Annotated in this window: 44 protein-coding genes (2 of these 44 only partly in view); 23 read left to right on the top strand and 21 right to left on the bottom strand. The window is 55.9% G+C overall.

What is annotated here, in order from left to right; genetic code table 11:
- The 6 genes from RO22_RS10660 to RO22_RS10635 form a co-directional block, all read right to left on the bottom strand.
- Positions 1-529 carry the 5' end (the start) of an aconitase X gene (locus RO22_RS10660; protein ID WP_027958574.1) on the bottom strand. It extends 1,250 nt beyond the left edge of the window, so 529 of the gene's 1,779 nt are visible here — the first part of the coding sequence; it begins with the start codon at positions 527-529; the stop codon falls past the left edge of the window.
- 71 nt (positions 530-600) lie between these two features.
- Positions 601-1,413 carry a transporter substrate-binding domain-containing protein gene (locus RO22_RS10655; protein ID WP_027958573.1) on the bottom strand — a complete coding sequence of 271 codons (813 nt, stop codon included), beginning with the start codon at positions 1,411-1,413 and terminating at the stop codon, positions 601-603.
- Between the two features lie 346 nt (positions 1,414-1,759).
- Positions 1,760-2,437 carry a GntR family transcriptional regulator gene (locus tag RO22_RS10650; RefSeq protein ID WP_231500649.1) on the bottom strand — a complete coding sequence of 226 codons (678 nt, stop codon included), beginning with the start codon at positions 2,435-2,437 and terminating at the stop codon, positions 1,760-1,762.
- A gap of 133 nt (positions 2,438-2,570) precedes the next feature.
- Positions 2,571-3,899: an FAD-dependent oxidoreductase gene (locus RO22_RS10645; protein WP_027958571.1), complete on the bottom strand. Its 1,329-nt coding sequence runs from the start codon at positions 3,897-3,899 to the stop codon at positions 2,571-2,573.
- Positions 3,900-3,913: 14 nt separating this feature from the next.
- Complete coding sequence (locus RO22_RS10640) at positions 3,914-4,852, bottom strand: dihydrodipicolinate synthase family protein (RefSeq protein WP_027958570.1); 939 nt, start codon at positions 4,850-4,852, stop codon at positions 3,914-3,916.
- 79 nt (positions 4,853-4,931) lie between these two features.
- Entirely contained in the window at positions 4,932-5,867 is a 936-nt protein-coding gene (locus RO22_RS10635) for a 4-hydroxyproline epimerase (RefSeq protein WP_027958569.1), read from the bottom strand.
- Between the two features lie 419 nt (positions 5,868-6,286).
- On the opposite strand from RO22_RS10635, the gene dctP reads away from it, so the two are divergent.
- The 3 genes from dctP (at position 6,287) to RO22_RS10620 (ending at position 9,257) form a co-directional block, all read left to right on the top strand.
- The gene (gene dctP / locus RO22_RS10630) at positions 6,287-7,351 is read left to right on the top strand and encodes a TRAP transporter substrate-binding protein DctP (RefSeq protein ID WP_027958568.1); all 1,065 of its coding nucleotides are present in this window, start codon (positions 6,287-6,289) and stop codon (positions 7,349-7,351) included.
- Positions 7,352-7,424: 73 nt separating this feature from the next.
- Positions 7,425-7,937, top strand: a complete 513-nt coding sequence (locus tag RO22_RS10625) for a TRAP transporter small permease subunit (protein WP_027965477.1) — start codon at positions 7,425-7,427, stop codon at positions 7,935-7,937.
- Positions 7,938-9,257: a TRAP transporter large permease subunit gene (locus RO22_RS10620; protein ID WP_027958566.1), complete on the top strand. Its 1,320-nt coding sequence runs from the start codon at positions 7,938-7,940 to the stop codon at positions 9,255-9,257.
- Between the two features lie 216 nt (positions 9,258-9,473).
- On the opposite strand, the gene RO22_RS10615 is transcribed toward RO22_RS10620, so the two are convergent.
- Positions 9,474-10,310 (bottom strand): ABC transporter ATP-binding protein, encoded by an 837-nt coding sequence (locus RO22_RS10615; protein WP_027958565.1) that lies wholly within the window; start codon positions 10,308-10,310, stop codon positions 9,474-9,476.
- Positions 10,311-10,593: 283 nt separating this feature from the next.
- Between RO22_RS10615 and RO22_RS10610 the strand changes: the two genes are divergently transcribed.
- The gene (locus tag RO22_RS10610; protein ID WP_041158297.1) at positions 10,594-12,732 is read left to right on the top strand and encodes a TonB-dependent receptor; all 2,139 of its coding nucleotides are present in this window, start codon (positions 10,594-10,596) and stop codon (positions 12,730-12,732) included.
- Between the two features lie 85 nt (positions 12,733-12,817).
- Here RO22_RS10610 and RO22_RS10605 read toward each other — a convergent pair whose 3' ends face one another.
- From RO22_RS10605 to RO22_RS10570, 8 genes are all read right to left on the bottom strand, one after another.
- On the bottom strand, positions 12,818-13,855 hold the full coding sequence (locus RO22_RS10605; RefSeq protein WP_027958563.1) for a FecCD family ABC transporter permease: 1,038 nt from the start codon (positions 13,853-13,855) through the stop codon (positions 12,818-12,820).
- Complete coding sequence (locus RO22_RS10600) at positions 13,852-14,856, bottom strand: FecCD family ABC transporter permease (RefSeq protein ID WP_027958562.1); 1,005 nt, start codon at positions 14,854-14,856, stop codon at positions 13,852-13,854. Before RO22_RS10600 ends, RO22_RS10605 begins: the two co-directional genes overlap by 4 nt.
- The gene (locus RO22_RS10595; RefSeq protein WP_230803550.1) at positions 14,850-15,830 is read right to left on the bottom strand and encodes an ABC transporter substrate-binding protein; all 981 of its coding nucleotides are present in this window, start codon (positions 15,828-15,830) and stop codon (positions 14,850-14,852) included. The genes RO22_RS10600 and RO22_RS10595 overlap by 7 nt, the downstream gene beginning before the upstream one ends.
- A 72-nt stretch (positions 15,831-15,902) precedes the next feature.
- Positions 15,903-16,238 (bottom strand): AzlD domain-containing protein, encoded by a 336-nt coding sequence (locus RO22_RS10590; protein WP_027958561.1) that lies wholly within the window; start codon positions 16,236-16,238, stop codon positions 15,903-15,905.
- Positions 16,235-16,975 (bottom strand): AzlC family ABC transporter permease, encoded by a 741-nt coding sequence (locus RO22_RS10585; protein WP_027958560.1) that lies wholly within the window; start codon positions 16,973-16,975, stop codon positions 16,235-16,237. Before RO22_RS10585 ends, RO22_RS10590 begins: the two co-directional genes overlap by 4 nt.
- Positions 16,972-17,502, bottom strand: a complete 531-nt coding sequence (locus tag RO22_RS10580) for a helix-turn-helix domain-containing protein (RefSeq protein ID WP_022522427.1) — start codon at positions 17,500-17,502, stop codon at positions 16,972-16,974. Before RO22_RS10580 ends, RO22_RS10585 begins: the two co-directional genes overlap by 4 nt.
- Before the next feature lie 156 nt (positions 17,503-17,658).
- Entirely contained in the window at positions 17,659-18,879 is a 1,221-nt protein-coding gene (gene sstT / locus RO22_RS10575; RefSeq protein ID WP_009288341.1) for a serine/threonine transporter SstT, read from the bottom strand.
- 99 nt (positions 18,880-18,978) lie between these two features.
- Complete coding sequence (locus tag RO22_RS10570; RefSeq protein ID WP_041158296.1) at positions 18,979-27,615, bottom strand: GH36-type glycosyl hydrolase domain-containing protein; 8,637 nt, start codon at positions 27,613-27,615, stop codon at positions 18,979-18,981.
- Positions 27,616-27,917: 302 nt separating this feature from the next.
- Here RO22_RS10570 and RO22_RS10565 point away from each other — a divergent pair, with 302 nt between their 5' ends.
- The 5 genes from RO22_RS10565 to RO22_RS10545 all read left to right on the top strand — a co-directional run bounded on the left by RO22_RS10565 (position 27,918) and on the right by RO22_RS10545 (position 35,285).
- Complete coding sequence (locus RO22_RS10565) at positions 27,918-29,567, top strand: DASS family sodium-coupled anion symporter (protein ID WP_230803548.1); 1,650 nt, start codon at positions 27,918-27,920, stop codon at positions 29,565-29,567.
- A gap of 151 nt (positions 29,568-29,718) precedes the next feature.
- Complete coding sequence (locus RO22_RS10560; RefSeq protein ID WP_041158295.1) at positions 29,719-30,867, top strand: exonuclease SbcCD subunit D; 1,149 nt, start codon at positions 29,719-29,721, stop codon at positions 30,865-30,867.
- Positions 30,864-33,929, top strand: coding sequence for an AAA family ATPase (locus RO22_RS10555; protein WP_041158294.1), 3,066 nt, complete (start codon positions 30,864-30,866; stop codon positions 33,927-33,929). Before RO22_RS10560 ends, RO22_RS10555 begins: the two co-directional genes overlap by 4 nt.
- 130 nt (positions 33,930-34,059) lie before the next feature.
- Entirely contained in the window at positions 34,060-34,806 is a 747-nt protein-coding gene (locus RO22_RS10550) for a tellurite resistance TerB family protein (RefSeq protein WP_041158293.1), read from the top strand.
- Positions 34,806-35,285: a phosphatidylglycerophosphatase A gene (locus RO22_RS10545; protein WP_041158292.1), complete on the top strand. Its 480-nt coding sequence runs from the start codon at positions 34,806-34,808 to the stop codon at positions 35,283-35,285. The genes RO22_RS10550 and RO22_RS10545 overlap by 1 nt, the downstream gene beginning before the upstream one ends.
- Positions 35,286-35,371: 86 nt before the next feature.
- Here RO22_RS10545 and RO22_RS10540 read toward each other — a convergent pair whose 3' ends face one another.
- The 3 genes from RO22_RS10540 to RO22_RS10530 form a co-directional block, all read right to left on the bottom strand.
- On the bottom strand, positions 35,372-36,754 hold the full coding sequence (locus RO22_RS10540) for an NAD-dependent succinate-semialdehyde dehydrogenase (protein ID WP_041158291.1): 1,383 nt from the start codon (positions 36,752-36,754) through the stop codon (positions 35,372-35,374).
- A 199-nt stretch (positions 36,755-36,953) separates the two neighbouring features.
- Positions 36,954-37,577, bottom strand: coding sequence for a peptide-methionine (S)-S-oxide reductase MsrA (gene msrA, locus RO22_RS10535; protein ID WP_041158290.1), 624 nt, complete (start codon positions 37,575-37,577; stop codon positions 36,954-36,956).
- Between the two features lie 107 nt (positions 37,578-37,684).
- Complete coding sequence (locus RO22_RS10530) at positions 37,685-38,593, bottom strand: LysR family transcriptional regulator (RefSeq protein WP_022522445.1); 909 nt, start codon at positions 38,591-38,593, stop codon at positions 37,685-37,687.
- A 150-nt stretch (positions 38,594-38,743) separates the two neighbouring features.
- On the opposite strand from RO22_RS10530, the gene RO22_RS10525 reads away from it, so the two are divergent.
- From RO22_RS10525 to RO22_RS10480, 10 genes are all read left to right on the top strand, one after another.
- On the top strand, positions 38,744-40,255 hold the full coding sequence (locus tag RO22_RS10525; RefSeq protein ID WP_041158289.1) for a CoA-acylating methylmalonate-semialdehyde dehydrogenase: 1,512 nt from the start codon (positions 38,744-38,746) through the stop codon (positions 40,253-40,255).
- A gap of 26 nt (positions 40,256-40,281) precedes the next feature.
- Complete coding sequence (locus tag RO22_RS10520; protein ID WP_052475598.1) at positions 40,282-41,967, top strand: GMC family oxidoreductase; 1,686 nt, start codon at positions 40,282-40,284, stop codon at positions 41,965-41,967.
- Positions 41,968-42,171: 204 nt separating this feature from the next.
- Positions 42,172-42,378: a cold-shock protein gene (locus RO22_RS10515; RefSeq protein WP_022522448.1), complete on the top strand. Its 207-nt coding sequence runs from the start codon at positions 42,172-42,174 to the stop codon at positions 42,376-42,378.
- Positions 42,379-42,685: 307 nt separating this feature from the next.
- Positions 42,686-44,455 (top strand): SLC13 family permease, encoded by a 1,770-nt coding sequence (locus tag RO22_RS10510; RefSeq protein ID WP_041158288.1) that lies wholly within the window; start codon positions 42,686-42,688, stop codon positions 44,453-44,455.
- Between the two features lie 90 nt (positions 44,456-44,545).
- Positions 44,546-45,211: an alpha/beta hydrolase gene (locus RO22_RS10505; RefSeq protein WP_027958548.1), complete on the top strand. Its 666-nt coding sequence runs from the start codon at positions 44,546-44,548 to the stop codon at positions 45,209-45,211.
- A gap of 46 nt (positions 45,212-45,257) precedes the next feature.
- Entirely contained in the window at positions 45,258-45,956 is a 699-nt protein-coding gene (locus tag RO22_RS23845) for a hypothetical protein (RefSeq protein ID WP_052475597.1), read from the top strand.
- The gene (locus RO22_RS10495) at positions 45,953-47,443 is read left to right on the top strand and encodes a complex I subunit 5 family protein (RefSeq protein ID WP_052475596.1); all 1,491 of its coding nucleotides are present in this window, start codon (positions 45,953-45,955) and stop codon (positions 47,441-47,443) included. Before RO22_RS23845 ends, RO22_RS10495 begins: the two co-directional genes overlap by 4 nt.
- The gene (locus RO22_RS10490; protein WP_039860489.1) at positions 47,440-48,945 is read left to right on the top strand and encodes a complex I subunit 5 family protein; all 1,506 of its coding nucleotides are present in this window, start codon (positions 47,440-47,442) and stop codon (positions 48,943-48,945) included. The genes RO22_RS10495 and RO22_RS10490 overlap by 4 nt, the downstream gene beginning before the upstream one ends.
- Complete coding sequence (locus tag RO22_RS10485) at positions 48,942-50,714, top strand: complex I subunit 5 family protein (RefSeq protein ID WP_041158287.1); 1,773 nt, start codon at positions 48,942-48,944, stop codon at positions 50,712-50,714. Before RO22_RS10490 ends, RO22_RS10485 begins: the two co-directional genes overlap by 4 nt.
- Before the next feature lie 36 nt (positions 50,715-50,750).
- Positions 50,751-51,734 carry a YihY/virulence factor BrkB family protein gene (locus RO22_RS10480; protein ID WP_035538190.1) on the top strand — a complete coding sequence of 328 codons (984 nt, stop codon included), beginning with the start codon at positions 50,751-50,753 and terminating at the stop codon, positions 51,732-51,734.
- A 74-nt stretch (positions 51,735-51,808) separates the two neighbouring features.
- On the opposite strand, the gene RO22_RS10475 is transcribed toward RO22_RS10480, so the two are convergent.
- On the bottom strand, positions 51,809-53,218 hold the full coding sequence (locus RO22_RS10475; protein WP_027958544.1) for a PhoH family protein: 1,410 nt from the start codon (positions 53,216-53,218) through the stop codon (positions 51,809-51,811).
- Between the two features lie 193 nt (positions 53,219-53,411).
- Positions 53,412-54,281 carry a LysR family transcriptional regulator gene (locus tag RO22_RS10470; RefSeq protein ID WP_027958543.1) on the bottom strand — a complete coding sequence of 290 codons (870 nt, stop codon included), beginning with the start codon at positions 54,279-54,281 and terminating at the stop codon, positions 53,412-53,414.
- Between the two features lie 115 nt (positions 54,282-54,396).
- On the opposite strand from RO22_RS10470, the gene RO22_RS10465 reads away from it, so the two are divergent.
- Both RO22_RS10465 and RO22_RS10460 read left to right on the top strand, forming a co-directional pair.
- Complete coding sequence (locus tag RO22_RS10465; RefSeq protein ID WP_041158286.1) at positions 54,397-55,263, top strand: cation diffusion facilitator family transporter; 867 nt, start codon at positions 54,397-54,399, stop codon at positions 55,261-55,263.
- Positions 55,264-55,364: 101 nt separating this feature from the next.
- A complete protein-coding gene (locus RO22_RS10460; protein ID WP_022522459.1) occupies positions 55,365-55,637 on the top strand; it encodes a hypothetical protein in 273 nt (90 codons plus the stop codon).
- Positions 55,638-55,700: 63 nt separating this feature from the next.
- On the opposite strand, the gene RO22_RS10455 is transcribed toward RO22_RS10460, so the two are convergent.
- On the bottom strand, positions 55,701-55,886 hold the full coding sequence (locus RO22_RS10455; RefSeq protein WP_022522460.1) for a DUF3008 family protein: 186 nt from the start codon (positions 55,884-55,886) through the stop codon (positions 55,701-55,703).
- Between the two features lie 378 nt (positions 55,887-56,264).
- Between RO22_RS10455 and ybaK the strand changes: the two genes are divergently transcribed.
- Positions 56,265-56,732 carry a Cys-tRNA(Pro) deacylase gene (gene ybaK / locus RO22_RS10450; RefSeq protein WP_022522462.1) on the top strand — a complete coding sequence of 156 codons (468 nt, stop codon included), beginning with the start codon at positions 56,265-56,267 and terminating at the stop codon, positions 56,730-56,732.
- A 99-nt stretch (positions 56,733-56,831) separates the two neighbouring features.
- Positions 56,832-57,671: the 5' portion of an ATP-dependent RNA helicase DbpA gene (dbpA, locus tag RO22_RS10445; RefSeq protein ID WP_190374810.1), read on the top strand. The gene runs 594 nt beyond the window's last position; only the first 840 of its 1,434 coding nucleotides appear in the window; its start codon is at positions 56,832-56,834; its stop codon lies beyond the right edge, outside the window.

Here is a 57,671-nt window from a genome sequence, read left to right as displayed (position 1 = left end):
CATCCAGGAGTGCGTGATCATTATCGCTTAGCGCTACGCAGGAGGGTGGTGGAGTGGATGGCTGTGAATCGTTGATGATTGCCTTTACCGTCCAATTCCCTTGGGGAAGAGAGTCGAAAAGGCTTATGTGCTCATTTTCAATGCGCGCGAAGTGCCCTTTGTGCAGTGTGGCAAACGCCTCGGGGCCGACGCACAATACCGGAATAGAGGTTTCAAATAGCGTTTCGGCAATAATCACACCGAGGGTCAAAATCTCTTCTTGATCGGCGAATATCAAGGCAGCGGGCGCGTTTTGACCGGTAAGCAACTCAAGTAGCACGCTGCTGCCGGTGCATGAACCGCGTCCACTAGGCAGGGCGAGTATGCGTCCGGCAAGGCACTGGCCGTTCAACGGATGATGGCGGTCAATAATCTCGCCGCTGAACGGATCGACACCACCCCAAAAGCTCAAACCAACGTCGGTATACAGTAGTTCGCCTTGCGCTGAACCATGCACCAGGCTACGACCGGTGAGCGAAACATCAGACATAGCGTCATCTCGTTCGTTGGGAAGAACGCGCCACCAGAGCAGCGCGCGATACATTGTTATTATTCAACGAATTAGTAATAAACGCCGGGTACGGTCAGATCGACTGGTTCGCCGCCTACCCATTTGTCGTAGAGTTCCGCATAACGTCCGGTGCGCACCTGCTGATTCACGAATAGATTTAGGTAATTCAGTAGGCCATATTCGGTGCGGTTGGCTGCAAGAGACACGTAATCAATGACGTAGGGTGCTTCGCCAGCAATTTTCAGCCCCTCATATTTGCCAGATTCGAGCGTCGAGGACGCCACTGTGTTGGTCACGACGGTAGCATCAATGTGGCCCTGGGCGACGGCCAGAATGGTGTCGTTCTGAGTTTGATAAGCGCGGAAACTACCGTCACCCCACTCATCCACATCTTCTTCCAGCGCCATTGCTTCGTAGGTGCCACTGGTGTTGCCCACCGGGCGACCCTGCAGATCATCGTACTGCTCGATACCAGTGTCTTCCCGGGTCAGGACGACCATCTGGAAGGCAAAGTAAGGAATGGACATGCCAACGGTTTTGGCTCGCCCCAGCGTGTCAGAAGTAGATGCCACGATCACGTCGGCGCGGCCTGAGACCAGTGCGGGAATACGATCGGGGAAGGGGGTTTCAACGATTTCAGCATCGACTTCGAGGACATTGGCCAAGTCGTTACAGTAGTCGACATCGAAACCGGCTGGCTGGTTGTTATCGTCGCGAAACCCCATGGGGGGGAAATCGAGGGTGACGGCACAACGTAGGGTGCCTGAGCTAATTATTTCATCGAGTTTGTCAGCCTGTGCCTGACCGATGACGGATACACTCAAGATAGCGGAAAGCGCTAATGGAGCGGTCTTGTTTATCATTCTTGACCTCCTAGGTGGGCTTTGCTTGGCTGCAAGAGACAGCAAACTTAGTATTTATTATTTCGGATACGATTTGCAAGTTTTGAAGATATTAATTCAAACTTAAAGTTAAGATATTGTTTTAATTGATTTAAATAAAAAAATTGAGTGGCGGTGTGAGCTGGAATGCTAATAAGAGTGTAGGCAGAAGCCGCTATATCACCGCTTTGGAGCCTCAGCGTTGAAACAGATCACGCAAGAATCAAACAAGAAATACTGCGAAGTTGGGTAGCGATTCGAACATCGCTGCCCAACGGATAAAGAGGGCGGGGTTTAGTGATCTAAGCTCTATCTGAAAAGTCAGTGACTACTCGGCAAGCCGGTTAGGCAGATGATCGTAGAGTGTTCGACACACACCAATAATATGGCGTTCAACCAGCGCTGCTGCTTCGTCGGCGTCGCCTTTGCGGCAAGCGGCGATAATAGCGCGGTGCTCTTTGTCGGCGCGTGCCTTGCCTTTGGACAAGCTCAACTGTAATCGGAGGTAGCGCTCCACCTTGTCATGGATAGAGCGTATCAGGCTCATCATGAAGGGGCGTTGCGCAGGCTCGTAGAGACAGGCATGGAGCTCCCAGTTCAGTGTGGCCCAGCGGCCCACATCGTCCTCATTATTGAACTCGTCGCAAATGCGCTCGGCATTGTCGAAGGTGGCTTGGCCCATATTAGGGACGGCGAGACGAATGGCTTCTACCTCTAGCAGGACGCGAACTTCAAACATCTGAGCCAGCTCGGGTTCAGAGATCTTCGTCACAACGGCGCCCTTGTTACGCTGGAAAAGTACCAAACCCTCTGCTTCCAGGCGCTTCAGAGCCTCCCGTACAGGAATTTTGCTAACATTGAATTTATTGGCAATATCATCCTGGCGTATTGGCTCACCCTCTTCGAGTTGGCCGGCAATAATGGCTTCGCGCAGGTGCTTTACGATCACCTCAGATGCCGAGGGAGTAATGCCAAGATTAGGTGCGTTAAACATGGTGAGTGGCAACGATGAGAATCCATAGGTGAGAGAAATATACGAGATACTGTATACCAATCTAGCATTTTGCAATTTATTTTTTACGTCGCAAAGGCGTAGATAAATACTTACGCTTTTAGCAATGCCTGCGATCGTTTTCCAATCAGGTAAATCGGCTTATTCGATAAGGTGACAAGTCGGCCACGGCAGGGTTGGCTGCGCTAGGGTGATGCTCTCCTTTTGTCGCTAGGTCGGCGATGATTTCTGCCGTCAGTGCCGCTTGGGTCAAGCCAAGGTGGTGATGGCCGAAAGCTAGCAAGACTCTACCTTCTTTAACACTGTCGATAATTGGTAGTGAGTCGGGCAGGGAAGGGCGAAAGCCCATCCAGGGTTTAGCGCCTGTTTTATCCAGTTCACTTCTAAATAACCCTTGGCTGAGTTTATGTAGCTGCCAGGCACGCTGCATATTGGCTGGCTGCTGAAGGCCCGCAAATTCAACGGTACCTGCCAAGCGTAACCCCTCTTCCATTGGTGTCATGATAAAGCGGCGCTCCAACGACGTGACTGCCACCGGGAGGCGCTCACCCTCATTCGGTAGCATTAGGTGGTAGCCCCGCTCGGTATCCAGCGGGATACTGGTGCCCGTCAGCGCGGTGGTAAGTTTGGCCGAGTGAGCCCCGCAGGCGATCAGCACTTTGCCAGCCTTGAAGATGCCCGCGATGTCGGTCTGTAGACTTACGCCCTGATTTTTGACATGAGTGCTGCCTTGCTCGCTAACGTTTCCAGATATCACTGAGGCCTGTCTGAATTGAACCCCGTTCGCTTTGGCAGCCTGCACTATAGCGTTAACCACCTGCCAGGGGTCTACCACATGGGCGGTGCCCGGGAAAAATAGACCGCCTTGAATGTTATCTGACAACTGAGGGGCAACATCCCGGATGGCATCACCTGACCAACGTTCCACCGCGACCTGCTGCTCGGCCATCCGAGCTCGTAGCGCCTCTAGCTCGTCGGCATTGTCGGCTTTTTCGTATACCAGGAAGGAGCCCTCTTCTTTGAGTAAGTGCCTACCATCGATGTTGTCGAGTAGTCGTTGCCAAGCAGCCAAACTCTGCTCATTAAGCGCACGAATACCGGCGACGCTGGCTTGATAAGGGGCTTGACGCAGGTTCCAGAGTAGCCGAGTGAACCAGGGTAGTGCCTTCGGCACATAGCGCCAGTCCAGCCGCAGTGGCCCCATCGGATCAAGCAGCATCTTGGGCAGTTGCTTCACAATGGCGGCATCGGCAATGGGGAATACCTGCTCCGTTGCCATATGCCCGGCATTCCCATAGGAGGTTCCCATACCAGGGGGCTGGCTATCCAACACCACGACGCGCAAGCCTTGTTGACTTAACGACAGGGCGCAAGCTGTGCCAATGATGCCGGCACCGATAACGACGATATCAGCCTCCACATTGGGATCGCTGGTTGCCTGTGGGTGTGCGTCCATGGTAATTCCTGGTTTCATAACGAGGCAGACCAGCTCGCATACCAAGTACGGAACAGCGCGTACTGTGACTCCACATAGTGACGCTGTGAATCGCTGAGCGCATCGGTTTCATTAAAGTGCAGCGCGTATTCAGAATCGCCGTTGAGCACCATCAGGTGCTTGTAGTAGAGAACCAAATCGCCGCCTTCGTCGAAAGAGGAGAGCACTCCTAGTGCTTCTTCTAGCTCCATGGCTAAACGCCGTGCTTTGACGTCCCCTTTGGCGGCCTGTTGGCTGAGCGAGACAAGCTGCAATACTTCTCGGGGAAGCGCATTGCCAATACCGGTAATAGCGCCCGTGGCACCACAGTTGACGAAGCCATGGTAGACAGTGGTGTCGACACCGACCATCAGAGTGACATCTTCGTCTTGAGAGGTAATATTTTCCGCCGCATAGCGGAGGTCATCGGCGCCGCCAAACTCTTTGAAGCCAATCAGATTCGGGTATTTTTGGCGTAGTTCAAAGAATAAGTCTGCACGTGTGGCGAAGCCGTAATAGGGGCTGTTATAAATCACCGCAGGTAGCTTGGGCGCCGCATCCAAAATGGCCGAAAAGTGTGACTTCTGTGCAGCCACCGAGGTGCCTCGTGAAAGCACGCGGGGAATCACCATCAGCCCTTGGGCGCCAACTTTAGCTGCGTGAGCCGCATGGGAGACGGCCTCACGAGTGTTGATTGCACCGGTACCCACAATGGTGGGAACGCCTGCCTCAACCAAGCGCGCGACACCCTCCTGGCGCTGCGCTTCGCTCAGTAATGGCCAGTCACCCATGGAGCCGCAATACACCACGCCGCTCATTCCCAGATCCACCAGTTCACGGCCTTTAGCCACCAGGGCATCGAAATCGGGTTGGCGGTCAACGCTGCAAGGGGTCATTAACGCCGGTATGCAGCCAGTAAAAATGTTATCGCTCATCGTTGTTCCTTTTCGTTTGGTGTTATCAGTGATAGGAGTTGGCGCTGGGTTCGAAAGCGGGGCCGCCGGTGGTCAATGATTACGAGGCAGTGATTCCCCAAGCGAACGGGTCTTGCTCATCAATTAAAAGGGTGGTGTCGGCGCAGAGATAGGCGCGACCCTTAATGTAGGGGCGAATGCGATCACCTTCCCATTCGTAGTACCCCTCAAACTGGCTGTCACAGATACTTGCCTGCACCCAGGTTGCGCCGGGCGAAAGCTTGCCATCCGCCGCCAGGCACGCCAGCTTGGCGCTGGTGCCGGTGCCACAGGGGGAGCGGTCATACGCCTTGCCAGGGCAGAGCACGAAATTACGGCTATCAGCCACGGCGTCATCGGCAAACAGCTCGATATGATCGATCAGACCGCCGTCCTCGCCAGTAATGGCCGCAGCCTCCAGCGCCTGGCGAACGGCCCAGGTGAAATTAGTCAGCACTTCAACGTTGTCGAGCGTCAGTGTTTGGCCATGGTCGCTAATCAGGAAAAACCAGTTGCCACCCCAGGCAATATCGCCGTGTATCCGCCCGAAGCCCGGCACTTCAATGGGAACTTGCTGGCGATAGCGATAGGCGAGGACATTGCGCACGGTCACGGCGCCGTCTTCATGCAGGGTTGCACTGATCGGGCCAACCGGCGTGTCGATTTTGTGATCACCGGGGGATATCAGACCCAGGTGATGCAGGGAGGCCACCAAGCCTATGGTGCCGTGGCCGCACATGCCCAGATACCCGGTATTGTTGAAGAAGATGACCCCGCAGGTCGCATCTGGCGATTCAGGTGCACAGTAAAGCGCCCCAACCAGTACGTCATGCCCGCGAGGCTCTAACATGCAGGCGCGCCGCCACTGATCATGGGATGCGCGTAGAGCGTCACGTTTTTCCGCCATAGTGGTACCAGGCAGTAAGGGAAACCCCTCCATGACTAGCCTTGTCGGTTCACCCGCCGTATGGGAATCAATCACACGTATGCGTTTCATGGGGCACCTGTGGTCTTTGGATCACCTGTGGTTTTTTTGAGATAGGTGATTAATGGTGAAGATAGCAGCTTACCTTTCTATACGCTGTTTTTTTATATCTTATACAATATTCAAAATTTGTTGTGAAGCCCAGGCTGGGTGGCAGTGGCATGGCCTCGGCTAGATGGGTAGTCGAGCAAAAATCGGCGATAAACGCCTCTATCATTAATAATTCATTGAATTTAAAGGATGTTAAGAAAAATTTTAGTTTTTATGTCAATAAATTCTTGCAATGAATTTTTGTATATCTTATACCAAAAGAAGAGGCGGAAACTAATCACAGGACTTAGTGAGTTCGTGACTTACCCATTTTGGATGGCGCGATAAGCCTTTTTCAGGGAGATATAACTAAAAACTAATGCTTAGAAAGGTGAGCGATCATGAAAACAGATTTAAATACAAAGCAGTGGCTTTCTTGCGTTATAGCAGCAATAGCGCTTTCTTCTCCCGTTTATGCTGCCGACGTTGAGTGGCGAGTGCCTACTTCAGTGCCGGGAGGCTCACCGTTTTATGAAAACTTTCTTCAACGGTTCGCTGACAATGCAGAGATGCTTACCGCTGGGAGAGTTGATATTAGGCCTTTCGGTGCAGGTGTGATTGTGCCTGCATTGCAGGTCTATGATGCGGTAAAAGAAGGCACCGTAGAGGCTGGCCACTCCACCCCTAGTTACTTAGTTAACCAAAATCCGATTAACGCTATTTTTGCTGGGTTTCCTGGCGGTATGGGATCCCAGTCTTATATCAACTGGATTTACGAAGGGGGCGGCCAAGCAGCGTTGCAAGAAATTCGCGCTAGCGAAGGGCTGCACTCACTGATCGTGGGAATTGGTTCTACAGAAATATTTGCTCACTCCAACGTGCCCATTAACGGGCCTGATGACCTTGACGGCTTAAAGTACCGTACTTCCGGGCCGTGGGCTGAAGTTGTGCGGGAGTACTACAATGCGGTGCCTACCGTTGTGCCGCCCGGAGATATCTATACGTTATTACAACGTAAAGGCGTTGACGCCATTGAATGGGCAACCCCTTCCAGCAATTATCCTGAAGGTTTTCATGAAGCATCCCGTTACATCATCGTGCCCGGCGTGCATCAACCCACATTTCTATGGGAAGTAGTTGTTCGTCAGGATACATGGGATCAAGTGCCTGACGATCTAAAGCAGCTTATTGAGTCAGCTGCCAAATTGACGACCTACGAAGGCCTTAGCAATTTCTACCATAACGACCTAATCGCCATGGAAGATTACCGTGCCGGTAGAAACGAAGTGATCAGCTTGGACGACGCCTTTGTTGAAGAGCTATCGGAGAATGGTCGTGCTTGGATCGCTGCCCGGGCAGCGGCAGAAAGTGAGGCTGGCAACCCGGCCATGGAAGAAATTTTAGAAGATTACCAAGCCTATCAAGCGCGCTGGAATACTCAGAAAGACTATCTCATCACTGATTAATATAAACCTGCCAGGGAAGGCACCTAAGCCTTCCCAGGTAGTTATACATATGATCAATGTACCGATATGAGTGATGTCTATTATGTTTTTTAATTTAGTGGATCAGCTGTCTAAAATATCGGCTTGGCTAAGTAAGTTGGCGCTCATTATCTTAGCGGTGGCGATGTTATATGAAGTAATCGCTCGCTACGTTTTTAATGCATCTACCATCTGGGCTTTCGATATCTCGTATATGGCCACAGGCATTGCGTTTATGCTCGGTGTCGCCTGGACAGCGCAGGTAGATGGCCACGTTAAAGTGGATGTTTTAAGCAGCCTTATGCCCAAACGTATTTCTCGTATTATCACGGGAATCGCTTATACCGTTGTGTTGTTCCCCACCCTTTCGCTTGTCGCCTGGTTTGGCTGGAAAAAATCGCTGTCAGCCTTCACAACCAATGAAGTTGAAATGGTTAGTACATGGGCACCTAAAATGTGGCCGTTTTACACCTGTATTGCCTTCGGATTGACGCTTCTTGCGCTACAAGTTCTGGTGATTGGACTGCGTTCGTTTATTGATAATACCCATCATAATAGGGCCAACTAAATGGATACCATGACGGCTGCCCTGATGTTCCCAGGACTGTTCTTATTGATCTTTATGGGTATTCCTGTTGCTTTCTCACTGATTACTGTCTCATTAGTGGCTGGCTGGTTCGCCTTTGGGCCTATTATCTTTCAGCAACTTTACGGCAGTATTTATAGCGCTTCATCTAATTACGTTCTCTCCTCAATTCCACTCTTTGTACTTATGGGCGCGATACTTGAGAAATCAGGCATAGCCAAAAACCTCTTTGATGCTATTCAGATGTGGATTGGTCGACTACCTGGCGGGTTGGCACTGACCACGATCGCCATGGCGGCAATATTTGCGGCTGCCTCTGGCGTCGTTGGCGCGGTGGAAATAATGATCGGGTTAATGGCTATCCCTGCCATGCGAGCTTACCGCTATAACAATTCGCTGATTGCGGGGACTATTTGTGCGGGAGGATCCTTAGGCACGATCATTCCTCCTACGGTCATAGTGGTCGTCTATGCGGCTCTTGCCCAACTGTCCATCGGTGCACTTTTCGCTGCGATTATTTTTCCCGGCATCTTGATGTTGTCTCTTTTCGCTCTTTATATCATTGGGCGTTGTTGGTTACGGCCTCAAGATGGCCCTGCCGCTACGGCCGTTAATGATGGCAAACCTCTTAGCGTTAAAATCAGTATTACGCTGAAAGCCTTACTGCCGCCTTTGCTATTAATGTTTGCGGTACTTGGGTCGCTATTGGGTGGTATCGCGTCACCCACAGAAGCCGCTGCCGTTGGTGTTGCTGGCGCAGTGATCCTAGCGGTCATCAATGGTGGAATCACCATGCCTTCCTTGGTTGATTCTCTATCACTAACGGTGCGCATTACAGCGATGATTCTGCTTATTGTGGCCGGGGGCACGATGTTTACTGGCATCTTCGCAGTCAATGGTGGTGGCGAGATGGTGTCCGCAATAGCTAGTGGTTTGGGTGGTGGTACAACAGGCGTCATCCTGTTTTTTCTAGCCGTCACTTTCTTGCTGGGGTTTGTACTTGACTGGACATCGATTGTTTTAATCTGCGTACCAATATTCACCCCTATCATCAGACAGCTGGGTATTGATCCTATTTGGTTTGCCACGCTAGTGTTGGTAACTATCCAAACTAGTTACCTGACTCCGCCTATGGCATCGTCAATCTTCTATTTAAAGTCGATTGCACCCAGCGATATTACCTATGGGCAAATGTGTAGAGGTGTCTTGCCATTTATCGCGGTACAATTGCTAACGTTGGCGGTGGTGGCGTTATTCCCTGCAATGGCTACATGGCTGCCTGACAAGATAGTGGGTTTTTAAGGAAACACTATTGGTAATAAATGATGGGTTGCCTATTTCATGGTGTGCTATCAATGTTATTAGCGAAGAGGATAGGTGAATAGCGACTATTACAGTGCGTAATGTAGATGATGAACTCCTGAATTCAAACATTAAGCGCAGCTCCGCATTTAAGCGGCGAGCCATGGTCACTTTATGGAGGAAGAAGTGCGGCTTATTCTTTCTCGATCCGCTGCGTTATTGCACAACAGTCTCCGTTTTCGCAATGGATTGGCTGCGTTTCCGCGGTACGCAAATCGGGCTGCCGCTTTCAGGGTCGTGGATGACATGGGCATCAAGGTCAAATACGCGCTTGAGATTGGTCGAGGTAAAGACCTCGCTAGGTGCGCCGCTGGTGACGATACGGCCATCACACATCATCACTAACTGATCGGCATAGGCGGCGGCCAGGTTTAGATCGTGGAGCACCAGTAGCAGGGTGCGACCTTTCTCATGGGCCAGGCGCGAAAGTAGCTCCAGCAAATCCACCTGTACCTTCAGATCCAGAAAAGTAGTGGGCTCATCAAGCAGAATCAGATCGGTTTGTTGAGCCAGCACCATGGCAATCCAACAGCGCTGGCGCTGGCCGCCGGAGAGCGCATCGACATTGCGCTCGGCAAACTCTGTCACGTGGGTATAAGCCATGGCTTCACGAATAGCAGCGGCGTCTTGCTGAGCATTTTTCTGCCATAAACCCTGATGTGGAAAACGGCCCATCCCCACTAACTGCTTTACGCTCAGCCCCTCGGGGGCTACCGGGCCTTGGGGCAGAATTCCCAGGCGCTTGGCGACCTCCCGCGTTTTGCTGCGATGGATATCCTTGCCGTCCAAATACACATGCCCGCCACTAGGCGTAAGCGTGCGGGCAAGAGTTTTCAGCAGCGTCGACTTGCCACTTCCATTCGGCCCCAAAAGCACCGTGAGCTTGCCTTCCTCAATCGCAATATCGACACCATCCAGTACACGTCGAGTGTCATAGCCCGCGTGCAGGGCTTCGCCCGTCAAGCGAGGTAGCTGATGAGAAGGCTGGGTCATGAATGTGCTCATTAGGGTTGTTTAAGCAGGCAGAACCGTAAGCCAAAATATTCTCATTTTCAATACTTGCCATTGCTCAGCAAGTAATTGCTCACTGTCTCTAAGCGTCAGCCGCAGAAGAAATGTGGGGTAAGAGAGGTGAGGAGTCGTGTCGTTATCCTGAACAGTTCGTTCTGCTTGAGTAGACCTCTGTGATTTATATGCATAAAATAATCATTATTATTTAGATGTAGATTACGTTTTCAGGGTAAGGTTCACTCAAAAGCAGGGGGATAAAAACTAGATGTACACTAAGAAACGCCAGGTATTTTGGCCTACGGTGACGCTTGCCGGTTTGGTAGCTGCCAGCCATGCTTATGGGCAGGAGTCTGCTTCCACAGGATCGCAAAGCGGCGCCAATGATGCCGACTCGACCATGGTGGTGACGGCCACCCGCAGCCATAGCGAAGCGGGCCAAACACCGCAGCGGGTTACGATCATTACCCGTGAACAGATCGAACAGCAGCTAGCGATTACTGATGACCCGGGCCAGGTGCTCAGTAATCTTATTCCCTCTTACTCCCCCAGCCGCCAAAAGCTCTCCAACGCGGGCGAGACATTCCGCGGCCGCGATGCCCTGTTCCTGATTGACGGAGTGCCGCAGTCCAATCCCCTGCGCGACAGCTCGCGGGATAGCTATACCATTGACCTTTCCATGGTAGAGCGTATTGAAGTGATCCACGGCGCCAGCGCCGAGCACGGATTAGGTGCTACGGGTGGCTTGATCAACCTGGTGACACGGCGTGCCGAAGGCGGAGGCATTAGCCAGGACGCAGGGATTAGCCTGACCACGGACGATGATTTTCAATCCGGTGGGCTAGGCCACAAGCTGGACTACCGCATTAGCGGTCAGCAAGGCGACTGGGATTTCGTTGCCGCGGCGACGCGTCAGGAGCGCGGGGTTTTTTACGATGGCAACGATGAGGTGGTCGGTATCGCCTACCCAGGCGAGCTGCAAAACTCGGAAAGCTACGACCTTTTCGGCAAGCTGGGCTACTGGATCGACGACAATCAGAATATTGAGTTCTCGCTGAACCACTTCGATTTGGAAGAGGGCAACGACTACGTACCGGTAACAGGAGACCGCTCTGCAGGTGTTCCCACCACGGCACGCAAAGGCCGTCGTGACGGCGAGCCTGGATTTAATGAAGTGACCTCCGCTCGGCTTTCCTACTCCCACGCGGATTGGTTTGGCAACGAGCTGGATGCTCAGGTCTATCACCAGCGCTTTCGTGCACGCTTTGCCACCACGCCGTTTTTCCCCTATGTGGATAGTGCGGGGGATACCCAATACGACCAAACGCGAAATGAATCTGATAAAACAGGCGCCAAATTCACCTTGAACCGTGACGGCATGCTGGACGACCGTTTGGGTGTGACGGTTGGTTTGGACGTGCTGGAAGACGAAACAAGCCAGATGCTGGTGCATACCGGGCGTACCTACGTGCCGGAAAGCCGTTATCGTAATTTGGCTCCTTTTCTGCAGGGCCAGTTTAAGCTCGCGGATCCGCTCACGCTGCACGCCGGGGTGCGTCACGAGTATGCCGAACTTGATGTGGATACCTTCCAAACAATTGATCGCAGCAATGTCACTCAAGACAACGTTACCGTTGATGGCGGCAATCCCAGCTTCGATGAGACGCTTTACAACGTCGGCGTAACCTATCAAGCCACTGATTGGGCTCAGCTGTATGCCAACTATTCGGAAGGTTTCGGCATGCCCGACGTGGGCCGAGTGCTGCGCGGTATTGGCACGGCGGGCCAGGATGTGGATACCCTGCTGCAACTTCAGCCTATTGTTACCGATAACCGGGAAATCGGCGCGCGTTTTGACTGGGATGGCTACGGGCTAGAGATTAGCTACTATGAGTCCAATTCGGATTACGGCCAGCGGCTTACCGAGCAGAATGGCACCTGGGTGGGCAGCCGTGAGAAGACCGAAATCCAGGGCGTTGAGATTACCGGCGACATGCAGGTGGCGGACAAGCACGATCTATCGCTCTCCTATGCCCACACTGAGGGCAAGTCGGATCAGGATGGCGATGGCAGTGTGGATACCAAACTCACCGGTATCAATATCGCCCCGGATACGCTCAAACTGGGCTGGAGCGCTATCTGGAACGACCGCGTTTCCACGCGCTTGCAGGGTAGTTACTACTTCGATCGAAGCGTCGATAATCCTGAACTTGATTTTGACGGCTACGGCTTAGTGGATGCTTCTCTAGCTTATCGCCTGCCCACCGGCAGGGTGTCAGTAGGTATCGAAAACCTCACCGATGAGGATTACCTCACTTACTACTCTCAAGCCGCACGCATCAGCGATGAGTACTACTTCACTGGGCGGGGCCGCACTTTCACTCTGGGGTACCAGCTGGATTTCTAGTCAGCCGCTTTCTATTTTCTATGTTTTGTGCTCGATACTGTTTGGCGGCGCCTTTGGGGCGCCGCTTTTTTTTCGTCAATTCGCTCTAAAAGCGAGCTCGCGATCTATGCAGTAAATAAACGAAGAAGGGCGCGCCTATCCCGGCAACAAAGATGCCCGCAGGTAAATCTTTGGGCAAAAACGCTACCCGGCCCAGCAGGTCGGCGTAAAGCACTATCAAGGCGCCGACCAACGCTGATGTAGGCACCAGGCGTGCCATGTTCCGCCCCACCAGCCTAGCGGCCAGGTGGGGGGCAATTAATCCCACAAAGCTTAAGCCACCGGCAAAAGCCACAGCGGCACCTGCCAGCGCCACGCTGCAGGCCAGCAATACCAATCTGCTGCGCAGAATCGCCACCCCAAGCCCTTCGGCAACGCTATCACCCAGGGCCATGGCATCCGCATGGCGGGCGAAGAGTAGGCTGATAGGCACCGCGACGACTAACCACGGCAATAGGCTCCACACATCGTCCCATTGCGCCGCGTAAAGGCTGCCGGTTAGCCATACATAGGCGGTCATGGCGGCAGAGTCATCGCTGATCACGATTAACAGGGTGGTGCCAGCGCCCATGGCCGCGGCCAGGCCAATGCCGACCAGTACCATGCGCGATGGGCTAACACCGTTTTTCCAGGCCAAGCTCACCACCAGCAGTGCAGAAACTAGTGCTCCCAGCATGGCGGCAACGGGCAGCCAGTGAATGCTAAGGGTCGAACTCAATAGGGATAAGAACACCACCGCCGCCAGCGCCGCACCGCTGGTAATGCCGATGACATCCGGGGAGGCCAGCGGGTTACGCACAATGCTTTGCAGAATCGCTCCCGCGATTGCCAGGGCGGCGCCGACCAATACCGCTAGAGCGATGCGCGGAAGGCGCAGCTCCCAAATAATAAAGGTAATATCACTACTTAGCGGGGCTGCTAGTGCATTTAGCACCTGCAGCGGTGGTGTGGGAAAACTGCCTAAACAGAGCGACAGCCCGGCGCTTGCTAGCAATAAAAGGCTTAGCATCAGCAGGCGACGTAGTAAGCGATTACTGTCGCTTTTTGCTTCGCTGTTAAGGTTTAACGTGGCGTCTGCTCTCATTGGCCAGCCATCTTGCGTCGTGCCAGATAGATAAAGAAGGGCGTGCCGATCAGCGCGGTCATCACACCGACCGGAACCTCTTGGGGTGGCATTAAAAAGCGCGAGCCAAGATCGGCCAGCAGCAGCAAACAGGCACCCAATAGCGCGCAGGCTGGCAGCAGCCAGCGATGGTCGATGCCAAATAACCCCCGCGCCATATGGGGCACAATCAGGCCCACAAACCCGATCATGCCCGCCAGCGCTACGGCGCTGCCCGCCAGCACAATCACAATCAGCCCGAGCAGCAGCTTGATGGTGGTGGCCTGCATGCCCAGCCCGGTGACCATGTCATCGCCCAGTAACAGTGCATTGGCGTGACGTACCAGCAGTGCGCTGAGCAGCAGTGCTCCGCCGAAGAGCGGCAGTAAGGGCGCTACCAAAGAGAGGTCGCGCCCCGACACTGAGCCCGCCAACCAGTAAAGCACGCTTTCAAAACTTTGCTGATCAATCACCAACAGCCCTTGGCTGAACGACACAAACATTGCCGTCACTGCTACACCTGCCAGCACGACCCGCAGAGGGGAGAGCTCACCGTGGCGGCCGCGGCTAAGCACCACCACCAGTATGGCCGCAACGAGTGCCCCTAATAGCGCGGCCCATACGTAGTGAGCGGGCGTGTGCAGCGGCAATAGCGAAACCGCTACTACTACAAAAAACATCGCGCCGGCGTTAATGCCCAAAATGCCCGGCGACGCCAGCGGGTTGCGCGTCATGGTCTGCATTAGTGCGCCTGCAATCGCTAAGCTGGCGCCCACCAGAGCGGCAATCACCGCACGGGGTAAGCGTTCAGTTAAAAGAATGATGTGGGCGATGTTGGTAGGATCGTAATGGGCGAGCGAGCCATACAGAGAGGAAAGGGAGATCTCCGTTGTGCCTAACATCACGCTGGCGAAAAAGGCGCCTAGTGCCACCAGCACGCCGAGTAGCAGGCCAATACTTTTTGCGGCAGTACTGTTTAGCATGAAGCAGGCTCCCCACGGCCACTGGCGTGAGGCAGGCAAGCCTGATGCGGCGCCGCTTCGGGTTGCAACAGCCCGTAGTGACTATACAGATCATCCAGCATGGCGTTGGCCGCCAGTATGCCGCCACCCATCATCCAACTCACCGGCTCAACTTCAAATACGCGCCCGCTTTGTACCGCTGACAGCTGTTGCCAGAGTGGGTGGGAGGCCCAGTGTTGGTAATTATCTGCAATAGCGGGGTCATCGGGCTCAAGCAGAATAAAGAGGGCATCGGCATCCAGCACCGGAATGTTTTCAGTACTGGAAAGCTTCATTCCCCAACTCTGGCTTTGCAGTGTATCCGGCTGATTAAAGCCCAGCTCATCAAGAATCGAGCCTGCAAAGCCGCTGGTATAGATGCGCACGTGGTCGCTTTTAAACCGCACCACGGCCACTTTTTGCGGCCACTCGCTGCTCAACTTGGCGGCGATCTGCTGGCGAAAGTCGGCGACACGATCATCCCATTGCTCAAGCAGCTCATTTGCCTGCGCTTCGCGGCCAGTAGCATTGGCCACCATGTTCAGCGTGGTCTTGAAGTTAAACACTGTCGGGGCAGATACAGTGGGGGCGATGGCCTCCAATAGCGGCGCTATTCGCGCATGGCGAAAGTCGCTGGCAATGACCAAGTCAGGATTAAGCCAGGCAATCTTTTCCAGGTTCGGTTGGGTTTCCAGCCCCACATGCTCGACGCTATCAAGCGCATCGCGCAGATAGCGGTACATGGGCTTTTCCAGCCAGGAATCGACTACGCCAATAGGCGTCAGTCCAAGGGCTACGGCGCTGTCGGTAGCCCCCTGGTAAAGCGTCACAATGCGTGGCGGTTCCGGGGGGCTGCTCGGCGTGTCAGCGGCTGCCATAAAGGGCATTAGCGCCGCCTGCGTTAACAGCAACACACTCATAAAAACCTTCTTGCCATGGGTGTGTGCTTTTAACATTAATGTCACTTTACGATTGGCTCGGACTTAAGAGCCAGGATGATGGCATGACGTAAAAGCTAATGCAAAGCATTACCAAATGAAGGCCGCGACCTCAACTATCCCAAATACCGCGACGCCGGCCGCGACCGGCCAGCCAAGTGAGCGTACCCGCGACCACACCAGCAGCGTGACAGAAAGCCCGATGGCGGTGGCGATCCAGGAAACAGCGCTTGGGTTAACCGGTACAATGGATACCCCCAGCACGGCGGCAATCATCAGTGGGCCAAGAATACCCAGCCACTGGGGCATGTTATTAAGGCCACTTTCGCTGTTGAGGCGGCGCTGCATCCATAAAAACGGCACAACCCGCATCAGCAACGTGCCAATGGCAGAAACCGCGACCGCTATCCAAAGTGCAGTGCTCATGATTCACGCCTCCTGTTGGTGGCGAATCTTTGCGTATAGAACTGCGTGGAGTAGAAGCACAGCGCGCCGCAGGCGGCGGCTAAGGGAATCGCCACGTTGCCCCAGCCGACCAGGGTCAAACACAGCGCCGCTAAAATGGTGCAGCCCATGGCGACTGCCCAACGCTTGTCGGTAAAGCGCGGCGCCACCATGGTCAAAAACAGCGCGGGCAGCGCGAAGGGCATAATCTCACCCAGCAGCGGCCAGCGGGCGGTAAAGGCCTCACCGGCGGTAGCCCCCACCGCGGTGCCAATTATCCAGGCGCCCCAGGCCAGCAGTGATGCGCCCAAAAACCAACTAAAACGCTTTACCTCAGGCAGTTGGGGCAGTCGGGTTAGGGCCAGTGCAAACACCTGGTCGGTGAGGCCGTGCATTAACCAGGGCCAGTGGCGACTGCGCGGCAGTAGTCCCGCCAGGTTAGGGCCGTACACCACATGGCGCACGTTAATCAGCAGCGTCATCGCTACCACCAGCCACAGCGGGGCGCCTGTAGCGATCATACCGACAAATAGAAATTGCGAAGCACCGGCGTAAATCAGCGCTGAAATAGTCGTGGCCTCCAGCGTGCTAAAGCCGGCCTGGGTGGCGACTAAGCCAAATGACAGCGCCACGGGAATGTAGCCGCCCAATAGTGGGATGGCTTCTCGCACGCCCTGCAGCGCGCTACGAACAGGAGAGTGGCTGGCAGCTTGGCTCATGATGTTTGGCCTTCCAAACCATAGGTGATGGTCATCATCAACGTGGCCTCCGCTTCGTGGGTACGGTAAAGGTGCGGTTGATCGGCGGCGAAGGTGATGGCCTCTCCCGGTGTCAGTACCGTGGTTGCCCCTTCGGGCCCCGCTTCCAGCCAGCCGCTGATCAGTGTGAGTGATTCACGGGTGCCGGGTGTATGGGCTTCAGCATGACGCAATGTATGCGGTGCGCAGCGCATCCAGTAGGCGTCCACCTGAGGGGAATCCTTGCCTTGATCGATTAAACGCACCTGTACGCCATCTTCACCCAGCGGCACGCTGATTGGCGCTACCAGAGTGCCGAAAGGCACATTGAGCTGCACCGCCAGCCGCCAAATGGTATCCAGGGTCGGATTGCCGTTGCCTTGTTCAAGGCGACACAGGTTGGATTTGGCAATCCCCGCCTCATTGGCTAACTGCGACAGTGACCAGCCCCGCTCCAGGCGAAGTGCTTGAAGGTGCTGGCCCAACGTGTTGAGTGAGAGCTTATCCATAAGGCTGTCCGCTGTTCTTTATATAGAACGTTCTATATAAGGAACGTTCGTCTGTCAATGGCCTCGCTCGGCAACAATAGCCTTATTCGGAAGTGGCACCCTCTAGCGGCGGCGCGCTGGGAGTATGCCTAATGGGGCACTATGCCCCGGGCAGTGCTAGTTGTTCGCTTCCTTGGAGCGGCAGGCCGCTGCAGTAAACAGCACATCGGTAGAGGAATTGAGCGCAGTTTCGGTGGAGTCCTGTACCACGCTGATCACAAAGCCAATCGCCACCGCCTGCATGGCCACTTCCGTGGGAATACCGAACAGGTTGGCGGCCATGGGAATCAGCATCAGTGAACCGCCCGCCACGCCTGAAACGCCGCAGGCCGCCAGCGCTGAAACCACGCAAAGTAGCAGCGCCGTGGGAAAGTCGACGCTAATGCCTAGCGTATGAGTGGTCGCCAGAGTGATGACAGTAATGGTGATGGCTGCGCCACACATATTGATCGTTGCACCCAGCGGAATGGAAATGGAGTAGGTGTCAGGGTCGAGCTTTAGGCGGCGGCAAAGCTCCAGGTTCACGGGGATATTCGCGGCCGAACTGCGGGTGAAAAAGGCAGTAATCGCACTACCGCGCAGGCACGTAAACACCAGGGGATAAGGGTTTTGCCGGGTGGTGAAGTAAACCAGCAGCGGGTTGCTAACCAGCGCGACAAACAGCATACAGCCCACGATCACACCCAGCAGTTGGGCGTAGTTGAGCAGCGACTCAACGCCGGATTCTGCCAGCGTGCCTGCCACTAAACCAAAGATACCCAGCGGCGCTAAACGAATCACCAGTGTCACAATGCGGGTGATCGCTGCGGATAAATCGCTCAATGCTTGGCGGGTGGTATCGCTGGCTTGGCGCAGCATTAAACCCAGGCCGATAGCCCAGGCCAAAATAGCGATAAAGTTAGCCTCCATCAGCGCACTAACCGGGTTGGCAACCGCGTTTAGCAGCAGGTCGCGTAGAACGCTAAAAATATCCCCGGGCGGGTTGCCGTCAACTTGCCCCAAATCTAACGTAAGCTCCGTGGGAAACAGGAAGCTGGCTGCCACTGCAATGAGCGCGGCGATCAGCGTGCCCACCACATAGAGCACCAGCACGGGGCGAATATGGGTGGGTTGACCTTTTTGATGAGCAGAGATCGCAGCGGCTACCAGTACAAACACCAAAATGGGCGCCACTGCCTGCAATGCGGCGATAAAGAGCTGGCCAAGTAGGGCCACGTCGCTTGCAATGCCCGGTGAAAACAGGGCGAGCACTACCCCGGCAACGATACCGATTAAAATCTGCGGGATAAGGCCCAGCCGAATAAGTGGCCGGAAAACGGTGCGGGCGGTGGCGATCATTGCGCAACTCTCAGGTAGTAAAAGGTGGGTGGCGTATCGGCGTTTAGCCGCTAACGCGCCTGAAAGGGGCGGTATTCTATCAGCTACGACCTGCCTCCGTTACTTTTCAGCGACTGTGTTTGGCTTGATAAATACCTCTAACTGATGTCGTTTGCCATCCAGCGGAATGCGTACTTCACCTTGTTGACGGGTCAGTATTCGGCCATCGAGCTGCGCGCTGGGTGCCTCATCGGTGGTGGTAACCTTAACCGCGTAGTGGGTGGCGGCAATGGTTAGCGTTGCGCTAAAACCTGGCCAGTCGTGGGGAAGGCAGGGGGCAATCACCAGCCAGCCACCTTCTCGGCGAATGCCCAGAATGCCCTCCACCCCAGCGCGGTACATCCAGCCCGCTGAGCCTGTGTACCATGTCCAGCCGCCGCGTCCGGTATGAGGCGCAACCGAATAGACATCCGCAGCCACCACATAGGGTTCTACGTGATAACGAGTGACCTCTTCGGTGGTGCGGGCATGATTGATCGGGTTGAGTAGCGCAAAAAGCCCATGCGCTTTGCTGCCCTCGCCGAGCTTTGCAAAGGCGAGAATCGCCCACATTGCGGCGTGGCTATATTGCCCACCGTTCTCGCGCATACCGGGCGGATAGCCGCCGATATAGCCTGGGTCGCGCTGGGGCTGATCGAAGGGGGGCCAGAACAGTAGCGCAAGTTGCTCATCGTGCCTGATCAGCTCACGTTCCAGTGACGCCATGGCGAGGGCTGCGCGGTGGGGGTTTGCTGCCCCCGAGAGTACCGCCCAGGTCTGGGCAATCGAATCAATTTGGCAGGCGTCGCTCCCTTTACTGCCCAGCCAGCTGCCGTCATCAAAGGTCGCCCGGCGGTACCACTGGCCGTCCCAGGCGTTGCTTTCCAGCGCAATACGCAACGCAGTGATATGGGCACGCCAACGCTCGGCGCGTGGAGTGTCCATTGTGGCTGAGTCCAGTGTGGTTGAGTCCTTAGCCGCTGAAGGCGCTTGCTTTTCGCGCTGCTGGGCAAAGGGTAGAAACAGCTCCAGGGTATGCACCAGCAGCCAGCCAAGCCACACGCTTTCGCCTTCGCCCGCTTCGCCAACGCGGTTCATGCCATCGTTCCAATCGCCGCCACCGATCAACGGTAAGCCGTGCTCGCCGGTTAGATCAATGCTTTGATCCAAGCCTCGGGCGCAGTGCTCAAACAGCGAGGCGGTTTCCCCTGCGATCATCGGCTGAAAAAAACAGTCGTGCTCTTCAGGCGCTAATTCGGCACCTTCCAGAAAACTCACCGTCTCGTCGAGCACGGCGGCGTCGTGGGAAGTGGCAATATAGCGGGCGCAGGCATAAGCCAGCCAGACCCGGTCATCGGAAATACGCGTACGCACCCCTTGGCCGGAGTGGGGCAGCCACCAGTGCTGGACATCGCCTTCGACAAACTGGCGTGAGGCGGCGCGGAGCAGGTGTTGACGAGTGGTTTCGGGGCTGGTGAAGGTTAACGCCATGCCATCCTGTAACTGGTCACGGAAACCATAGGCGCCGCTGGCTTGGTAAAACCCTGAGCGCGCGGTGATTCGGCAGGCAATGGTTTGGTACATTAGCCAGCCGTTAAGCATGATGTCCATGGCGCGGTCAGGGGTGGCCACTTGTACCGCGTTAAGCTGCGTTTGCCAGTGCGCAGTGACCAGTGCGAGCTCCGCGTCAATGTCCGCCTGGCGATACCGCGCGATCAGCGATTTGGCTTCAGCGGTTGAGCTGCTTTGCCCCATCAGTACAACGATATCGACGCTTTCACCTGCCCCTAGCGTTACGCTGCGGTTAAGCGCGGCACAGGGATCCAACCCCGCACCGTGGGTGCCGGAAAGCGGAGCCTGGCTGCGCAGCCCCGCGGGCGCCCCCAGGCTACCGCCGTGGCCGATAAATTCACAGCGGTCAGCCGTCCAGGAAGTTGGTTGGGTGCCGATATCCAGAAACGCTACCCGGCCAGGGAAATTTATATTCCAGGGATTCTCCACCAGCAGCGCGCCGCTATCGGCGTCTGGGTGCGAGATCAGAAAAGGCGCCGAGCCGCTACGTGAAGTCCCTAGCACCCACTCGGCATAAGCCGTCACCGAGAGCTTGCGTAGTCGCCCGGAGTGATTGCTAAGGCGTAGCCGTGAAATCCTTAGCGGGGTCTCTAGGGGCACGAAGTGCAGAAGCTCCAGAGCGATCCCATCCACTTGGTGCTCGAACTGGCTATAGCCGAAGCCGTGTCGTGCCATGTAGCGGCCATGATCCCGCAAAGGTCGGGCAGTCGCGGTGAAGAGCGCCATCGTCTCTTCATCGCGAACATAGATCACATCGCCACTTGGATCCATCACGGGGTCGTTTGACCAGGCTGTGAGCTGGTTTTCGCGGCTGTTATCCGCCCATACATAGCCTGCGCCTTCTGCTGATACCTGAAAGCCGAAGCCTGCGTTGGCGATCACGTTGATCCACGGCGCGGGCGTGGAGCTCCCTGCCTCAAGTACCGTGACGTACTCACGACCATCCTGAGCAAAGCCGCCCAGGCCATTAAAAAACTCAAGCGTTGGGAGTGGCGTTTCGCTGGCATTGAGCGGGGTGTGCCTGGGTAGGGGACGTTTGACCAACGCTTGGGGCGGTGTTGTGGCAAGGCGTGTGGGCAGCGTCAAGGCTAATTGATTCGCTATGCTGCCGCGATGGGCCATTAATGCAACGCAGGCGATCGACTGAAGCTGCATACGTACTTCCAGACTTATTAGGTCGGCACGCAATGCAATCACGGCGCCCTGAGCGAAATCTTTTTTAAGACGAGGTTGTGTTTGGCTGCTAAGCACCGCTGTTTCAATGGCCTGCTGCAGATCCTGAATATAGGAGGAGGAGCGCTCATTGATAATCACCACATCCACGCCCAGCCGCTTCATGCGCCAATATTCGTGGGCACGGAGCAGTTGGCGTACCTGGCCAATGTCATCAATGCTATCAATGCGCATTAAAATTATCGGCAGGTCACCGGAAATGCTGTGTTGCCAGAGTCGCGACTGCGGCCCGGCACCACGCTCAATGGCTTCGGCAGGCGCTCTAAAGCGGGTATCAGGGTAAAGAATTGGCGCGGCAAGACGCTGAAAGTCGGCGGCTTCTTCAGGCTGAATGCCCAAATGGCGAAGCTGCACCTGTGCCTGAGTCCAGGCGAGGGTTTTGGCGCGCTCAAAGGCGCTGCGGTCGTGGTGTTTATCAATTAGATCCATCAGCGCCTCACGGGAGGAGGCGACCACAGTCCAGTAAGCGATTCGGGCCGCTTTGCCGGGGACCACGCGCAGGCAGTAGCGCAGTGCAAAAATAGGATCCAGTACGCTGCCGACACTGCTTGAAAGGTGCTGGCCCTCTGCCAGCGCTGAGGCATGCAGCGTACTTCGGCCGCGGCCTAAAAACCGGGCCCGGTCAGTCTCGAACTCCAGCTCGCCCACGGTGTCGCCCTCTACCACCGCAAAGTGAGCCGCCCACACCTGCTCTTCATCGGGTGAGCGCCGCCGCCTTGTGGCGATCAAGGCGTTGAAGGCTTCAAGGTACTCGGTCACCACAAACATTTTGGCGAAAGCGGGGTGCGCATTGTCGGTACTGGGAGCGGTCAAGACTAATTCTAGATAGGAGGTGATCGTGATGTCCCGGGCGTGACGACCGCTGTTGGTGAGCGAAAGGTGGCGAACTTCGCTGTCGTCCTCGCCTGAAACCAGCACCTCCATGTGGCTGGTGATGTCGTCATGACGATGGCTGTAGCGAGCATAATCCTCGGCAAATATCGCATGGCTATGTTCATCGTTAGCGCCGGCCGGGTGCGCCGCCGTTTGCCCTGTGGCTGTCCACACGCCGGGGTGCTTGGCATCGCGCAGAAAAATAAAGCTGCCTAAGTGGTCGCGGGTGGCATCCGGCTGCCAGCGGCTAATGGCTACGTTGCGCCATCTGCTGTAACCACCGCCGGTGGCCGTTAGCATCACCGAGTAGCAGCCATTGGAGAGTAAATGGGTAACGGGTGCGCCACTGGCTGTTGTTGAAGCACGGCGAATAGTTTGTGCTTCGTTAATCATTTGACTCGCGTTTGACTTCACCTCTTCAGCGCGGGGGTGGGCAATCGCCACGTTACGCGGAACCCGCTCTTGAAGCAGCAGTTCGCTGGCTTGAATCATCGGTTCGCGGTGAAAGCGAGCGCGCATCTGGCCGTGATGCAGGGTGTTAGCAATAGCCGCGATGGTCATGCCCTGATGGTGGGCCATAAAGCTGCGCACAATCACCACTTTCTCACCTGCGGGTAGCCGCGAGCGAGTGAAATCGAGTGCTTCATAGAAGCCATAGCGGCCTACTGCACCCATCTCCGCCAAGCGTTTGAAATTACGACAGGCGCCGTTGGGGTCAACCATGGCGGCTAATCCGGTGGCGTAGGGTGCGATCACCAGATCAGCAGAGAGCCCTCGCTTGAGCCCCAGCCCCGGCACCCCAAAATTAGAATATTGATAGGTGAACTCCCGATCACGGGCATTATAAGCGGATTCGGAAATACCCCAAGGGGCGGAGAGCTGGGCAGCGTAGGTCTCTTGACGCTTTACCACTAGCCGGTTGGTTTGCTCCAGCAGGCTGCCCCCAGGGGCGCGCATCACCAGCGAGGGCATCAGGTATTCAAACATCGATCCCGACCAGGAGATCAATGCCGAGCCAAAGGTGACCGGGGTGGCAGCACGGCCGAGTTTGAACCAGTGGCGGGTGGGAATATCGCCTTTGGCAATTGCAAACAGGCTAGCCAGGCGCGCCTCAGAGGCCAGCAGGTCGTAGCAGCTGGTATCCAGGCAGTTGTCATCCAGCGAATAACCAATCGACAGCAGTTGACGCTCGCTATCGAGTAGAAAGTCGAAATCCATGCCCAGTGCCAGGCGTCGCGCCGAGTCCGCAAGCTGCTGCAGGCGTAGGGCGAGTGCACCCTCTTCAAGGTTTGGCTGGGATTCCCTGTCATGGCGGTGTTGCGCCACTGAGGCGTGCAGTGCTTGCAACCAAAACAGCAGGTCTTCGCTGTATGGGTCGTTATGCTCGCTGAGAGGAGTGCGCGAAAGCGTTAACGTACTATCCGTCAATGCGGCGATAGTTGCCAAGCATCCCGTCGACATCACTTTGCCTTTCAACTGAGCGTCTATGGCCTCCAACTGCACGCTAAGCTGAGCCGTGAACTCTTTCGACAAAGTGGATGCTTGTTTAAGTGTCTGACGGGCCAGGTTTAGGGTGTCGGCAATGCCTTCGCGTGGGTCAGCTAGATAGCCTGCCGTCTGCCAGGTTTCGCAGGCATTGGCGATAGCGATAAGGTGCCCTGCAAGGTTGCCGCTATCCACCGTTGACACATACCGGGGGTTAAGCGGGCGCAGGTCGTGGGTGGCGTACCAGTTATAGAAGTGCCCCCGGTAGCGGGGTAGTCCCAGCATCACGCCCAGGGTGGCTTCGAGTCGCTCAAGCGTCTCATGGGTACCTGTCCAGCCGAAATCCCGTGCCGCCAGGGTGGAGAGTAGGTAGAGCCCCATATTGGTCGGCGAGGTGCGCTGGGCGAGGGCGGGCTGAGGATCCTCCTGAAAGTTATCCGGCGGTAAGCGGTTATCGGTGGCAGTCACGAAGGTTTCGAAAAAGCGCCAGGTTCGCCGAGCAATAACCCGTAGCTCAAGGGCTTCTTCTTCTGAGATGGTGGGTTGGACAACGGCGCTTGTGCTGCTGCTTAACCAAGAAGCCACTGCTGGTGCCGCCAACCAAAGCAGTGCTATGGGGAGTGTGATTGGCCATGTGTGGCTGGCTGTCCAGAGTGCACTGATAACCACCGCTAGCCCCAGTGCGGTGCCTGGGGCCATGCGCTGATAGAATCCCAGTACCGTCAGCGGCGGGCTTTTCATCGACTGGGCGGCAGATGTCCACTCCAGTAGACGCCGGTGGGTGACCAGTACGCGGGCGAGCGTTCTGGCGATGGCATCCAGCATGCGCCATGCTTGGTCAGGTAAAAACAGGATCAGTAGCAGCATTTGTGCGCTACCCAGCTTTAGCTCGTCAAACCAAAGGTGGTAGTGGTGGCGTAGTCTAGACCACGCCCGGAAGGGAACGAATGAGGCCGTTAGGGAGAGCAACACCGGTGCCCCGACAACGGCCAGTAGTAGCAGTGTACTGGTAATAGCCATGCTCAGCGGCAACTGCCAGCTAACCGCAAGGCTTGCCAACACTAATAGTGGCGTTACCGAGCGTCGCAGGTTGCCGAGCATTTTCATCCGCCCAGTGAGCGGCAGCGCCGGGGCGATTAGCCAAGGGAGCAGTTGCCAATCACCGCGTGTCCAGCGGTGTTGGCGCTTGGCGGCTACATCATAGCGGGCCGGGAAGTCTTCAATCACTTCGATATCGGAGGCGAGTCCCGCACGGGCAAATACACCTTCGAACAAATCGTGGCTGAGCAGGCTATTGTCGGGCACCCGGCCAGCCAGCGAGGCTTCAAAGGCATCGATCGCGTAAATACCTTTACCGGCGAACGAGCCTTCACCGACCAGATCCTGATAGAGATCTGAAATAGCGGCGGCGTAAGGGTCGATGCCCCCAGGCGCGGAGAATAGCCGCTGGTAGATAGAACCTTCGCCCCCTGTGGGCAGCGACGGCGTCACTCGAGGCTGCAATATTGCATACCCCTCCACGACCCGGCGTAGCTGTTGATCCATTCGTGGCTGGTTTAACGGATGCGCCATTTTCCCGATCAACTGGCTGGCTGCGCCCCGGGGCAGGCGGGTGTCGGCATCCAGAGTGATGACGTAGCGCACGTCACTGGGCAGTGGCGGCGGCTCTATAAAGGTGGTGTCCGTGGCGCCACGTAGCAAGCGGTTTAGCTCGTGTAGCTTGCCCCGCTTACGCTCCCACCCCATCCAGGTATTCTCGCTGGCGTTAAATACCCGCCGCCGATGAAGCAGAAAGAAGCGTTTATCGCTATCGAGGGCGAGAGGACAATAACGCTTATTTAACTGCTCCACCGCTGCTTTAGCAGCCAATAACAGCGCGGCCTCATGGGGTAGTTCCGCTTGGGGGGCATCCACGCCGTCAAGCAGCAGCGCATAGCCAAGCGCCCCCTCACCGCTGGACAAGTGGTGCACTTCAAGACGCTCAATCTGTTCGCGCAGATCTTCTTCGCTGGTCAGCAGCGTAGGCACCGCCACCAGGGTTCTTAACTGTGGCGGAATGCCTTTGGCAAGGTCGAGCCCAGGCAGCGGTTGAGCGTCGATAGAGTAGATAATCAGGCGGTTAACGATCAGCGTCGCGACTTCCATAATGGGCAGGAAACCGAACGCCCCTAGCAGCATAAGCCAGGGTAACGGTACATCACCGATCGCCAGCGGTAACGAAAGCAGCAGTCCACCGGCCAGCGTCATCAGGCTCAATGTCACCACGGCCATCAGTACGATATAGCTGCGAATGCCGTGGTGAATGAGTGTCCGGCGCAACCACTGGCGTGAGGAGGGGGTAAATCGTATCTTCTGCTCAAGGGTTATCCGACCTGAGCTTACCAAGAAGTAGCCAGGGTCTCCCCGGCGTGCTGCTTCGGCCGGGTCGCTGGTGGCGTCCCCTGCCTGCTGTGAGAGTGAGAGTGCCGCTTCGACTACCTCAAGCTCGCTGAAGCGAGAGCCACGGGCGAGTTGTTCTATGGCGCTGCGATACTGATTGCGGGTGGGGAAATCGAGCTGGCTGAAGTGGCTTTGCTGGCGTAACCGGCTATCCACTAAACTAACGTTCTCAAACAGCTCCGCCCAGTCGATGCTGGAAACGAAGCGCATGCTGGTGATGATATTGCGCACGGTTACGTTGGCGGCGCCTTGGCGCTGCTGAGCGTGCTGAACCATGTCGTCAATGCTTTCACCCTGCTGGCTAAGTTGCTCGTTTAGCCAACCTACCAGCGGGCTGCAGCGGGGATCTAAGCCGCGTAGCCGCTTAGCGAGCTGAGCGGTGAAGGGCTCTGCTAATGGCCCTTTATGAATATTGAGCGTGCTGGTTTCCAAGTGAAAGGTATGACGTTCCTGGGAGGTTTGCCGATCCGTGGGCGTTAGCCATTTAGCCGCTAATGCATCGGCTTCGTCCCTTGCGGTTTGTTCGCTGATAATTTGGTCGGCAAGGCGTCGCAGGTTCTCGATCAGCACAATGCGTAGCGTGATCGCCACTGCCCAGAGCTCGCCAATGGTCAATGACTGAACGCGCTGATAAGCGGTGATAAAGTTCTGCAAATTATCCAGGTCGACATGGCTGTCGGTATGCGCCACAAAGGCCCAGGCGATACCGAATACCCGCGGGTAGCCCGCAAAAGGCCCGTTGGCTAACTTCGGTAGCTGGCGGTAATACCCAGGGGGGAGGTCGCTGCGTATCTCACGAATTTGCGCTTCAATTAGGTGGTAATTATCGAGCAGCCAAGCGGCGGCAGGCACAATTTCTCGCCCACCTGCCAGCGCTGTGGCACTGGCGCGGTAAACGTCCAGCAAAGCGCGCGCGTTATCGTTGAGCCGTCTTGCTAACGAAACTACCTTGGGTGGCGTGCTGGTCACTGATTGGTTAAGCGCCAAGCTGCCGGCGTGCTGTTCAAGTCGCTCTGCGCTGAAGAGCTCTTCCCTGACGGGGCTAGTCGAGTTCCACGGCGCTGCAAACGTAGGGTGCGGACGCACAAAACGGAGAAGTTGTTTCACAGATTCCATCCTGGTGAGAATGCACCTCGGTGCACCAACGATGCTTCCTTACCAGAACAATGGTCGTGATGTGAGATTTCGTCCGTGCGCTAGCGCACATTGCGCTTATGTCACTGTTAGTATTTGCGCATAGTTAAACTAAAGTTGTTAGACTTTGGTTGTAATTAATGGCAAATCACTGGACTAATTGCCTATTGCAGTTAATAAAGGGCGCCAAAGGAGGTTCCGTGTCGCCCATCGTGCGGCATATATATCGGAATGTTGATCCTCGATTTGTTCTTTTCACTCTGACCGTAAGTGGCGCAAATTGTATGCATAAAACTGCCCTGATGACGGTATGGGATCAGCTATGGCACTCCCACTACCAAGCCAAAAAACTATTGATGTGCGCGCTACCTACGGGCGGGGCCGCCAACGCCGCGGCTTCGAATACCAAGCGTAATCCTTCCCCTCAACCTAAGCCGCCTGCCTACACCACGCCGCAGAAGATTGGCCTGTTGCTTGGTCCGCTGCTGTTCGCTTTTGTGGTGATGTTCTTTCACCCTGAAGACTTAAGCTTTGAAGGGCGTATGGTGCTCGCTACCACTCTGTGGGTGGCCGTATGGTGGATCACCGAAGCTATTCCGATTCCCGCGACCTCGTTGCTACCCATTGTGCTTTTACCGATTACCGGCGCTTTGGATGGCAATACCGTTACGGCCGCCTACGGTAATCCGATCATTTTCCTGTTTCTGGGCGGTTTTATGATCGCGCTGGCAATGGAGCGATGGGATCTTCACAAGCGTATCGCGCTGTCGATTATTGCCGTGTTGGGCACCAGTATTAATAGCATCGTGTTTGGTTTTATGGCCGCGACGGGCTTTTTGTCCATGTGGGTCTCCAACACCGCATCGGTCATGATGATGCTGCCGATCGGTACCGCTATCGTGTATCAGGTGAGTCAAGAGCTGGCGAAAAGTGACGGCGACCACAGTGTCGAAATCGATAAGTTCAGCAAAGCGCTGATTTTTGGTATCGGTTATGGCGGTACCATTGGGGGCCTGGGCACGCTCATTGGAACCCCTCCGAATATCATACTCGCCGCAATTGTAAATCAGCTGTTTGGCATTGAGATCTCCTTTGCCGGTTGGCTCATGTTTGCATTTCCCATTGTGTGTGTACTGCTAGTTATCACCTGGCTGCTACTTACGCGGGTGTTTTTCCGCATTGACTTTAGTCACCTACCAGGTGGCCGAGAGCTGATTAACAAAGAAAAAGCGGCGCTGGGTAACACCAGCTTCGAAGAGAAAGCGGTGCTGGTGGTGTTTTTGTTCGCTGCCTTTATGTGGATCACCCGCTCGTTCTTGTGGCAGGGGCAGATCATCAATATCCCCGGCATCAATGATACCATGATCGCGATTGTCGCTGCGCTGCTGCTGTTTTTGATTCCCTCCAAAAATCAAGGTGGCTGCCTACTGGGCTGGGACGTGGCGAAAGACGTACCCTGGGGCATTCTGCTGTTGTTCGGAGGTGGTTTGGCAATTGCCGCAGGCTTCGGCTCTTCCGGCCTGGCGGAGTGGATCGGTGGGCAAATGAGCGTGCTGGAAGGCGCCAACTTCCTGTTGGTCATCCTGCTGGCGACCGGCATGGTGCTGTTCTTGACCGAAATCACCTCGAATACCGCCACGGCCACCATGATTCTGCCGGTGTTGGCGTCGCTGGCGCTGGCGCTGGATATCCACCCCTTCGTGCTGATGGTGCCCGCCGCCATGGCCGCCAACTGTGCCTTTATGCTACCTGTTGGTACGCCGCCCAACGCCATCATCTTCGCCACTGGCAAACTGAAAATTATCGAGATGGTGCGCACCGGCTTCTGGATCAACATCATCGCCATGCTGCTGATTGTGGCGGCGGTTTACTTCCTACTGCCGGTCATGTGGGGAGTTGATCTCACCAGCTATCCAGACGCCTTCCGTCGCTAGCGCTGGTTGAGCCTAGAGCCTTTAGAGAAACGATTAGCCCTGCCATTGAGCGGGGCTTTTTGTCGGTCGTTTATGTAGGTGAGGAGTTTTGTGGGTAGATTGAGTATCGGGTTGTTATCATGCCGCTACACTATTTTTTGCTGAGCCTGTTATGCGTCTACTTCACACCGCCGATTGGCACCTGGGGCGGCTGTTCCACAACCTGTCGTTACTGGATGATCAGCGCGATGTGCTCGACCAGCTTATCGAGATTGTCGACCGGGAAAACGTCGATGCGGTGCTGATTGCGGGCGATATCTACGACCGTTCGGTGCCGCCTGCGGCGGCGGTAACGCTGCTGGATGAGGTGCTCCACGCGCTCTGCGAGGAGCGCAAGCTGCCGGTGATCATGATTTCAGGTAACCACGATGGTGCTGAGCGGCTTCGTTTCGGCGCGCGCCACCTGCGTCAGGCCGGTCTGCATATTCTTTCCGACTTAGCTGATTTTGACACACCTGTAACGCTGACGATTAAGGGCGCTGAGATGGATGTGTTCGGCATTCCCTACGCCGACCCCGAACATGTTCGCAGCCAGTTTAACGTGGAGGTGCGCGATTTTGACGGCTCCCACCGCTATTTGGTTGAGCGCATCGAAGAGCAGCGTCACCCGACACGCCCGTGCATATTGATGAGCCACTGCTTTGTGGATGGCGGCAGCGCCTCTGATTCTGAACGCCCGCTGACCCTGGGCGGTGCCGAAAGCGTCGCCTGGGAACCTATGCAAGGCTTTGACTATGTGGCGCTTGGCCACCTTCACGGCCCCCAGTACCGCGGCGGCGAGCATATTCGTTACAGCGGCTCGCTGCTCAAATATAGCTTTTCCGAAGCCAGCCAGCGTAAAGGCGTGACGCTGGTGGATTTTGATGCGAGCGGCGTCACCAAGATCGAGCAGATACCCCTCATACCCAGTCGTGAAGTTCGCGTATTAGAGGGCGAGATCGATGCGTTGATTGCCCAGGGGCGAACGGATGCCAATGCCGACGACTATCTGCTGGTGCGGTTAACCGATCGCCACGCCATTCTCGACCCCATGGGCAAGTTGCGTGAGGTGTATCCCAACGTGCTACATCTCGAGAAGCCCGGCATGCTGGATGCCCAGGGTAATCAGCAGCTTGACCGTGAGCGGCTGAAGTTCAACGCACTGGATATGTTCAGTGACTTTTTCGCCCAAACCAGCGGTGAGCCCATGACCGACCAACAAGCCGAGGCGATAAGCGAACTGATAGGCGAGCTTAGTCGTGACGAAGAGGCTCAGGGATGACACCTCTAACCCTTACCATGCAGGCGTTCGGGCCCTTTGCGGGCAGTGAGACCATCGACTTCACCGCGCTGGGAAGAAGCCCACTGTTTTTGATTAATGGCCCTACCGGCGCCGGTAAAAGCTCGATTCTTGATGCCATCTGTTTTGCGCTTTACGGCCAAACCACGGGCAATGAACGCGATCCGGCGCAGATGCGTTGCGACCAGGCTGACGCTTCGCTGCTAACGGAAGTGACGCTGGATTTTCGCCTGCGCGGCGTGGATTACCGGGTTCGCCGGGTGCCCCAGCAGGAGCGCCCCAAGGCTCGCGGCGAAGGGACGACCACCCATAATGCAGAAGCCCAGCTGTGGCGATTAAAGGCAGAGGGTGAAGTGGAATCCTGCCTGGTAGCACGCAAGGTCAATGATGCCACCGCGGAGTTGCAAACCCTGATCGGCCTGGATGCCAACCAGTTTCGTCAGGTGATGGTGCTACCCCAGGGCAAGTTCCGCGAACTGCTGCTGGCAGGCTCCAAAGAGCGCGAAGTGATTTTTTCCCAGCTGTTTCAAACCCAGATTTTTCAGCGCATCGAAGAGCGCCTGCGCACCCAGGCCAATCAAATCGAGCGGGCAGTGAGTGATCATCGCCAGCATATCAGCGGCATCCTCGCCGGGGGGGAGCTTGAGAGCGAAGCCGCGTTAGCGCAAGAGCTTGAAGCGCTGACACCCCAGGTAGACCAAGCGCGGCAACGTTTTGAAACCGCGCAGCAGCAGCGCCGTAGCGCCGAAAAGCAGCGCGATGAGGCGCTGGCGCTGCAGCGTCAATTTGAGGCCCGCGATCGGCTGGCGGCGGTTAAAGCCCGTCATCTTGAGCAGCACACACAGATAGAAAGCACTAAGGAGCGCTTAGCGCAAAGCACCCACGCCCAGGCGCTGCGCCCACAGAGAGCTGCCTTAGACCAAGCGCTGCAGGCGTTGATCACCGCCCAGGCCGATCAGCGACAGGCGCAAGCCGAATTAGCCACTCAACGTACTAACGCCGAACAGGCGCAGCAGGCGTCAGAAGTGGCACGCCAGCGTCAGGCAGAGCTCCCCGCGCTCCGTGAACGGCATCGCCAATTGGGCGAATTTATTCATAAAAGCCAGCAGTTAAGCGAGTTGCAGGCGCGTTTTAAAACGGCGCAGGCCACCTGGCAACAAGCCGATAGTGCGCTCAAGCGTGATGAGGCGCAGCTAGATAACATTCGCCAGCAGGGCGAAGCGATTAGCGTTAACCTGGAACGCTTACAGACAGAGTTTCAGCAACTGGCCAGCGCCCCCGCTGAGCTCAGCCGACATAACGACCTGCTGACCCAGCGCCAAGAGCTGGATGAACTCACCCGGCAAGCGCATGAGTTAACCAGCCAACAGCAGCAGGCGACGGAGGCACTCAACCGCCAGCAAAGCGAAGCAGAACGAGCGCAACGCCACGCCACTGAGCAGGAGATGCGTTGGCACCAGGGGCAGGCCGCGCTGTTAGCGCTCACCCTTGAACAGGATGTCCCTTGCCCGGTGTGCGGCAGCCTGGAGCATCCAGCCCCAGCGGTTAACAGTGCCGACGTGGTCAGCCAAGCGCAGGTTGAAGAAGCCAGGGCGGCGCAAGAGCAGGCTCGTCAAGCACAACAGAGCGCCGAGCGTTACCATCATCAGCTCACTCAGCAGATTAACTACAATACAGAGCAGGCCCAGCGGCTTACCCAACAGCTGGGCGAGTGGGCTAGCCAACCGCTGCTTGAACTGCAAAATGCCTGCGAAGGCTTGCGCCGCCAAGTGCAGCGCCGGGAAAGCGTTGAACGTGAGATTAGCCAGCAAACCGTTGCTCGCGAAGCGCTGCGCCGCGAGTGGGGCGCGCTGGATAAGCAGCTTAAAACCCAACGGCCCGCGGTGGAGAAGGCAAAAGAGGACGCGTTGCGCCTAGAGAGTCAGCGCGATCAACTGAGCCAATCGCTGCCGGAAGATGCCCGCGACCCTGAGGCAATGCGCCGAACCCTCACTGAGCTTGAACACCAGATCGCACAGCTCGAAAAAGCCTGGGAGAGCGCCCAGCAGATGCTCTCGACCAGCCAAACCCAACTGGCGCGGGCGGAAGAGCAGCTACGCGGTGCGAACGAGCGAATCGAACGTAGCGAGCAGACGCTTCAGCAGGTGCAAGCTGAGTGGCAAGCCGCCCTGCAGGCCAGCCCCTTTGAAGATGAAGCAGCGTTTCAGGCTGCGCAGTTGGATGATACCCAGCGACAAGAGTTGACTCGCCAAGTAGAGGCGTACCAACGCCGCCTGGCCGAGCTTGAAGGCGCGCTGGAGAACTACCAAACTCAGCTTGCGGAAAAAACGCCGCCGAATATGGCCGCGTTGACCAGCCTAACCGAGGCGGCCCAGGTCGAAGAGAACACCCAGCTAGAGGCGTGGCGGGGGCTGGATGGGAGGCTGACCACGCTGCGCGGTATTCGTCAAAAGCTTGCGACTGCCCACAGGGCGCAGGCAGAGCTCGAAGCCCAGTATCAGCTGTGGGGCACGCTCAGCGAGGTCGCTAATGGTCGTACGGGGCACCGTATTAGCCTGCAGCGCTTTGTGCTGGGTGTGCTGCTGGATGACGTATTGATTCAAGCTTCGGAGCGTTTGGTGCGCATGAGCCGCGGGCGTTATCAGTTGGTGCGTCGGGAAGATCCCTCCAAAGGTAACAGAGCGTCGGGTCTGGAGCTTGATGTGGCCGACACCTACACCGGCAAGAACCGTTCGGTAGCGACACTCTCCGGCGGGGAGTCTTTTATGGCCGCGCTCTCGCTGGCGCTAGGGCTCTCGGATGTAGTGCAGGCGTACGCTGGCGGCATTCAACTGGATACGCTATTTATCGATGAGGGCTTTGGCAGCCTGGATCAGGATGCGCTGGATCAAGCGATTGCCATGCTCAGCGAACTGCAAATGGGCGGGCGCATGATTGGGGTGATCTCCCATGTCAGCGAACTCAAAGAGCAAATGCCAGTTCGTATAGACGTAAGTGCCAGCCGCCACGGGAGCACGGTGGAAGTAAAGGGCGTACTTCTCTAACGCCGCATGACCGAGTGCAAGCAGTTTTCTTAACAAGGCCTGATTCATGCTGCGTTCATATAGAATGTTTTATAAAGTGAATGAATCGTCAAACGAGCCCTAAAGATACTATCTACTTAGGAGTACAAGGATGAACGCAAGCAAAATTTTACAGCAGCTGATGCAGCAAGCCGGCGGAAGCCAGAAGGGCGGCAGTAGCAGTGGTGTCGATGTTAAAGGCATGCTGAGCGGGCTTTCTAAGCAGCTAGGCGGTGGCAGTAGCAGCGGTCAAGGTGGCGGCTCCTCCAGTAGCTTTGATATGAAAAGCCTGCTTGGTGGCGGTGCCATGGGTTTACTGGTGGGGTCCAAACGTGGCCGTAGCATGGGAGGCAAAGCACTAAAATACGGCGCCATTGCTGGGGTGGGCGTGCTGGCATGGAAAGCGTGGCAGAGTTCTCAGGCGGCGAAAAATGGCAATGCGCAGCAAAATACGACCCAGAATGCGACAGAGGGCGAGCGGGTAGAAGCGCTTAGTGGCGAGTACCAGGAACGCCGCAGCCTTGAGCTACTGCAGGCGATGATTATGGCTGCCCGGGCGGATGGTCATATTGATGAGCAGGAGCAGGCGCTGATTACCGAGCAGATTGACGCCCTAGGCGCCGACCAGGAGATGCATAACTGGGTGGAGCAGCAGCTAAAAGCACCACTGGATGCCCAGGTGCTGGCCCGCGAAGCGGACTCCCCTCAAGCGGCCCGTGAAATGTACCTGATCAGCGTGGCCGTGACCGATGATCAAAATCCCATGGAGCGCGCTTGGCTCGACCAGTTAGCCAGTGCACTTAACTTGCCCAAAGAGATGACCGACGAACTCGAGCGTCAAGCGCAGCAGGCGGGTTAATGCTGGATACGGTTAATTTTTGGCTAGCTACCGGCTTTGGGCTGGGGCTAGCGCCGATGGCGCCGGGTACCTTTGGTTCACTGCTGGGCATCCCCCTGGCGTGGTGGCTGTTGAGCCGCCCGCTAGGTCAACAAGGCGCTATCATGGCAGCTCTGCTGCTACTTGCAGTACCGGTTTGCCACGTCGCTGCCTGGCACTATGCTGGATTGGATCATGGCAGTATCGTCGCCGATGAGTATGTAGCGTTCCCGCTGGCGGTAATCGGGTTGCAGGCAGCACGCCAGCCACTGGTCATGGCACTGGCATTCGTTGTCTACCGTTTTTTCGATGGATTGAAGCCGCCGCCGATTCATCTGGCAGAGTATGTTCATGGCGGTTTTGGCATTGTTTTGGATGATGTTATTGCGGCGTTGGTGACCTGGGTGGTAATAGCGATTGGGCTAAAGCTTTGGCAGCGTCGAACGTTTCAGCGTGTTTGAAAAAAACGCCGCCCATCTGATCATCAGAAGGACAGCGCATTCTTTATCACTCGCTATTTACAACTTACGACTCACCAACCACATCATTACTCTTGAACGACAATCACCGACTTGGCATTGACGAACTCGTGCATGCCGAAGCCGCCGTGCTCGCGACCGTAACCGGAGTTTTTAACACCGCCGAAAGGCATTTCCGGGGTAGCAACACCAAAGCCGTTAATGAATACCATGCCGGTATCAAAGTACTTGCTGGCTAGCTCGGTGGCGCGTTTCACATCTTTAGAGATGATGCCGCCGCCCAGGCCGTAACGGCTGTCGTTAGCAATGCGCATGGCGTCTTCGTCATCTTTGGCACGAATCAGCGCAGCGACGGGGCCAAACAGTTCGTCGTCATAAGCAGGCTGGCCGGGGGTGACGTTGTCCAGCACAGTGACCGGGTAAAACGCGCCCTTACCGGATGGCTTTTCGCCACCGCAGAGAATCTTCGCGCCTTTGCGCACGCTCTCTTCCACTTGATCGTGGAGACCATCGCGTAGATCCATACGAGCCATGGGGCCCAGGTCGCTGCCTTCTTGGGTCGGGTCACCCGCTTTAAGCGACTGCATGCGTTCTACATAGCGCTTTTTAAACGTTTCGTAGTTCTTTTCAGTGACCACAAAACGCTTGGCCGCGACGCAGGTTTGACCGCCGTTGTAGACGCGCCCCTGTACGCAGGTATCTATGGCGACATCCATATCGGCGTCATCGAGCACCAGGTAGGCGTCGTTAGAGCCCAGCTCAAGCACGGTCTTTTTAAGATGCTCAGCCGCTTTACCGGCGACTTTACGGCCTGCGCCATTGCTACCCGTTAGCGTTACGCCACGTACCGCAGAGTGAGCAATCACTTCATCAGAAACATCGTGAGAGATCACCAGCGTACGGAAGACGTTTTCCGGAAGACCCGCTTCGCGGTAGATTTTTTCCAACAGCAAGCCGCTACCGGTCACGTTTTCAGCGTGTTTTAGCAGCACGCCGTTACCCGCCATGATATTGGCGATGGAGTAACGTACAACCTGATACGCGGGGAAGTTCCAGGGCTGAATGCCGTAGATTACACCCATCGGTGAGTAGGTCACGAAACCGCGTTCGCCGTTGCCAGGCTGGCGCTCTTCGTCGGCTAGCTTTTTGGGGCCATGTTCAGCGGTGTAATCACAGATGCCGGTGCAAAGATTGACTTCCTGGCGGGCCTCAGAGGGCAGTTTACCCATCTCTTTGACCATCAGGTCGGCAAGCTCTTCTTTATGCTTTTGCAGCGCTTGGCCAATGGCTTTGACCGTTTTAGCGCGGCTTTCCAGCGATTCTAGGCGCCAATCGAGAAACGCCTCGTAGCAGGCGTCCACTATCTGCTTGGCTTCCGCGCTGCTCATTAGCGTATAGGATTCGAGGGTTTCACCATTGGTGGGATTGATCGTCTTGATACTGTTGCTCATAAGATCTCCTATCTATAGATCAACGTGGGGTCAAAGCGCCTAGCTCCAGGGCGCCTAATCGACCGGTCTATTACTGGTGCACGGTCACTGTAGTACAAAAAGAACGACCATGCATAACATTGGCGTTACCTTTCCGGCAGTGATTAAAGCAAACAGTTCAACCCATCACTTCAGTCAATGGTTGATGGTGTACCGCTTGTTACTCAAACGAAGGTCCACCGGCTTCTTCGCCCCACACTTCTTCCAGGCGCCCGTCGCGACCACAGCTGTAGCGGTAGAACTTATAGCGCACGGGGTTCTTTTGATAATAGTCCTGGTGGTACTCCTCAGCAGGCCAGAACTTGGTGGCTGGTACTATCTGGGTGGCGATCTCCCGGTCGAAGCGCGCTTCCATTTCGGCTTTGGACGCTTCGGCCAGTTCACGCTGGGCTTCGTCATGATAGAAGATCGCCGAGCGGTATTGATCGCCTACATCACAGAACTGACGGTCGACCGCAAAGGGGTCGATGTTGCGCCAGAAGATTTCTAAGAGCTGCTCGTAACTGATCTGCTCGGAGTCGTATTCGATTTGCACGACTTCAGCATGGCCAGTACCGCCCTGGTAGATTTCTTCGTAGGTGGGGTTCTCTAGTTCGCCGCCGATATAGCCGGAAATGGTGGCGCTAACACCGGGCTGGTTGTCGTAAGGGGGTTCCATACACCAGAAGCAGCCGCCTGCAAACGTGGCTTCTGCACTGCTTTGGGCTTGAAGCGAAGGGCTGGCTAGGCCAGCGGCCGCCAATACGCCAAGCGTAAATGGACGAAGAGGGGACAGACGGATCATTGCAAGCACTCCAGTAGCAGGGCGAGTTACTGTTCATTATGAAGTTGATTAGTCGCTTGGTGTTCCCTTTCCTTACAGCCCCTTTGTGACAACCCTTTTTTTATGACTTAGCCTAGACGATGGGGCCATACCTCATCCAGCGTACTTAGCGCAGCGTTAACGGTCGATTCGTTGGTGCTTTCATGACGCCAGATAAAGCTTAACGCGCAGGGCAGGCGAATATTCTCCGCCACCGCCAGGCCGCTCTCCTGGCGTTCGGTCATCGCCAGGGCGTCCCGGGCCAGGCTTAAGCCAACGCCTGCGCGCACCAGGTCAAGCATGCAGGCCTCCTGATCCACCTGGGCTACCCGATTGGGAACTGCGCCGCTCGGTGCCAACGCCTGTTTTAACAGCCGGTGGTGGGCGGAATCCTGTGGCGTAACAATCCAGGGCAGCGTGGCTAAGTGCTCCCAACGAGTATCAATGAGTCGATTTTCCCAGCCTGCTGGGGCAATCACGTGATAATCAAAATGGGTTAGCTCACGCCAAGCAAGCGTCTCATGGCCTTTTCCAGGGCCTTGAGCGGGTGGCGCCAGGTAAAACCCAACGTCTAAGTCGCCTTGTTCAATGCGATTAAGCACGCTGCCGCTCATCCCATGGTGAAGTTCGGTTTCTAACTGCGGTGCACGGGCCATCAAGCGGCTCAAAAAGGCGCCTAGACGGAGAAATTCGGGGTCGACAATGGTGCCAATTGAGAGCTTGCCGCGCAGCGTGCTGTGTAATGTCCCGGCGGTTTGCTCAAACGACAGAGCGCTGGCCAGGGCCTTTTCAGCGGCAGGCAGCAGTGCATGGCCGTCGGGCGTCAGCGCAAGGCCTTGAGGGCGTCGGCTAAACAGCGTGAGGCCTAAATTCGACTGCAGTTGCTTCAACTTTAGGCTAATGGCCGGCTGAGTCAGGTGCAGCTGTTCTGCGGCGCGTGACACGCTGCCTGTTCGTGCAACGGCCACGAAGGCGCGCAGGGTGGCGTACTCTTGCATGATTAGCCTCAAATACTCATCGTGATATTAGAAAATTTTATAACTGGCTTTTAAATAACTCAATTGATCCGTTCGTTAGGCCCAGTAGGCTAGGCTGAAAGTAAGCTTTTTGCACACGCTTTAAACATGCGTTCTTAACTAGGTACTCCCATGACAACAACAGCGATTCAGCACTTTATTAATGGCCAGGTCACCGCGGGTGAGTCTGCTCAATCCCAGGACGTCTTTAACCCCGCCACTGGCCGTGTTACCGGTCGTGTGTCGCTCGCTTCCCCGGCGGACGTCAATACGGCGGTAGAGGCCGCACAAGCCGCTTTCCCTGCCTGGGCCGATACCCCGCCGATCCGCCGCGCCCGGGTAATGTTCAAGTTTTTAGAGCTGTTAAACGCTCATAAAGATGAGCTAGCCGAAGCAATTACCAAAGAGCATGGCAAGGTGTTCACCGACGCCCAGGGTGAAGTGGCCCGTGGTATCGATATTGTTGAATTTGCCTGTGGTATCCCGCAGTTGTTAAAGGGTGACTACACCGAGCAGGTGAGTACCGGGATCGATAACTGGACGATGCGTCAGCCGCTGGGCGTCGTTGCAGGTATAACGCCATTTAATTTCCCTGCCATGGTGCCGATGTGGATGTTCCCGCTGGCAATTGCGGCGGGTAATACATTTATTTTGAAACCAAGCCCGCTCGATCCCAGTGCTTCGCTGCTGATGGCTGACTTGCTTAAGCAAGCTGGCCTGCCCGACGGCGTGTTCAACGTTGTGCAGGGTGATAAAGACTCTGTGGAAGCGCTGATCGACCATCCGCATGTTAAGGCGCTGTCGTTTGTAGGCTCAACGCCAATTGCCAACCTGATCTACGAGCGCGGCGCGCGCAACGGCAAGCGCATTCAAGCCTTGGGCGGGGCCAAAAACCATATGGTAGTGATGCCGGATGCACATTTGGATAAAGCCGTCGACGCACTGATTGGCGCCGCCTATGGCTCCGCCGGCGAGCGCTGCATGGCGATTAGCGTGGCGGTGTTGGTAGGTGATGTGGCGGATAAAGTCGTGCCAGCATTGGCTGAGCGGGCTAAAGCGCTGAAAGTAAAAGATGGTATGCAGCTGGATGCGGAAATGGGCCCCATTGTGACTCGTCAAGCCCACCAGCGGATTACTGGGTATATCGAAAAAGGCGTGGCTGAAGGTGCTGAACTGGTGGTTGATGGACGCAACTTTAATGCTTCATCGGCAGGCGAGGACTGCGCCGACGGGTTCTGGATGGGCGGCACGCTTTTTGACAATGTCACTCCCGAGATGACGATCTATAAAGAAGAAATTTTTGGCCCGGTGCTGGTTTGCGTGCGGGTGCCGGATATCGCCACTGCAATCCAGTTGATTAACGACCATGAGTTTGGCAACGGCGTTAGCTGCTTTACCGAAAGCGGTACGGTGGCGCGGGAGTTTGGCCGCCGTATTCAGGTCGGCATGGTGGGTATCAATGTGCCCATTCCGGTACCTATGGCATGGCACGGCTTTGGTGGCTGGAAGCGCTCGCTGTTTGGTGACACCCACGCCTATGGGGAAGAAGGCGTGCGTTTCTACACCAAGCAGAAATCGATTATGCAGCGTTGGTCGGATTCGATTGATGCCGGGGCTGAATTTGTAATGCCCACGGCGAAGTAGCGACTAAACGTTACCGGAGCCAACCAATGTCAGAATCTACCCATAACAATATCGACCATATCAGTTACTTCGACTATATCGTGATCGGCGCAGGCACCGCGGGGTGCCTGATGGCTAATCGTTTGAGTGCCAATCCCAATAATAAGGTACTGCTGATAGAGGCGGGCGGTCGCGATAACTACCACTGGATTCATATTCCGGTGGGCTACCTCTACTGCATTAATAATCCACGTACCGACTGGCTGTTTCGCACCGAGCCCGATAAAGGCCTCAACGGCCGTTCGCTGATCTACCCGCGGGGGAAAACCCTGGGCGGCTGCTCTAGCATCAACGGCATGATCTATATGCGCGGCCAAGCGCGTGACTACGACCACTGGGCGGAAGTCACCGGCGACGATGCCTGGCGCTGGGAGAACTGCCTACCCGACTTTATCAAACATGAAGACCACTACCGTCTGGACGAGGGCGGAGATGCAGACGCCCAGCACCGGGATTTTCACGGCCACGGTGGGGAGTGGAGGATCGAAAAGCAGCGCCTCAAGTGGCAGGTGCTGGATGATTTCGCCGAAGCTGCCGTGCAGGCGGGCATCCCGCGTACCGACGATTTTAACCGTGGCTCTAACGAAGGCGTGGCCTACTTTGAGGTCAATCAGCGCTCGGGCTGGCGCTGGAATACCGCCAAAGCGTTTTTGCGCCCCGCGCTTAAGCGCAAAAACCTCACACTATGGCACTCCACTCAAGTCAATCGGCTGCTGTTCGAAAAAAGTGCCAACATGCTGCGATGCACAGGGGTGGAGGTGGAGCGTGAGGGCAGCCCGCTTCGCGTCATGGCGAACAGGGAAGTAGTGCTCTGCGCAGGCGCGATTGGTACGCCGCATCTGCTGCAGCTTTCCGGTGTGGGGCCCGCAGAGTCGTTGCGTAAGCATGGCGTTGAGGTAGTGCATGAGCTGCCGGGCGTCGGCGAGAACTTGCAGGATCACCTGCAGATTCGTTCGATATATCGGATTACTAATGGCAAAACCCTCAATGCCATAGCCAGCACGCTGTGGGGTAAAGCGGGAATTGGCCTTGAGTACCTGTTTAAGCGCTCTGGGCCGATGAGCATGGCACCTTCGCAGCTGGGGGCTTTTACCCGCAGCACGAAGGATCAGCCGCACCCCAATATTGAGTACCACGTGCAGCCGCTAAGCCTGGAAGCCTTTGGTCAGCCGCTGCATCCCTACCCAGCGATTACCGCCAGCGTATGCAATTTGAACCCTACCAGCCGGGGCACCGTGCGACTTAAAAGCAGCGACCCGCGCCAGGCACCGGCGATTTCTCCCAATTACTTGAGCACCCCTGAAGATCGCAAAGTGGCGGCGGATTCTCTGCGGGTGACGAGGCGTATCGCCGAGCAGCCTGCGTTTGCCAAATACGCGCCGGAAGAGGTGAAGCCCGGCCTTGAGTACCAAAGCGACGATGAACTAGCCCGGCTGGCTGGTGATATCGGCACGACTATTTTCCACCCGGTGGGCACCGCACGTATGGGCCAGGAAGATGATGCGATGGCAGTGGTCGATGCACGGCTGAGAGTGCGCGGTATTAGCGGGCTAAGAGTGGCTGACGCCAGCGTTATGCCGACCATCACCAGTGGCAACACCAATTCTCCGACGCTGATGATTGCCGAGAAGGCCGCCGGTTGGATACTGGCTGAGAGGCGTGAGGTTTACTAGCGACAAAATCTACTAAGCAGCGTTTTATGGGGGTGTTGACGCAGGAGGGTGGTTGAGCGCAGAATAGTTACAGTTGGTTAGCAAGTCGAACGTTGTCAGCAGTATAGAAGCGCCTCTAGCGTTAAATCTGGTGAAAGTCTCTTGTTATACCCACTGCAATTCGGGTATTTCCCGGTTTAATTAGCAACATTGAGGATTTCGATCATGGCAACTGGTACCGTTAAGTGGTTCAACGACACTAAAGGTTTCGGCTTCATTTCTCCTGACGACAATGGCGACGATCTGTTCGCGCATTTCTCAGAAATTCAGGCAGAAGGCTTCAAATCCCTGCAAGACGGCCAGAAGGTTTCCTTCGACGTCACACAGGGTAAAAAAGGCCTTCAGGCTTCTAACATCAAAGTAGAAGGTTAATTCCTTTACTAAGGTGTTAACAATCACCGCCTAGCGTTGATTGACCAGAAAACCCCGCCGAGCGCGGGGTTTTCGCTTTTTAGGTTTTGTAACCTAAACTTAGCTCACCTCACCTCACCTCACCTCACCTCACCTCACCTCACCTCACCTCACCTCACCTCACCTCACACCTCACACCTCACACCTCACACCTCACACCTCACACCATATTCCATTTAGATCTTTAAATGTTTCTAAAAATAACTTTTTAGAATATGCGATTGGCTTCACAATACCGCCATGCTTATTTGTTAAGGATGTCGTGGTTATGTCGCTGGATGCTTGGATAGCGGTCGGGGTGGTGCTCACCATCTTCCCGTTGATGGCCTTTTCACGCCTGGGGCCGGATATTATTTTGCTGGGCGCGGTGATTTTGCTAATGACGCTGGGGGTGATTGACCCACAGCAGGCGCTGGGGGGCTTCTCCAATAGCGGCCTGTTTACCGTGGCGTTTATGTATGTGCTGGTGGCCAGCATTCGCGAAACCGGCGGCATCGACCTGATCATTCGCTATGTGCTCAAACGGCCAAAAAGCGAGCGAGGCGCGTTGGTTCGCCTGCTACTCCCCGTGGCCACGCTTAGCGGTTTTGTCAATAATACCCCGGTTGTCGCTACCTATATTCCCGCGGTCATGAGCTGGAGCCGTCGGCTGCGCTTGTCTCCCCAGCGGCTGCTGATGCCGCTCAGTTTCGCCTCTATCCTCGGTGGCACCATCACGCTCTTTGGTACCAGCACGAACTTGGTGGTGCACGGGCTATTGCTGGAGCGTTACCCAGAACTCGGTATGGGCCTGTTGGATTTGGCCTGGGTCGGTGTTCCCGTCGCCGTCGTAGGGCTTGGCTATCTTATTTTGCTCGGGCCGCGGTTGTTGCCTGCCAGGGAAGGGCTGGCCAATGCGTTTGCCAACCCACGCGAGTTCACTATCGAAATGGAAGTCGACCCGGCAGGAGTGCTGGTGGATCGCACTGTCGAAGAGGCGGGACTACGCCACCTGCGGGAGTTGTTTCTGGTTGAGATTGAGCGCGCAGGCAACGTGGTTAGCGTTGTTGGGCCTGGCGAGCAGCTAAAAGGTGGCGATCGGCTGGTGTTTGCAGGTACCTCTGATGCGGCGGTGGAGTTGCAGCAAATTCGTGGCTTAATCCCTTCCCGGGATGGTACTTCCAGTTTGGAGAAAGAGTTTAAAGAGCGTCGCTTGGTCGAAGCGGTGGTCTCAAATCAGTGCCAGTTTATTGGCCAGCGTATTCGCGATGGTCACTTTAGAACCCTTTATGGGGCAGCAGTGCTGGCGATCTGCCGTGGCGGTGAACGGGTTAAGGGTAATCTTGGCCAAGTGCGGCTGCAGCCTGCCGATGTGCTGTTGCTGGAGGCGCGTCCTCCTTTTATTGAGCGTCATCGTCAGTCGCGGGACTTTCTGCTGATTAGTGAGTTAAATGGCGCAGCGCGGCCGATCCATGAGAAGGCGCCGCTAGCGTGGGGAGTGCTGTTAGGTGCCGTACTGCTCGCCGCCTTCGGTGTGCTGAGCATGCTCAACGCTGCCATGTTGGGGGCGGCATTGGCGCTACTAACGGGCTGCTGTTCGGTGGGCGCCGCCAAGCGTGGCTTGGATACCCAGGTGTTGCTCACTATTGCCGCGTCGTTTGGGGTGGGGGCCGCGCTGCAAAGCTCTGGTGCTGCCGAGGTAATGGCCGGCGGAGTGCTCACCTTAGTGGCCGGAAACCCTTTGCTACTGTTAGTAGGCACTTACTGTGTGGTGGCGCTGCTCACCGAGCTGGTGACCAACAATGCAGCGGCAGTGATTATTTTTCCGGTGGTGATGAGCGCGGCCGAAAGCTTGGGCGTGAACCCGATGCCCTATGTGGTGGCGGTAATGTTTGCCGCCTCAGCGAGCTTTTTAACCCCCATCGGCTATCAAACCAACCTGATGGTGTATGGCCCAGGTGGTTACCGGGTGAGCGATTTTCTACGTTTGGGCGGTGGATTAAATATACTGACGGGTGCCATAGCGCTCGTTTTGATTCCCCTCGTGTGGCCCTTTTAAACGTGGCGTGGCCTTTTTAAGCATGCCATGGCTCGCTGTTAACGCGGGTTTGCGCTAGGGTGGCCCTTTTTGAATAAGGAATACGATGTCATGACTGCTCCTGGCGAACTGATTATTGAGCCGAAAGATGGTCAACCCGCCGATGCCTGTGTGTTTATTATTCACGGCTTAGGCGCGGATGGGCACGATTTTGAACCCTTGGTGCCCGCATTAGCGCTGCCTAAAGATTCTCACGTGCGCTTTATCATGCCCCATGCGCCACGCCTGCCGGTGACGATTAATGGCGGTATGGTGATGCCCGCTTGGTACGATATTTTGGCCATGGATTTGGGGCGTCGGGTCGATGAGATTCAGCTCAAGAAATCTGCTGAGCGAATCCAAGTGCTGATTCAAGAGCAGATCGACCAGGGCATCGATAGCCAACGCATTATTGTGGCGGGCTTTTCGCAGGGTGGCGCTGTTGCCTACCACGCCGCGCTGACTTTCCCCGCGCCGCTAGGGGGCTTATTAGCCATGTCGACTTACTTCGCGACCGCCGACAATATCGATCTTGCGGAAGCCAATCGTCAAATCCCTATAGAAGTGCAGCACGGTCACTTTGACCCCATTGTGCCTGAAAGCCTGGGTCGTAGCGGTGTCGACCGCTTAAAAGAGATGGGCTACGCGGTCAACTACCGCCAATACCCTATGGCCCACGCGCTCTGCCCCCAGCAGGTGAATGATATCGGCAAATGGCTGAGTTCTCGCCTAAACTAAGCGCCTCGTCCTATTCGTGACCGATGCAAGGATGTAGCGAAAACGAATGATAGCTTTCTTTGATGCAACACACTCTCTTGACGCAATAGAAGTGCTGCTGGCGCTGTTCCTCACGGCATCAGCGCTAGTGAGCCTGTTTGATCGCCACCTGGTGCGCGCCTGCTACTTTTTTGTGGCTTTTACGGCCGCAATGACTGTGGCCTGGTGGCAGCTCGGTGCTCCCTGGCTGGCGGCCGTCGAGCTGGTGCTAGGGGTAGGGCTAACCGGGCCCTGCTTTTTTTATGCCCTGGGCCATGTTGTACCCAGCGCTTCCTCGCCTTTAGAGCGCGATAAATTCAGCGAGCCTTGGTCGCGGGTGGCAATGCGGGTGGTATTGGCGCTGGCTTGGTTTGTCATGGTCGGCGCCGCGATCCGCTATGTAGTCGCCGATATGGCGTATGCACCTTCAGAGCATCCGCTGCTTGTTGCCGGGGTGGTGATTGCCGCTACTGCCTTAGGGGCGTTTGCGCTACACCGTCATCTGCTGCGTCGGCTGCTGGCGTTTAATCTGCTCGGCTCGGCGGTGTTTATGCTACTGGCTGGCGTGGCAGGTACCTCGGCGACTGCTCAGGCGTTAATTAGTGTAGGGCTGCTAGTCGCCTGGCTGGGGTCAATGCTGGGTGCGCTGTTGATTCGGCAGCTTGTACATCTCGAAGGGGTCGAGGCTTTGGGGCGTGACGGTAAACCTGAAGAGGGCGCCACATGATTTGGCGCTTTGGCCTTTTCGATAGCACCTTTGAACCCCTTCTCTCTACTCACTGGGCGCTGTTAGTTGCGCTTGGCTTACCCCTGATGCTGGGCATGCTGGCAGCACTATTCCCCCCTAAGCGGGCATGGCCCGTGGTGCTGGCGAGTGTGCCGGTGTTGGCCTCTGGGCTAATGCTGCTATCTGCTTACGATCAAGCGGGACTACTGCGCTGGCATTGGGACATAGCAGGCGTTCAGCTGTCGCTGCGCTTAAACGGGCTGAGCGTGCTGTTGCTATTAATGACTCAGGTGATTGGTGTTGCGGCAGCGATCTATACGCCAGGGTATCTGCGCTTAAGCGAAACCGGGCCGTTGGCACGCTGGCTGTGGCCGCTGATGGGCGTAGTGCTGAGTGCGCTTTCGTTAATTTGGCTGGCCACTGACCTGTTAACCCTCTATGCCGGGCTGGAGTTGATGGGCCTTGCGGCGGTCGGCATGCTGATGTTATCGGGCAAGGTAGCCGCGCTGGTGGCGGGAATGCGCTATTTGCTCTTGGCCCTGATGGGCTCGTTAACCTATTTACTCGGGGTCGCGCTGATTTTGGGCCATTGGGGGCGGTTGGATTTGCAGGGCTTGGCTGAGGTCGTCGAGCCTGGGCCGGTGGCGTGGTTTGCCGCCGCATTGATAGGCGCGGGGCTGGCCTTGAAAGCCGCGCTGTTTCCACTGCATGCCTGGCTGACTCCTGTCCACGAGAATGCCTGGACACCGGTGAGCGCGCTGCATGCGGCGCTGGTGATCAAGGCGTCGCTGTTTATATTGCTGCAGCTGTGGAGCATTCTGCTCCCCGATACTTTCTACGCCCCGCGTGTTATCGCTTGGTTAGGCATGCTGGCGATTGTATGGGGCGGGTTACTGGCGTGGCGTACCGATTCACTTAAAACCCTGGTCGCTTCTTCTACCGTAGGTCAGCTGGGTTACCTGATGGTGGCTTTTCCGCTACTACTGGGGCCGGATATTGCCCCGCTACCCCGCGCTTTGGCTTGGGAAGGGTTCTGGCTGCAGCTAATGGGCCATGCCTTTGCTAAAGCCGCCATGTTCATGGCTGCAGGTAACCTGATATTGGCCACCGGGAAGAGCACGCTCAAAGGCCTGGCCGGTACCAGCCGCCGCTTGCCGCTTTCGCTATTAGTGTTTGGTATTGCCTCCATTACTTTGATGGGGCTGCCGCCCAGCTCGGGGTTTACCGCCAAGTGGATGCTGCTACAGGCGATGGTGATATCCCAGCAGTGGTGGGCGGTGGCCGCGCTTTTAACCGGTACGCTGCTCACTGCTGCCTATATATTTCGCATGTTTCGCTACTGCTTTGATGAGACGGCCCCACGGCATCGTTATCAACCCTTGGCGCCGGGCATGGATCTGATCGCACTAACGCTTGCTCTGATTGCGTTCGCTCTAGGGTTATTGGCGCATTTCCCGCTGGAATTGATGCATGGAGGTAGCCCATGAACGCCGCCTGGTTACCGCTAACGGCTCTGGCCACTTCGCTATTGGTGGTGGTGATTATCTTTGCGCTGCCGGAAGACGCCCGGCGGCTGCGCACGACGATTAACCTAGCGGCGGCAATGGTTAAGATTATTCTGGTTACTCTTATGGTCAGGCGGGTCGCCGCGGGGCATGAGGATATTTTTAGCTTTCAAGTGATCGGTGGCGTTGATTTCGTACTGCGCAGCGATGCGTTGGGGGTGATGTTCGCCGGACTATCGTCACTGCTTTGGCTATGCACCACAATCTACGCCATTGGCTACTTGGAAGGTTCAGCTAATCGGAAGCGCTTTTTTGGCTTTTTTAGCCTCTGCGTTGCGAGCACGATCGGCATTGCGCTGGCTGATAACCTGTTTACCTTCCTGATTTTCTACGAAATGTTGACGCTCTCCACCTACCCTTTGGTGGTTCATAACGGTACCCAGCAAGCACTCGATGCCGGGCGCGTCTATTTGCGCTACACCTTAAGCGCCGGTGTGGTACTGCTGCTTGGCACCGTGTTGCTATATAGCCTGACTGGGGATCAGTCATTCTCCTCAGAAGAGGGGTTGGGCGACTATTTAAACGATCATCGCGGTCTGCTAACGCTAATATTTGCCCTGCTAGTGGGTGGGTTGGCGGTAAAAACGGCCATGGTACCGCTGCATGGGTGGCTGCCCAGGGCAATGGTTGCCCCCGCGCCGGTGAGTGCGCTGCTACACGCGGTAGCGGTGGTGAAGGCGGGGGCTTTCGGGATTCTGCGGGTAGTTTACGACCTGTTTGGCATTGAGCTGAGCGTGGAGCTCGGCGTTATTACCGCGCTAGCGGTAGCTGCCTCATTTACGATTATTTATGGTTCATTAAGGGCCATTGCCCAAGAGGAGCTCAAGCCCCGCCTAGCGTTCTCCACCGTCAGTCAGGTCTCCTATGTCATTCTCGGTATAGGCCTGTTTGGCCCTTTCGGCACCGTCGGTGCTTTAGCGCACTTGCTGCATCAGGGCTTAATGAAGGTCACGCTATTCTTCTGTGCGGGCAACTATGCCGAAGAGCTGGGGATCCATCGTATTGATGAAATGGACGGTGCTGGTAAGCGTATGCCGTTGACCAGCATCGCGTTTACTATCGGCGCGTTTGGCATGATTGGCCTTCCGCCCGTGGCGGGGTTTATTACCAAGTGGTACCTCGGCGTTGGCGCGATTCAGGCCGAGATGTATTGGGTCGTCGCCGTGCTAGTGGCGAGCAGTACCCTCAATGCTATGTACTTTTTGCCCATTGTGCACCGCTTATGGTTCCGTTCAGGGCCTGCCCATGGCAAAGGCAGTTGGCCCAAAGAGCAGCGTCTAGGCCGTTTTGAAACTCATAGTTGGCTGCTGTTACCGATGGTGTTTACCGCCTTGGTGAGTTTGGGGGCCGGGCTGTTTGCCGGGCTCCCCTTTAGCCCCTTGGATTGGGCGGCTCGGGTAGCCAACGGGGAGTATCTGCCATGATGACCATGCTGCTTGCCCTGGCGCTACTTTGGCCGCTGGTCGTCATCGGCTGGACGCTATGGAGCGCCTACCGCGCTCCGGCTGCTTATCAGAGCTATTTTTCAGCACTATGGCTAAGCGCCGCTTGGCCAGCGCTGCTGCTAGCCTATGGCGGTGAAGCGCAGTGGACGATGGATGCCTGGATGCTAGGCGGCGAATGGGCGCTTAACTCGCTAAGCCGCCCCTGGCTTGCGTTTACCGCGCTGCTCTGGGGGTTGGCAGCCATCCACGCGAGGGGCTATTTTGCGACGGAACAGGCGAAGGCCCAGGAGGGGGATCAGGATACTCAGCGACGCCTGTTGCGCTTAGCGCTGCTTTGGCCGCTGACACTGCTGGGCAACGTACTACTGATTATTGCCCAGGATATCGCCAGTTTTTATCTAGGCTTTGCGCTGATGACCTTCGCCGCCTACGCACTGGTAATGCATAGCGGTACCGCAGAGGCGCGGCTGGGGGCCAAGGCCTATTTGATGTTAGCCGTGGTGGGTGAAGGGCTTATTATAGGCGGCTTTCTATGGGCAGCCGGTGAAGCTGACACATTAACGTTGCAAGGCCTGCGTGAAGGCATTTTAGTCGCAGAGCAAGGCGCATGGATGGCCGCCTTGTTGTGCTTGGGCTTTGGCGTGAAAGCAGGGGCTATTGGCTTACACGTATGGCTACCGTTAGCTCACCCGGTGGCACCGGCCCCTGCCAGCGCGGTGCTTAGCGGAGCGATGATTAAAGCAGGGCTGCTGGGCTGGATTAGTGTGCTGCCGTTAGGTGATGAGCAGATTTCAGCTTCCTTAGCCCAGTTTGGCAACATCATGTTAATGGCAGGGCTGGCGGCAGCGTTTGGCGCCGCGCTGTATGGCGTTTTTCAGCGTCATCCTAAAGCTGTTTTAGCCTACTCCAGTATCAGCCAGATGGGCATGATGACTGCTTTGGTGGCCATGGGATTAGTCGCGCCAGAGGTGTGGCCGTTGCTGTGGCCAGGCTTGGTGCTGTTTGCTGCCCACCACGCGCTGGCCAAAGGCTCACTGTTTATGGGCACCAGTATCAGTGAGCATCTACCCCGGTGGCCGCTGCCGTTGGTCTGGGGTTTGCTGGCATTGCCGGGTATCTCGCTTGCGGGTGCCATTGGGGCGGGCATGATCAGCAAGTGGGGTGTGAAGGGACCACTCTACGAAATGCATCATGAATCGTTAATCAAACTGCTCAGCTGGGCGGCTGTTGGCACCGCGGCTCTGGTAAGCGTTGCCCTATGGCGTCAGTGGCAGCAGCGCCATAAAGGAGGCAGTAACCGAGAGCAGTGGGGCGCCTGGTTAGTTGCCATAGCGGCAGCGCTGTTCACGCCACTTTGGCTTCCCCTCCCTGCGGGCAGTATTGAGATGCCGCCGCTTAAAGAGTGGTTGGGGATTATGTGGCCATTCCCGGTGGGGGTACTTTTCGCCGGGGTGGGCTGGCTATTAACGCGCCCGCTTAAGGGTAAATCCCTCCCCGCGGGAGATCTATGGTGGCTCTATGCGGGGATGGTCGGCGCTGCATTGGTGCCAATACGACGGCTTGGGCACTACTGCGCCAAGCTTAAAGCGGCGAGCGTGGCAAGCGCACAAAAAACTGAAGAGATATTAATGGGCCATTTAACTCACCTGTTGTCGACGGAGTCCTGGTTGCGTCACCATGTCAGTGGGCTGATGATGTTGCTTGCCGTGCTGCTTGCGGCGCTAATGATGTGGGAAGGTCAGCGATGAGACGACTGTGTGGACTGTACTTGTCAGGAGCCTGCTATGGGTAAGCTCCCGCGCGGTCGCCGGGCGCAGGTACCTGGTGATATTCCCCAGCGGGGTTGGCACGATATTACTTGGCGGGTAGTGCGCGCCGCTCGTCGTAACCGCCTGACCATGCTGGCCGCCGGTGTGGCTTTTTACGCCTTGCTGGCGCTGTTTCCCACTATCGCCGCGGTCATTTCCCTCTGGGGGTTACTGTTTGACCCTTATGAAGCCGGTCAGCAGTTGTATGAAATCAGCCGGTTCATGCCGCCGGATGCTGCCAAACTGATTGATCAGCAGGCTCAAAAGGTCGTGGAGAGTGCGGAATCGGGTAATTTTCTGGGCGCATTAGCCGGGCTGCTGATTGCGATGTTTATCGCTTCCAAAGGGGTGGCGGTGCTGGTTATTGGCCTTAACGTGGTGTACGGCGAAACTGAAAAACGCAGCCTGTTACACCGTAGTACGGTATTGGTCGCGCTGACTTTTGGTTTGATTTTTATGACGCTGATCTCGCTAGCGTTTATTGCCATCGTACCGGTGCTGGTCAACTCCTTGGCGATTAATCCTCCGTTGGATCAAATCCTGCAATGGCTACGCTGGCCTGCACTGTTAGTGGTGATGAGCATGCTGATTGCGCTGCTCTACCGCTACGCCCCTTATCGGCGCTCGGCCCAGTGGAGTTGGTTAAGTTATGGGACGCTGCTGGCAACGGGGATGTGGCTGTTAGGTTCCGGTGGGCTTTCGCTCTACGTGCGCTATTTCTCTACCTTTAGCGAGCTTTATGGCTCACTGGGGGCAGTGGTGGCGCTAATGCTATGGTTTTGGCTCTCTGCCTTTGTGGTGCTGTTTGGTGCGGAAGTCAACTGTGAGATGGAGCGGCAAACCTTCACTGACACCACCATTGGCGAGGCGCGTCCGTTAGGTGAACGCGAGGCGTTTGCCGCGGATACCATTGGTGCCCCCCGGCCGTGGAAGGACATTGAGGAGAGTAACGATACCTGAGGGTGTGGAGAAGCACCTCCCACCAGCGGTGGGAGGCAGTTGGTTTTAAAAAAAGCAGGTTTAAAGAAGAAAGCTTAAAGCAGTTCTTCCGCCGCCAGGGCCAGGCGCGAGCGTTCAACACTTTTCAGCGTAATATGCCCGGCATGGGGCCAATCACGGAAGCGCTCCACCACTGCGGCCATGCCGCAGGTGTTGGCGGTAAGGTAGGGGGTGTCAATCTGCCCGACATTGCCCAGGCAGACGATTTTGGTATTGCGCCCCGCCCGTGTTACTAGCGATTTAAGCTGTTTGGGGGTGAAGTTTTGCGCCTCATCAATGATTAAAAAGGTGTCGTTTAGGGTACGACCGCGCATAAAGCTCGGCGAGCGGATTTGTACCCGTGAACCAATCAACTGCCGCGTGGCGCCGTTATCCCAACTGGTTTCTCCCTCCTCGTTGCGCAGCAGGTTATCCATATTGTCGTGGAAGGCACCCATCCACGGTGACATCTTCTCCTCCTCGGTGCCGGGTAGAAAACCAATGTCTTCGCCCATGGGGATTGGCGCGCGGGTAAACACAATACGCTCAAACAGCTTGGCATCCAGGGTTTGCTGAAAGGCGGCGGCCAGGGTCATAAAAGTTTTACCCGTACCGGCATTACCCGCAATGGTAACCAGATCAATATCGGGATCCATGAGTAGATTTAATGTGAAGTTTTGCCGACTGTCGTGGGCGTGAACGCCCCAAACGCCCGCGTGGTGGCGATAGTTCGTCAGCAATTGCAGGCGCGCCGAAGAGGGCCCCAGTTCACGAACGATTGCTTCGAACTCCGCCCCGTTTTCGCTATCCGAGACCAGCATGCCCACGTGCCAGTGGCGGGGCATAGTGCCGGTGAGTTGGTAGAAAGTGTGGTGATCGAGTCGTTCCACTGTGACATCAACATTCAACGCTTCCCACAGTGAAGCGCCATGCTGGCCGGCAGAGGCGTAGACCTGGGCGCCCTCAATCATGGCGTCGCTGTCGGAGAAGGCGCGGTCGTTGAGATAATCTTCCACCGGTACTTTCAGCGCAGCGGCTTTAACGCGCAGGTTAATGTCTTTGGTGATCAGAATGACCGAGGCGTCGGGACGTTCTTCGCGTAGGCGACAGGTTTCCGCCAATATGCGGTTGTCGGGGCTATCGTCGAGGGAATCAAACAGCTTTAAATCGTTGTAGCATAAAAAGTGCAGGCGTCCTGTGTCGCCACTGAGTCGGGGAATCGGAATGCCGCGTTGGATCTCATCAAAGGTGACTTGGCTGGTAAGGTCGGAGAGCGTACGGCTGATTTGGCGAGCCGTGCGGGCAATTTCACGTACACCATTTTTGTGCTTATCAAGTTCCTCCAGGACGGTCATGGGGATAACGACATCGTGCTCATCGAAGTGGTAGAGCGCGGTGGGGTCATGAATCAGGACATTGGTGTCCAACACATACAGCCGAGTGGCTTTCTTATCGATTCGTACCATCGTTGGAATCACTCCTTGGTTGACGGCAACTTCGACACTGGCAGGTGCGTATTACGTCTGGATGACACTTACCAGTGTTCCTCACGTGGCGTGTCCTGGCGTCTCCTTATTTAGCTCTTTTTAATAGCGTGGAAGGCTTTGGTGTTTTTTTCCATAAAAAAGATTTCAACGATATGTCAGTTAGCACTGGGTATCAGTTCTGGGAGGCCAAGAAGTGCGCCACCTTGTTTAACAAGGCGGTGGCCACCACGCCGCGGTTATCGCTCTCCACATAGCGGTAATAGTGGCTGTCTAGCACTAGATCGTGATTTAGCGTGCAGAGCGTGCCAGCCTCTAGGGCGCCTTTAACCAGCGGGTAAGGCAGCAGGGCCCAGCCGGTTGCATTGATGACGGCGTCGCGGATTACCTCAAACATGGTTAAACCCAGATAATTACCTGAAAACAGCGCCTCGCTGATCAGCTTGTCATCCTGTACGTAGGTCAAACACACTTGGGTGTACTGGGCCAAGTCGTCGCGGTTAACGCTAGGGAGGCGACTTAAAGGATGATGGGGCGCTGCCACTAAACGCATGCTGACGGGAGCAAGGTTGGCCGCGTTGGTATCAATGCCTTCAGCGGTATACAGACCGAAGGCAATATCCACCGTTTGGCGCTGCACAAAATGGGTGTGTTCCTGGGGTGGCACCAGGTACACCGAAATCGCGGTTAGCGGAAACTGCTGTTTTAAATCATGCATTACCTGACGCCAAAACACCTCGGGCAGGGCGTCATCACGGGCGATGCCGAGTTGGCTTTCAACGCCCTGCAAATGCTGGTGGCAGTGTTTTTTGATTCGGCTTGCGCTGGTCAGCAGGCGGTAGCAGTCAGGAAGCACGCTATCGCCCACGGCGGTGAGCGTTAGGCTATTGCCCGAACGCTCAAATAACGCCACGCCCAGGCTATCCTCAAGCGCATTGACGGCGGCACTCAGTGTGCTCCGTTTAAGGCCGGTATGTCTTGCTGCTGCGGCAAAGGAGCCATGCTCGGTGACATCAATAAAGGCCTGTACCTGTTCTGCACGCATAGTCGCCTCGTTTAACGCCTTGAGCGCCAGTTAATTTGGCGCTGAGCGATTCGTGATTGTCATAACTCTTCACTATTATGGCGCACAATCCGACTAATGTGATGGAGTTATCCGCGTGACCCCCTTTGTTGCCGAGCGCCGTGCGCTAAGATTTTCAGCCATTTCAGCCAGCCTATTTGCGTTTACCGGGCTTACGCTAGGGCTAACCAGCGGTTCTATAACGATTCTTTTTGACAGCGGCTACTCGCTGCTGAGCCTTGTGCTGGCATCGTTGTCTCTGTTTGCACTTCAGCAGGCGCGTAAACCTGCGGATGAACACTACCCCTTTGGGCGGCTGACGGTAGAGCCGCTTGCAGTGCTGCTCAAAGGCGTAGTGATCGCGATGGTGTGTATCGTGTCATTGGTCTCCGCGCTATGGAGCCTGCTCGCTGGTGGGCGGTTGGTCACGCTGGATTTGGCGCTGATGTTTGGCGTGGTCAACGTCACGGGTTGTTTATTAACTTGGTGGTGGCTGGCGCGCTACGCCGGTGTAGCGCGCTCTTCGCTGTTGACCGCCGAGCTACGTCAGTGGCAGATGGATACCTGGCTAAGTGCCGCTGTCATGTTGGGGTTTGGGCTTACCTGGCTGTTAACCCAGTCGCCATGGGCCAGCTACGCGCGCTTTGCCGACCCGGTGATGGTGCTGATCATTGCAGGCTACTTCTTGCCCATGCCGGTTCGCATGGTGAAGGGAGCACTGCGTGAGCTGATGTTTGGCGGTTCATGCAGCAGCGTGCGACGTGATGTGGTGGAGGATATAGCTGACTTTGATGTCTCTGCCGACGATGTGCGCCTGGCCCAGGTGGGCAGCTTTTTAATGGTCGATATCCAGCTCGACAAGCAGCAGTTCGACGACGCTCAAGAGATAGTGGAGAGTGTAGAGAAGCGCTGTAAACGGCTAAACCTGCGCCCTATTACCAGTCTTACCTTAGTCGCTGGCTGAGAAGGGTGAAAAAAGATTGACGTTCTGTTACAGGCAGTGCTATTTAGCGCTACCGACAATAGGTGTCGGCTTAATAGTGCTACGTTGAGGGTTGTAAAAACATGCCACTGCGCCGCTGTTTACCCGTACTGCTACTGACCGCACTGGTCGCTGGCTGTGCAAGCTCTACCATTGCGCCAAGTTATACTACCGACAATCCTGATGTTATGCGGATTGGCGGTGAGCGCCCGGCTAACCGCGATGCGAGCGTTGAAAGCGCCGGATCGTTCTGCCTGGAAACCGCCGAACGTTGGAATGAGCATGGCCGTACGCCGGATGGCCAAACGTTATGGGCAAAAGACACCCTGCGTAAAGTGGTGCCTTGCAAGCAGTAGTCGTTAGTAAAACCAAAACCGCCAGCTTCGCTAAGCTGGCGGTTTTATACGCAAAGAGGATAGTTAATCCTGTTTCTTTTCCGGTTTGCCTTTGCGCTGTGTACTCGCGAAATCTTCTAGCTCCTCCTCGCTCATGGAGTCATACATCTCTTTAGACGAACCATAAAGTTCACTGGGCTTGGTTTCTCCGCGCTTAGCGGATAGTGCCGCGCCCGCCGCTTTCTGTTGCGCCTTGGAGGTTGCTGGCATTGTTGAACTCCTTTCATTTAGCTTCCGTTTACCTACTGCACTATTGAGCATTGCATCTTTAAGCATAGTCACTGGTGCTCAGCTTTCCATTCATAGCGTACTAGGCTTTGTACGAAAACTGACTGCGCTCGACAATACTGCGTTAAAAATCGCCTCGTGCGCGAGTCCGATCGAAATGCTCATTTACACTCCGTAAACTCCGCTTTCTCGTTGATTTTTGCCTTGTCTAGTCTTCGCTCGCCGACTTTTCGTACAAACCCTAACATTCATGCCCAGCCACCGGTTGACTTCCATTTGCCTGTCGCGCTATTAACCTATCGGGCGAAGTGTGCCATTCAGTAAAGTCATCGTATCAACGCTATTAATGAAGAGAACGCCATGACACCGGCTATCAATAGTGCAAAACACGCAGGCATTGCCTTTCAAATCCATGAGTACGATCACGACGCCACCGCGCACTCCTATGGATTGGAGGCGGCAGAAAAACTGGGCGTCGCGGTGGAGCAGGTTTTTAAAACCTTAGTGGTAAAGCTGGATGGCAAACAGCTGGCGGTAGGCATTGTGCCGGTGAATGGCCAACTAGGGTTAAAGCAGATCGCTAAAGCCGCCGGCGCAAAGAAAGCGACCATGGCGGAACCGTCGGAAGTCGAGCGCACAACCGGCTATGTGCTGGGAGGTGTTAGCCCGCTGGGTCAGAAAAAGCGCTTGGCCACCTTTATTGATCACTCTGCCGAAAGCTTTGCCAGTATCTATGTAAGCGCCGGGCGTCGTGGACTTGAAATCGAGCTGGCCCCGGGGGATTTAGCCACGCTGAGTCAGGCTACCTTTGTGCCCCTGGCAACCTGATGTCACTGTGATGGCGGCGCAGCCCCGGGCACTTTCTGGTATGGTGCGGTAATATTTGCGTGTGTCGTTTGTCTTTTAGGCTGCGTGCGCTGTTTTCCGATGGCCATCTACCTGTGGCCCAAGCAAGGTAATATCGTGTCTGACTCCTCTTTCTCCTCGTTAGCGTTGCCAAAAGCTCTGCTGAGCAACCTTGCGTCCCTTGGCTACCACGAAATGTCGCCGGTGCAGGCAGAGAGCCTGCCGCCGATGCTGGCCGGGCGCGATGTGCTGGCGCAGGCGAAAACCGGTTCAGGCAAAACGGCGGCGTTTGGTTTGGCACTGCTGGCTAAATTGAGAGTCGAGAGCTTTGCGGTGCAAGGCCTAGTGCTGTGTCCTACCCGGGAGCTCGCTGACCAGGTGGCTGAAGAGCTGCGCCGTTTAGCCCGCGGCATGGCCAATGTAAAAATACTGACCCTCTGCGGCGGTGCGCCCTTTGGCCCGCAGCTCGGCTCTTTGGAGCACGGGGCACACATTGTCGTAGGCACACCAGGGCGTATTGACGAGCACTTGCGCAAAGGCTCGCTCACTCTGGAATCCCTCGCCATGCTGGTGTTAGATGAAGCGGATCGCATGCTGGATATGGGCTTCCAGGCAACCATTGATGACATCATTGCCGAGACCCCAACTGACCGTCAAACGCTGCTGTTCAGCGCGACCTTCCCAGACGAGCAGACATCGGGCGGTCTAACCGAGATGACCCGTGGCGTCATGCGTGAACCGGTGATGGTGAAAATCGCCGAGGTGCACGATGCCACGACGATTCAACAACACTTCTACAGTGTCGCCAATGAAGAGGCGCGATTTGACGCCCTGCGCCAACTGCTGCTGGTCTATCGGCCCGCGACCAGCGTGGTATTCTGCAACACTAAGCGCGAAACCCAGGCAGTGGCTGAGCAACTG

Source organism: Halomonas sp. KHS3 (assembly GCF_000830495.1).
Taxonomy (GTDB): Bacteria; Pseudomonadota; Gammaproteobacteria; order Pseudomonadales; family Halomonadaceae; genus Vreelandella; species Vreelandella titanicae.
This window is presented reverse-complemented; position numbering and strand designations above follow the sequence as displayed.

Excerpts from the sequence above, each read along its gene's own strand:
- RO22_RS10545 (WP_041158292.1), top strand. The coding sequence starts at position 34,806 with ATGCTGGATACGGTTAATTTTTGGCTAGCTACCGGCTTTGGGCTGGGG.
- RO22_RS10655 (WP_027958573.1), bottom strand. The coding sequence starts at position 1,413 with ATGATAAACAAGACCGCTCCATTAGCGCTTTCCGCTATCTTGAGTGTA.
- RO22_RS10620 (WP_027958566.1), top strand. The coding sequence starts at position 7,938 with ATGGATACCATGACGGCTGCCCTGATGTTCCCAGGACTGTTCTTATTG.
- RO22_RS10580 (WP_022522427.1), bottom strand. The coding sequence starts at position 17,502 with ATGGATAAGCTCTCACTCAACACGTTGGGCCAGCACCTTCAAGCACTT.
- dctP (WP_027958568.1), top strand. The coding sequence starts at position 6,287 with ATGAAAACAGATTTAAATACAAAGCAGTGGCTTTCTTGCGTTATAGCA.
- RO22_RS10455 (WP_022522460.1), bottom strand. The coding sequence starts at position 55,886 with ATGCCAGCAACCTCCAAGGCGCAACAGAAAGCGGCGGGCGCGGCACTA.
- RO22_RS10590 (WP_027958561.1), bottom strand. The coding sequence starts at position 16,238 with ATGAGCACTGCACTTTGGATAGCGGTCGCGGTTTCTGCCATTGGCACG.
- RO22_RS10595 (WP_230803550.1), bottom strand. The coding sequence starts at position 15,830 with ATGTTAAAAGCACACACCCATGGCAAGAAGGTTTTTATGAGTGTGTTG.
- msrA (WP_041158290.1), bottom strand. The coding sequence starts at position 37,577 with ATGATCCGTCTGTCCCCTCTTCGTCCATTTACGCTTGGCGTATTGGCG.
- RO22_RS10640 (WP_027958570.1), bottom strand. The coding sequence starts at position 4,852 with ATGAGCGATAACATTTTTACTGGCTGCATACCGGCGTTAATGACCCCT.
- RO22_RS10480 (WP_035538190.1), top strand. The coding sequence starts at position 50,751 with ATGGGTAAGCTCCCGCGCGGTCGCCGGGCGCAGGTACCTGGTGATATT.
- RO22_RS10475 (WP_027958544.1), bottom strand. The coding sequence starts at position 53,218 with ATGGTACGAATCGATAAGAAAGCCACTCGGCTGTATGTGTTGGACACC.
- RO22_RS10565 (WP_230803548.1), top strand. The coding sequence starts at position 27,918 with ATGCATAAAACTGCCCTGATGACGGTATGGGATCAGCTATGGCACTCC.
- RO22_RS10610 (WP_041158297.1), top strand. The coding sequence starts at position 10,594 with ATGTACACTAAGAAACGCCAGGTATTTTGGCCTACGGTGACGCTTGCC.
- RO22_RS10625 (WP_027965477.1), top strand. The coding sequence starts at position 7,425 with ATGTCTATTATGTTTTTTAATTTAGTGGATCAGCTGTCTAAAATATCG.
- RO22_RS10490 (WP_039860489.1), top strand. The coding sequence starts at position 47,440 with ATGAACGCCGCCTGGTTACCGCTAACGGCTCTGGCCACTTCGCTATTG.
- RO22_RS10495 (WP_052475596.1), top strand. The coding sequence starts at position 45,953 with ATGATTTGGCGCTTTGGCCTTTTCGATAGCACCTTTGAACCCCTTCTC.
- RO22_RS10605 (WP_027958563.1), bottom strand. The coding sequence starts at position 13,855 with ATGAGAGCAGACGCCACGTTAAACCTTAACAGCGAAGCAAAAAGCGAC.
- RO22_RS23845 (WP_052475597.1), top strand. The coding sequence starts at position 45,258 with ATGATAGCTTTCTTTGATGCAACACACTCTCTTGACGCAATAGAAGTG.
- RO22_RS10560 (WP_041158295.1), top strand. The coding sequence starts at position 29,719 with ATGCGTCTACTTCACACCGCCGATTGGCACCTGGGGCGGCTGTTCCAC.
- RO22_RS10485 (WP_041158287.1), top strand. The coding sequence starts at position 48,942 with ATGATGACCATGCTGCTTGCCCTGGCGCTACTTTGGCCGCTGGTCGTC.
- RO22_RS10600 (WP_027958562.1), bottom strand. The coding sequence starts at position 14,856 with ATGCTAAACAGTACTGCCGCAAAAAGTATTGGCCTGCTACTCGGCGTG.
- RO22_RS10505 (WP_027958548.1), top strand. The coding sequence starts at position 44,546 with ATGACTGCTCCTGGCGAACTGATTATTGAGCCGAAAGATGGTCAACCC.
- RO22_RS10530 (WP_022522445.1), bottom strand. The coding sequence starts at position 38,593 with ATGCAAGAGTACGCCACCCTGCGCGCCTTCGTGGCCGTTGCACGAACA.
- RO22_RS10585 (WP_027958560.1), bottom strand. The coding sequence starts at position 16,975 with ATGAGCCAAGCTGCCAGCCACTCTCCTGTTCGTAGCGCGCTGCAGGGC.
- RO22_RS10645 (WP_027958571.1), bottom strand. The coding sequence starts at position 3,899 with ATGGACGCACACCCACAGGCAACCAGCGATCCCAATGTGGAGGCTGAT.
- RO22_RS10470 (WP_027958543.1), bottom strand. The coding sequence starts at position 54,281 with ATGCGTGCAGAACAGGTACAGGCCTTTATTGATGTCACCGAGCATGGC.
- RO22_RS10635 (WP_027958569.1), bottom strand. The coding sequence starts at position 5,867 with ATGAAACGCATACGTGTGATTGATTCCCATACGGCGGGTGAACCGACA.
- RO22_RS10615 (WP_027958565.1), bottom strand. The coding sequence starts at position 10,310 with ATGACCCAGCCTTCTCATCAGCTACCTCGCTTGACGGGCGAAGCCCTG.
- sstT (WP_009288341.1), bottom strand. The coding sequence starts at position 18,879 with ATGATCGCCACCGCCCGCACCGTTTTCCGGCCACTTATTCGGCTGGGC.
- RO22_RS10540 (WP_041158291.1), bottom strand. The coding sequence starts at position 36,754 with ATGAGCAACAGTATCAAGACGATCAATCCCACCAATGGTGAAACCCTC.
- RO22_RS10520 (WP_052475598.1), top strand. The coding sequence starts at position 40,282 with ATGTCAGAATCTACCCATAACAATATCGACCATATCAGTTACTTCGAC.
- RO22_RS10525 (WP_041158289.1), top strand. The coding sequence starts at position 38,744 with ATGACAACAACAGCGATTCAGCACTTTATTAATGGCCAGGTCACCGCG.
- RO22_RS10550 (WP_041158293.1), top strand. The coding sequence starts at position 34,060 with ATGAACGCAAGCAAAATTTTACAGCAGCTGATGCAGCAAGCCGGCGGA.
- RO22_RS10510 (WP_041158288.1), top strand. The coding sequence starts at position 42,686 with ATGTCGCTGGATGCTTGGATAGCGGTCGGGGTGGTGCTCACCATCTTC.
- RO22_RS10570 (WP_041158296.1), bottom strand. The coding sequence starts at position 27,615 with ATGGAATCTGTGAAACAACTTCTCCGTTTTGTGCGTCCGCACCCTACG.
- RO22_RS10515 (WP_022522448.1), top strand. The coding sequence starts at position 42,172 with ATGGCAACTGGTACCGTTAAGTGGTTCAACGACACTAAAGGTTTCGGC.
- RO22_RS10555 (WP_041158294.1), top strand. The coding sequence starts at position 30,864 with ATGACACCTCTAACCCTTACCATGCAGGCGTTCGGGCCCTTTGCGGGC.
- ybaK (WP_022522462.1), top strand. The coding sequence starts at position 56,265 with ATGACACCGGCTATCAATAGTGCAAAACACGCAGGCATTGCCTTTCAA.
- RO22_RS10460 (WP_022522459.1), top strand. The coding sequence starts at position 55,365 with ATGCCACTGCGCCGCTGTTTACCCGTACTGCTACTGACCGCACTGGTC.